The organism is Bdellovibrio bacteriovorus, assembly GCF_001592745.1.
GTDB lineage: Bacteria > Bdellovibrionota > Bdellovibrionia > Bdellovibrionales > Bdellovibrionaceae > Bdellovibrio > Bdellovibrio bacteriovorus_B.
In genome coordinates this window covers 57,672-115,121 of sequence record NZ_LUKD01000006.1, presented here as the reverse complement: position 1 = coordinate 115,121, position 57,450 = coordinate 57,672, and the positions used below count along the sequence as shown (strand labels likewise).

The 57,450-nt window shown below is 45.9% G+C and carries 56 protein-coding genes (2 of these 56 running past the window's edge); 30 read left to right on the top strand and 26 right to left on the bottom strand.

What is annotated here, in order from left to right:
- From gspF to gspC, 4 genes are all read right to left on the bottom strand, one after another.
- On the bottom strand, positions 1 to 184 hold the start of the coding sequence (gene gspF / locus AZI87_RS13615; RefSeq protein ID WP_063208266.1) for a type II secretion system inner membrane protein GspF. It extends 1,034 nt beyond the left edge of the window; 184 of the gene's 1,218 nt are visible here — the first part of the coding sequence; the start codon lies at positions 182 to 184; its stop codon lies off the left edge, out of view.
- Positions 185 to 303: 119 nt separating this feature from the next.
- Positions 304 to 1,995 carry a type II secretion system ATPase GspE gene (gene gspE / locus AZI87_RS13610; RefSeq protein WP_063208264.1) on the bottom strand — a complete coding sequence of 564 codons (1,692 nt, stop codon included), beginning with the start codon at positions 1,993 to 1,995 and terminating at the stop codon, positions 304 to 306.
- A 6-nt stretch (positions 1,996 to 2,001) separates the two neighbouring features.
- Positions 2,002 to 4,335, bottom strand: a complete 2,334-nt coding sequence (gspD, locus tag AZI87_RS13605; protein ID WP_063208261.1) for a type II secretion system secretin GspD — start codon at positions 4,333 to 4,335, stop codon at positions 2,002 to 2,004.
- 55 nt (positions 4,336 to 4,390) lie between these two features.
- Complete coding sequence (gspC, locus tag AZI87_RS13600) at positions 4,391 to 5,305, bottom strand: type II secretion system protein GspC (protein ID WP_063208258.1); 915 nt, start codon at positions 5,303 to 5,305, stop codon at positions 4,391 to 4,393.
- Positions 5,306 to 5,478: 173 nt separating this feature from the next.
- Between gspC and AZI87_RS13595 the strand changes: the two genes are divergently transcribed.
- Positions 5,479 to 6,048, top strand: coding sequence for a hypothetical protein (locus tag AZI87_RS13595; RefSeq protein WP_063208255.1), 570 nt, complete (start codon positions 5,479 to 5,481; stop codon positions 6,046 to 6,048).
- Between the two features lie 86 nt (positions 6,049 to 6,134).
- Positions 6,135 to 7,613, top strand: a complete 1,479-nt coding sequence (locus tag AZI87_RS13590; RefSeq protein ID WP_063208253.1) for a methyl-accepting chemotaxis protein — start codon at positions 6,135 to 6,137, stop codon at positions 7,611 to 7,613.
- Here AZI87_RS13590 and AZI87_RS13585 read toward each other — a convergent pair.
- Positions 7,610 to 9,121, bottom strand: coding sequence for a hypothetical protein (locus AZI87_RS13585; protein WP_155722573.1), 1,512 nt, complete (start codon positions 9,119 to 9,121; stop codon positions 7,610 to 7,612). The two genes, AZI87_RS13590 and AZI87_RS13585, sit on opposite strands and share 4 nt — an antisense overlap.
- 166 nt (positions 9,122 to 9,287) lie before the next feature.
- On the opposite strand from AZI87_RS13585, the gene AZI87_RS13580 reads away from it, so the two are divergent.
- Positions 9,288 to 9,857, top strand: a complete 570-nt coding sequence (locus tag AZI87_RS13580; protein ID WP_063208250.1) for a hypothetical protein — start codon at positions 9,288 to 9,290, stop codon at positions 9,855 to 9,857.
- Here the strand turns inward: AZI87_RS13580 and AZI87_RS13575 are convergent.
- Positions 9,854 to 10,981 carry a hypothetical protein gene (locus AZI87_RS13575; RefSeq protein ID WP_063208247.1) on the bottom strand — a complete coding sequence of 376 codons (1,128 nt, stop codon included), beginning with the start codon at positions 10,979 to 10,981 and terminating at the stop codon, positions 9,854 to 9,856. The genes AZI87_RS13580 and AZI87_RS13575 overlap by 4 nt on opposite strands.
- Entirely contained in the window at positions 10,981 to 11,556 is a 576-nt protein-coding gene (locus AZI87_RS13570) for a cob(I)yrinic acid a,c-diamide adenosyltransferase (RefSeq protein WP_063208244.1), read from the bottom strand. Before AZI87_RS13570 ends, AZI87_RS13575 begins: the two co-directional genes overlap by 1 nt.
- Positions 11,557 to 11,623: 67 nt before the next feature.
- On the opposite strand from AZI87_RS13570, the gene AZI87_RS13565 reads away from it, so the two are divergent.
- From AZI87_RS13565 to AZI87_RS18040, 12 genes are all read left to right on the top strand, one after another.
- On the top strand, positions 11,624 to 12,436 hold the full coding sequence (locus AZI87_RS13565; protein WP_063208241.1) for an N-formylglutamate amidohydrolase: 813 nt from the start codon (positions 11,624 to 11,626) through the stop codon (positions 12,434 to 12,436).
- Between the two features lie 94 nt (positions 12,437 to 12,530).
- Positions 12,531 to 13,952: a cytochrome c biogenesis protein ResB gene (locus AZI87_RS13560; RefSeq protein ID WP_063208238.1), complete on the top strand. Its 1,422-nt coding sequence runs from the start codon at positions 12,531 to 12,533 to the stop codon at positions 13,950 to 13,952.
- The gene (locus AZI87_RS13555; protein ID WP_063208235.1) at positions 13,949 to 15,586 is read left to right on the top strand and encodes a cytochrome c biogenesis protein; all 1,638 of its coding nucleotides are present in this window, start codon (positions 13,949 to 13,951) and stop codon (positions 15,584 to 15,586) included. The genes AZI87_RS13560 and AZI87_RS13555 overlap by 4 nt, the downstream gene beginning before the upstream one ends.
- 184 nt (positions 15,587 to 15,770) lie before the next feature.
- A complete protein-coding gene (locus AZI87_RS18210; protein ID WP_063208232.1) occupies positions 15,771 to 16,301 on the top strand; it encodes a cytochrome c3 family protein in 531 nt (176 codons plus the stop codon).
- A gap of 16 nt (positions 16,302 to 16,317) precedes the next feature.
- Positions 16,318 to 19,455 carry a TAT-variant-translocated molybdopterin oxidoreductase gene (locus tag AZI87_RS13545; protein WP_063208230.1) on the top strand — a complete coding sequence of 1,046 codons (3,138 nt, stop codon included), beginning with the start codon at positions 16,318 to 16,320 and terminating at the stop codon, positions 19,453 to 19,455.
- Positions 19,452 to 20,813, top strand: a complete 1,362-nt coding sequence (gene nrfD / locus AZI87_RS13540; protein WP_063208227.1) for an NrfD/PsrC family molybdoenzyme membrane anchor subunit — start codon at positions 19,452 to 19,454, stop codon at positions 20,811 to 20,813. The genes AZI87_RS13545 and nrfD overlap by 4 nt, the downstream gene beginning before the upstream one ends.
- A complete protein-coding gene (locus tag AZI87_RS13535; RefSeq protein WP_063208224.1) occupies positions 20,813 to 21,337 on the top strand; it encodes a DUF3341 domain-containing protein in 525 nt (174 codons plus the stop codon). Before nrfD ends, AZI87_RS13535 begins: the two co-directional genes overlap by 1 nt.
- A gap of 2 nt (positions 21,338 to 21,339) precedes the next feature.
- Positions 21,340 to 21,918 (top strand): c-type cytochrome, encoded by a 579-nt coding sequence (locus tag AZI87_RS13530; RefSeq protein ID WP_063208221.1) that lies wholly within the window; start codon positions 21,340 to 21,342, stop codon positions 21,916 to 21,918.
- Between the two features lie 8 nt (positions 21,919 to 21,926).
- Entirely contained in the window at positions 21,927 to 23,126 is a 1,200-nt protein-coding gene (locus AZI87_RS13525) for a hypothetical protein (RefSeq protein WP_063208218.1), read from the top strand.
- 1,387 nt (positions 23,127 to 24,513) lie between these two features.
- Complete coding sequence (locus tag AZI87_RS13520; protein ID WP_063208215.1) at positions 24,514 to 25,071, top strand: hypothetical protein; 558 nt, start codon at positions 24,514 to 24,516, stop codon at positions 25,069 to 25,071.
- Between the two features lie 186 nt (positions 25,072 to 25,257).
- Positions 25,258 to 25,800, top strand: a complete 543-nt coding sequence (locus AZI87_RS13515) for a hypothetical protein (RefSeq protein WP_063208212.1) — start codon at positions 25,258 to 25,260, stop codon at positions 25,798 to 25,800.
- A 147-nt stretch (positions 25,801 to 25,947) separates the two neighbouring features.
- Entirely contained in the window at positions 25,948 to 26,490 is a 543-nt protein-coding gene (locus tag AZI87_RS18040; protein ID WP_081112232.1) for a hypothetical protein, read from the top strand.
- 43 nt (positions 26,491 to 26,533) lie between these two features.
- Here AZI87_RS18040 and AZI87_RS18305 read toward each other — a convergent pair whose 3' ends face one another.
- Complete coding sequence (locus AZI87_RS18305) at positions 26,534 to 26,830, bottom strand: hypothetical protein (protein WP_063208209.1); 297 nt, start codon at positions 26,828 to 26,830, stop codon at positions 26,534 to 26,536.
- Between the two features lie 161 nt (positions 26,831 to 26,991).
- On the opposite strand from AZI87_RS18305, the gene AZI87_RS13505 reads away from it, so the two are divergent.
- The 3 genes from AZI87_RS13505 to infC all read left to right on the top strand — a co-directional run bounded on the left by AZI87_RS13505 (position 26,992) and on the right by infC (position 30,471).
- Positions 26,992 to 27,705 carry a PilZ domain-containing protein gene (locus AZI87_RS13505; protein WP_063208206.1) on the top strand — a complete coding sequence of 238 codons (714 nt, stop codon included), beginning with the start codon at positions 26,992 to 26,994 and terminating at the stop codon, positions 27,703 to 27,705.
- A gap of 103 nt (positions 27,706 to 27,808) precedes the next feature.
- Positions 27,809 to 29,785, top strand: coding sequence for a threonine--tRNA ligase (gene thrS, locus AZI87_RS13500; protein WP_063208204.1), 1,977 nt, complete (start codon positions 27,809 to 27,811; stop codon positions 29,783 to 29,785).
- Complete coding sequence (infC, locus tag AZI87_RS13495) at positions 29,782 to 30,471, top strand: translation initiation factor IF-3 (RefSeq protein WP_367613508.1); 690 nt, start codon at positions 29,782 to 29,784, stop codon at positions 30,469 to 30,471. Before thrS ends, infC begins: the two co-directional genes overlap by 4 nt.
- Here infC and AZI87_RS13490 read toward each other — a convergent pair.
- The gene (locus AZI87_RS13490; protein ID WP_063208198.1) at positions 30,468 to 30,803 is read right to left on the bottom strand and encodes a hypothetical protein; all 336 of its coding nucleotides are present in this window, start codon (positions 30,801 to 30,803) and stop codon (positions 30,468 to 30,470) included. The genes infC and AZI87_RS13490 overlap by 4 nt on opposite strands.
- Position 30,804: 1 nt before the next feature.
- Here AZI87_RS13490 and AZI87_RS13485 point away from each other — a divergent pair, with 1 nt between their 5' ends.
- The 3 genes from AZI87_RS13485 to dtd all read left to right on the top strand — a co-directional run bounded on the left by AZI87_RS13485 (position 30,805) and on the right by dtd (position 32,109).
- The gene (locus AZI87_RS13485; RefSeq protein WP_063208195.1) at positions 30,805 to 31,221 is read left to right on the top strand and encodes a hypothetical protein; all 417 of its coding nucleotides are present in this window, start codon (positions 30,805 to 30,807) and stop codon (positions 31,219 to 31,221) included.
- Positions 31,222 to 31,312: 91 nt separating this feature from the next.
- Complete coding sequence (locus AZI87_RS13480; protein ID WP_063208192.1) at positions 31,313 to 31,672, top strand: ArsC/Spx/MgsR family protein; 360 nt, start codon at positions 31,313 to 31,315, stop codon at positions 31,670 to 31,672.
- Positions 31,672 to 32,109, top strand: coding sequence for a D-aminoacyl-tRNA deacylase (gene dtd, locus AZI87_RS13475; RefSeq protein ID WP_063208189.1), 438 nt, complete (start codon positions 31,672 to 31,674; stop codon positions 32,107 to 32,109). The genes AZI87_RS13480 and dtd overlap by 1 nt, the downstream gene beginning before the upstream one ends.
- Before the next feature lie 91 nt (positions 32,110 to 32,200).
- Here dtd and AZI87_RS13470 read toward each other — a convergent pair whose 3' ends face one another.
- The 16 genes from AZI87_RS13470 to AZI87_RS13395 form a co-directional block, all read right to left on the bottom strand.
- Positions 32,201 to 33,448 (bottom strand): hypothetical protein, encoded by a 1,248-nt coding sequence (locus tag AZI87_RS13470; protein ID WP_063208186.1) that lies wholly within the window; start codon positions 33,446 to 33,448, stop codon positions 32,201 to 32,203.
- The gene (locus AZI87_RS13465) at positions 33,445 to 34,482 is read right to left on the bottom strand and encodes a hypothetical protein (protein WP_063208183.1); all 1,038 of its coding nucleotides are present in this window, start codon (positions 34,480 to 34,482) and stop codon (positions 33,445 to 33,447) included. The genes AZI87_RS13470 and AZI87_RS13465 overlap by 4 nt, the downstream gene beginning before the upstream one ends.
- Entirely contained in the window at positions 34,479 to 35,222 is a 744-nt protein-coding gene (locus AZI87_RS13460) for an outer membrane beta-barrel domain-containing protein (protein WP_063208180.1), read from the bottom strand. Before AZI87_RS13460 ends, AZI87_RS13465 begins: the two co-directional genes overlap by 4 nt.
- Complete coding sequence (locus AZI87_RS18300) at positions 35,219 to 36,586, bottom strand: hypothetical protein (RefSeq protein ID WP_253696818.1); 1,368 nt, start codon at positions 36,584 to 36,586, stop codon at positions 35,219 to 35,221. The genes AZI87_RS13460 and AZI87_RS18300 overlap by 4 nt, the downstream gene beginning before the upstream one ends.
- 12 nt (positions 36,587 to 36,598) lie before the next feature.
- Entirely contained in the window at positions 36,599 to 37,825 is a 1,227-nt protein-coding gene (locus AZI87_RS13450) for an AgmX/PglI C-terminal domain-containing protein (protein ID WP_063208177.1), read from the bottom strand.
- 15 nt (positions 37,826 to 37,840) lie between these two features.
- On the bottom strand, positions 37,841 to 38,116 hold the full coding sequence (locus AZI87_RS13445; protein WP_063208174.1) for a hypothetical protein: 276 nt from the start codon (positions 38,114 to 38,116) through the stop codon (positions 37,841 to 37,843).
- On the bottom strand, positions 38,113 to 41,073 hold the full coding sequence (locus AZI87_RS13440) for a tetratricopeptide repeat protein (protein WP_063208171.1): 2,961 nt from the start codon (positions 41,071 to 41,073) through the stop codon (positions 38,113 to 38,115). The genes AZI87_RS13445 and AZI87_RS13440 overlap by 4 nt, the downstream gene beginning before the upstream one ends.
- Complete coding sequence (locus AZI87_RS13435; RefSeq protein ID WP_063208168.1) at positions 41,070 to 41,564, bottom strand: ExbD/TolR family protein; 495 nt, start codon at positions 41,562 to 41,564, stop codon at positions 41,070 to 41,072. The genes AZI87_RS13440 and AZI87_RS13435 overlap by 4 nt, the downstream gene beginning before the upstream one ends.
- Before the next feature lie 5 nt (positions 41,565 to 41,569).
- Entirely contained in the window at positions 41,570 to 42,037 is a 468-nt protein-coding gene (locus tag AZI87_RS13430) for an ExbD/TolR family protein (RefSeq protein WP_253696815.1), read from the bottom strand.
- Positions 42,038 to 42,039: 2 nt separating this feature from the next.
- Positions 42,040 to 42,729, bottom strand: a complete 690-nt coding sequence (locus AZI87_RS13425) for a MotA/TolQ/ExbB proton channel family protein (protein WP_063208165.1) — start codon at positions 42,727 to 42,729, stop codon at positions 42,040 to 42,042.
- A gap of 272 nt (positions 42,730 to 43,001) precedes the next feature.
- Positions 43,002 to 43,823 (bottom strand): hypothetical protein, encoded by an 822-nt coding sequence (locus AZI87_RS13420; protein ID WP_063208162.1) that lies wholly within the window; start codon positions 43,821 to 43,823, stop codon positions 43,002 to 43,004.
- 260 nt (positions 43,824 to 44,083) lie between these two features.
- Positions 44,084 to 45,097 carry a cytochrome d ubiquinol oxidase subunit II gene (locus AZI87_RS13415; protein ID WP_063208159.1) on the bottom strand — a complete coding sequence of 338 codons (1,014 nt, stop codon included), beginning with the start codon at positions 45,095 to 45,097 and terminating at the stop codon, positions 44,084 to 44,086.
- Positions 45,094 to 46,395, bottom strand: a complete 1,302-nt coding sequence (locus tag AZI87_RS13410) for a cytochrome ubiquinol oxidase subunit I (RefSeq protein WP_063208156.1) — start codon at positions 46,393 to 46,395, stop codon at positions 45,094 to 45,096. The genes AZI87_RS13415 and AZI87_RS13410 overlap by 4 nt, the downstream gene beginning before the upstream one ends.
- 78 nt (positions 46,396 to 46,473) lie before the next feature.
- The gene (locus AZI87_RS13405) at positions 46,474 to 47,514 is read right to left on the bottom strand and encodes a DUF4421 family protein (RefSeq protein ID WP_063208153.1); all 1,041 of its coding nucleotides are present in this window, start codon (positions 47,512 to 47,514) and stop codon (positions 46,474 to 46,476) included.
- A complete protein-coding gene (locus AZI87_RS13400) occupies positions 47,514 to 48,545 on the bottom strand; it encodes an alpha/beta hydrolase (protein WP_063208151.1) in 1,032 nt (343 codons plus the stop codon). The genes AZI87_RS13405 and AZI87_RS13400 overlap by 1 nt, the downstream gene beginning before the upstream one ends.
- Positions 48,546 to 48,576: 31 nt before the next feature.
- On the bottom strand, positions 48,577 to 49,131 hold the full coding sequence (locus AZI87_RS13395) for a hypothetical protein (protein ID WP_063208148.1): 555 nt from the start codon (positions 49,129 to 49,131) through the stop codon (positions 48,577 to 48,579).
- A gap of 305 nt (positions 49,132 to 49,436) precedes the next feature.
- Here AZI87_RS13395 and rpmI point away from each other — a divergent pair, with 305 nt between their 5' ends.
- The 9 genes from rpmI (at position 49,437) to AZI87_RS13350 (ending at position 56,958) form a co-directional block, all read left to right on the top strand.
- On the top strand, positions 49,437 to 49,628 hold the full coding sequence (gene rpmI / locus AZI87_RS13390; RefSeq protein ID WP_011164102.1) for a 50S ribosomal protein L35: 192 nt from the start codon (positions 49,437 to 49,439) through the stop codon (positions 49,626 to 49,628).
- 83 nt (positions 49,629 to 49,711) lie between these two features.
- A complete protein-coding gene (gene rplT / locus AZI87_RS13385) occupies positions 49,712 to 50,059 on the top strand; it encodes a 50S ribosomal protein L20 (protein WP_063208145.1) in 348 nt (115 codons plus the stop codon).
- Positions 50,060 to 50,076: 17 nt separating this feature from the next.
- Positions 50,077 to 51,132 (top strand): type 2 isopentenyl-diphosphate Delta-isomerase, encoded by a 1,056-nt coding sequence (gene fni / locus AZI87_RS13380; RefSeq protein ID WP_063208142.1) that lies wholly within the window; start codon positions 50,077 to 50,079, stop codon positions 51,130 to 51,132.
- On the top strand, positions 51,129 to 52,445 hold the full coding sequence (locus AZI87_RS13375) for a hydroxymethylglutaryl-CoA reductase, degradative (protein ID WP_063208139.1): 1,317 nt from the start codon (positions 51,129 to 51,131) through the stop codon (positions 52,443 to 52,445). The genes fni and AZI87_RS13375 overlap by 4 nt, the downstream gene beginning before the upstream one ends.
- A gap of 8 nt (positions 52,446 to 52,453) precedes the next feature.
- Positions 52,454 to 53,353: a hypothetical protein gene (locus tag AZI87_RS13370; RefSeq protein WP_063208136.1), complete on the top strand. Its 900-nt coding sequence runs from the start codon at positions 52,454 to 52,456 to the stop codon at positions 53,351 to 53,353.
- A complete protein-coding gene (gene mvaD, locus AZI87_RS13365; RefSeq protein WP_063208134.1) occupies positions 53,350 to 54,330 on the top strand; it encodes a diphosphomevalonate decarboxylase in 981 nt (326 codons plus the stop codon). The genes AZI87_RS13370 and mvaD overlap by 4 nt, the downstream gene beginning before the upstream one ends.
- Positions 54,320 to 55,207 (top strand): mevalonate kinase family protein, encoded by an 888-nt coding sequence (locus AZI87_RS13360; RefSeq protein WP_063208131.1) that lies wholly within the window; start codon positions 54,320 to 54,322, stop codon positions 55,205 to 55,207. Before mvaD ends, AZI87_RS13360 begins: the two co-directional genes overlap by 11 nt.
- 117 nt (positions 55,208 to 55,324) lie before the next feature.
- Positions 55,325 to 56,029 carry a DNA alkylation repair protein gene (locus AZI87_RS13355; RefSeq protein WP_063208128.1) on the top strand — a complete coding sequence of 235 codons (705 nt, stop codon included), beginning with the start codon at positions 55,325 to 55,327 and terminating at the stop codon, positions 56,027 to 56,029.
- 92 nt (positions 56,030 to 56,121) lie between these two features.
- A complete protein-coding gene (locus tag AZI87_RS13350) occupies positions 56,122 to 56,958 on the top strand; it encodes a trypsin-like serine peptidase (protein WP_063208125.1) in 837 nt (278 codons plus the stop codon).
- 18 nt (positions 56,959 to 56,976) lie between these two features.
- On the opposite strand, the gene AZI87_RS13345 is transcribed toward AZI87_RS13350, so the two are convergent.
- Positions 56,977 to 57,450, bottom strand: the 3' portion of a protein-coding gene (locus AZI87_RS13345) for a TrmH family RNA methyltransferase (RefSeq protein WP_063208122.1). Its footprint extends 282 nt past the window's final position; 474 of the gene's 756 nt are visible here — the last part of the coding sequence; its start codon lies beyond the right edge, outside the window — the gene reads right to left on this strand; its stop codon occupies positions 56,977 to 56,979.

Genomic DNA, 57,450 nt, shown 5'->3' with positions numbered 1-57,450 from the left:
CTTTCGCGCTGGATCTCGCGCCTGATTTCTTTTTAGGATCGACTTTCTTTTTGTCGCGGATATCGACGACGTAAATATTGTCTTTTTTAAGCTTCGTGCGCGCCGCACGCAGATTTTCTGCGTCAACGACACCTTTTACGTTTTTTCCGTCTCGGGACAGACCTTTGTATTCAAAAATCGGCATTTGCTTATCCTAAAAAATGCTGCTTCAGTTTCGCGCCTCTGGCGCTGCGCTCGCGGTCTCGCGGCCCTGCTTTAGCCTGCGCGCCCGAAGGCGCTTCGGCTCTGCCAGCTGCCGCCGACTTAAATATCCAATTGCGTGTTGGAAGCAAGTTCTTCAATAGTCGTAATTCCCGCAAGGACCTTTTGGACCCCGTGATCGCGGAAGGTTTTCATACCATTGGCGACAGCTTGCTTCTTAATCGAGTTACCGTCTTTACGTTGCATGATCAAAGAGCGAACGTCGTCAGTGACAATCAAAAGCTCACTGATCGTCGTACGGCCTGAGTAACCTTTTTGACCACAGTGATTACAACCCATCGCGCGGCAGATGTGTGAGTTTTTAGCTTCCTCACGAGTGACGCCGATTGTTTGCAATTCAAAGTCAGAGGGCTCATAAGGTGCTTTACAGTGCGGGCAAAGAACACGCACCAGACGTTGCGCGACAACACCTTGAATGGAGGTCGCGATCAAGAAAGGCTCAACGCCGAAATCGATCAAACGAGGAAAGGCACCGGCAGAGTCATTCGTATGCAAAGTAGATAAAACCAAGTGACCAGTTAACGATGCTTGAATTGCAAGTTCGGCAGTTTCCAAGTCACGAATCTCACCGACCATGATGATGTCAGGGTCTTGACGAAGGAAGGATCTTAATCCCGCGGCGAATGTTAATCCGATCTTAGAGTTCACTTGCACCTGGCCAATCCCGTGGATACGTTGCTCCACTGGGTCTTCGACGGTCAGGATGTTCACATCAGGTTTATTTAATTTTGAAAGAGCGCCATACAAAGTTGTCGACTTACCGGAACCCGTAGGACCGGTTACAAGAAAGATTCCGTATGAGCGCGCTAAAAGATCATCCAAACGATCTAAGTTCTCTGTCGAAAAACCGAGTTGTTGAAGTTCTAGAACGATGCTGGATCTATCTTGAATACGCATCACCAGACGCTCGCCGTGAGCCGTCGGCACCGTTGAAAGACGGATGTCGATATCTTTACCGCCGACTTTCAAAGGAATACGGCCATCTTGCGGCAGACGCTTTTCCGCGATGTTCAAGTTCGCCATAACTTTGATACGGGACGTGATCGCGTTTTGAAGTTTCTTAGGTGGTTTAAAGACGTCGAACAAAATACCGTCCATGCGAAAGCGCACGACCATGTCTTTTTCATAAGGTTCGATATGGATATCAGAAGCTTTTTCTTTCACGGCACGGAACAGAAGGCTGTTCACCATCTTGATCACGGGCGCATCATCTTCGCCTGCCTCTAGAAGGTCGACGATAGGATCATCAAGGTCGTAATCTTCTTCTTCGATTTCATCAAGGCCCGAAAGATTTGCCGTGCTTTTTTCGTAAACTTTATTGATCGCATCTTGAATACGGCTTGTCGTCGTCACAAGCGGACGAACGCGTTTACCGAAAAGAACCTTCAGATCATCAAGTGCTTTTAAATTCACTGGATTGCTAGTCAAAGCAATCAGTGTCTCGGACTCTTCCTTGTAAGGAAGAACATTGTGTTGTTTTGCGTAGTTGATAGGAAGATCACGGATCAAGTCGACGGCGATATCACTGACAGGAATGTCGCGGATAAAATCCAAGCCCAATTCCTTACACAAATCGGCGACCACTTCATCCGCCGTGGAAAATTCTTTCGCTGCCAAAGCCTCGCCCACGGTGACGGGTCTCACCACCGAGGGATTGTTAAGCACAGAACGGATTTGGTCCTGTGACAGGGAGGTCGCTTTAGACAGTATCGTTTGAATATCCACGGAGGCCATGTTTTCTTATTCCTCTTCAATTACAGGTTGGGACGTTTCAGCAGGGACGGCGTTATTACTGCCATTGAGGCCCGCACGTGCCTTCTGATGAATCGCATCCATCTTTTTACCATAAGGATCGACTCCGCCCTGAGCTTTGATAAAATCAATACGTTCATCCAGCGTTCTATTTGTAATCGCATTCGTATCTGCAGAGTTTTTCACAATTTTCGGAGTCAAGAACACAACCATATTCGTTTTATCTTTCGAAATCGTGCGGGACTTGAACAACCAACCCAAAATAGGGATGTCGCCGAGAAGAGGAACCTTGCTGATAGATTCAATGTCTTGTTCTTTCATCAAGCCACCCAGAATCGCTGTGTCACCGTTATTTACGTTGATCACAGTTTTGATCGAGCGCTTCGCCAAAGGCTGAGTTGAATCTTGGAACGCCTTCGGAGTACTTGCCGTAGAAAGCTGGGACACTTGTTGTTTGATCTCCATGCGGATCTGATTTGTCGCTGGGCTGATATAAGGCTTTAGCGTCAATTTGATCGTCGCATCTTCAAACGTTGGCGTTGTGATCGGAGAGCCATTTGTTGGTGTCGTTGTTGTTGAGCCTGTCACGACTTTATCACCGACTTCTAGTTCACCCTCTTGATTGTCCAAAGTCATCAAAGTTGGAGTTGAAAGGATGTTGGCTTTTTTCGTCGTTTTTAAGAAGTTGATGAATCCAACCAAGTTCGGAATCTTGATCGTGGATTTAGAAACAGGATCTGTCACTTCAACCACATCACCTTGACCGAAGCCGATCACGGCACCCGCTCCACCTGTGGGGCTTAGCAAGCTGTTGATATCCAGACCGCCGTTGAAGCCGACTTTACCATAACCTGTATCACCGTACTTATAGTAACCCACGCCCCAAGTATTACCGTCGTTCGCGCTCATCTCCATGATGATGGCTTCAACGAAAACTTGGTCACGAGGAGTGTCGATTTTGTTCAAAAGACTTAGAACCACTTCGTAGTCTTGCTTGCTCGCTGTGATAATAAGGCTGTTTGTTGTTTTATCGCCGACGATTTTAACATCGCCACCGAAGATCTCTTGCGGAGCCTGCATTTGACCGCCAGCGCCGATAGGAGATAACAAGCTGCCACCTGTTTGAGGTTTTGGAGCTGCATCCTTCGTCACACCTTGAAGAGTTTGCGCCAATTTTTCCGCATCACCGTTTTTCACGTGGTATACGTAAACGCCGCCAGATTCTTCAGGACGGATTTTGAAATCAAGCTGAGAGATCAATTTTTTAATACGAACGATGCCTGATTTATTGCCGACGACGATGATCGAGTTTGTGCGATCATCTGGAATCGCCATAAAGAAACTCGCACCTTGTTGGCTAGAAGCTCCCGCGGAACGAGAGAATCTTGGAACGCCCGCGGAGAATGTCCCTGGAGCTGAACCTTGAGTTTTATTCCCTTTATTGACGATCTTATCTACCAAGTCTGCCAAGTCTTTCGCTTTTGCGTACTTAATAGGAATAACTTCAAGTTGTTCTTCAAATCCCGGAACGTCCAACTGACTGATGATTTTCATCACGCGATCAATGTTAGAACCGTAGTCCGAAATGATGATCGAGTTTGTCGGCTCGTAAATATTCATCTCACCATCTTTAGATGGAAGGATACGAAGGTCTCTATTTACTTGAGCGGCTGAAATGTGTTTCAAGTGGATGATACGAGTGATCATCTGATCGCTGTTCGGATAGTAAGCGCCAGAGAATGTCTCGATATTATCACGTTGCGCATTTCTTGCGGATTTTACTTTCAAGAAGCTGCCTGAAGGAACCACTGTAAAACCATTGATTGCAAGGGCTGACAAGAAAGCCTTATAAGCTTCTGCCACGGTGATTTTACTTGGAGCCGTGATCGTGATTTTTCCGCGAACGCCTGGATCGATGATAAAGTTCTTACCTGTCAATTCGCCGATGGCCTTGATCAGATCTGTGATTTCCACATTCGGAAAATCGAAAGACTCAATCGTCTCAGGAAAATTTTGACTGTTGATATCTTCAATCGGAGCTTTAGCAAATTTATCACGAGCATTCTTGCTAAGAACATCCATTCCGCCCGCGGCATTTCCGCCGCCACGAGAACCGCCCGCACTCGGGCCGCTGCTGGGAAGTGAAGGAGCTGAAAAAGCATCATTATTAGCTGGTGGAGGAGGAAAGCCTGAATCATCACCAAAATCCGAAGACGGAGGCGGTGGTGGAGGCGGGAAGTCCTCAAACTGCGCATTCGCGGCAGGGCCGACGAGCTGTGCGGTCATCAGTGAAGCAAGTCCTATGCTGACAGTCTTTTTCATATATCCTCTCCTTGAGGAGTTGTAAAATCCAGTTGCTAAATCTTTCGCGGAGATCTTATTGAATATTGTAAGTCATCGTCTCCGTTTTACCGTTGCGCTCAATTTGCAAAGACACTTTCGGTGAATTTTTCAATGTATTATAGAGTTCCATGGCTTTTGCCGGGCTATCGACAGGAGTTCCGTCAACAGATTTAATCACGTCCATGCGTTGCAAGCCAAGCTGCTCATAAATACTTCCTGGTTGCATGTCTAAAAGACGGAAGCCATTGATGGCGCCAGTGCCGGGTTCGCGATTAGGAACCGCACGCGCTTGCATCAAGATGCTGGAAAGATCATTCGTATATTTCAATAAATCTGCACGTTTGATAACGAAGTTGTTATTGCCCACGGATTGAACTTCTTTGCCACCAGCGGCCGCAGGACGACCCGCACCGAAGGCCACTTTGCCAGCGTCTTTTTTCATCTCAATATATTCCAAACGGTTGGAATTGAGATTGCGGAAAATAACTTTTTGGCGCTCTACACGAATAATAGAGGCCATGCCTTCAATTTCTTTTCCAGGACTGTAAGAGACAACTTGGTTTTTTCCACGAACATCAATAGCGGCCAGGGATTTATCCGGATTTGAATGCACCAAAGTGCCAATCAAAGTCAGAGGCAATTGTGATGGAACCGGATCGGCTTCTTTCTGCGCTTCGGCACCTTTGGACTTATCCACCAAGGGCTCAGGAATTTGTCCGTTGGAGGCAAACATATTGCGTGTCGTAATAGTGTTGTAAGCGCCGCGACTGACAGACATGTCAGCTGCCGGTGGTTTGGGGCGAGCCGCAGGGGCGGATTGAGGCAACATGCGGTCGCGATAAGCCAAAATGGCAAGGTCCGCGATGCAATAACCCACAAACGCAAAAAGAATATAGGAATATAATCTTTCAAAAGGGGGGCGTTGATTCTTCGGGTTACGTGAAATCACAGTTGCACAATCCTTTGTTTTATACCGGCATAATTTGCCGAGACCTAGTCCTTGGGCCTCGATCTATCCTATCAAAAAGGCGGGGGGTCTGCACGAAAAAATACAAGCTGGACCATGGTCTTGAATGCTTAAAAACCTACACACATTTCGAAAAGATAGGTCATGATAAGGATATGAGAATTCTCTACTTCACGGATGGAGCAGGAATTGATCTTCAGGGTATTCGCGAATCGGTTTTACGAATTCCTGAAGTCCTCACCTCTCTTCGTCGCGGCCAGGAACAGGCTCGCTACGTAGATTTGATGCAGGTGATGGGGTTACCGGACGAAGATTTTCGTCAGGTGTCTTCTGTATTGCGCAACTTCCTTATAAATCTAGTACAAAGAGGCCTGCATCAGCGATGGATCAATCGCGATCATCGTGCAGACTTAATTCTTCGCCGTATCAATCATCGCAATTTTTCGGACATCAAAAATGAGGTCCTTAATTTCATTCGTGCGAAGTCCGCAGGCCAAGACGTGGCGACACAAGACCTTCATCTGCTTCATTTCCTAAGTCATGTTGAAATCACCATCATCGGCCCTGGATACGACGAGATCGAAATCTGGTTGCGCCGAGAAATCTCAAACCGAAGCGATATCAAAGTCCTGATTAAGGATGTTATTGCATCGGATCCACAGCTTGACTGGTTCTGGCCGCAAGTGCGCGAAGCAGTGACCAGCGGCGAAATGCCTCTTATCTAAACGCGAGTAAACAAAAGCGACTGCTTTAGGGAAATGTTTGGGATCCGAATAGGTTTCTCAAATAATTCTCACAAGAGGTCCGCTCAATGAATGTCTTCGCAAGGGTACGTTTCTTTAACTTCCTGTCTTTTGGTTTGGTAATCGCTCTTTATATCTGTATTGGCAGCGCTTACTACTATCAAAAAGAACTTGATACTGCTCACACGTCTAAATTCGTTTCGATTCAATTAGCACAAAAGATGCGTGATGATTCAGCCAACCTCACTCGCACGGCACGCACCTTTGTCGTGACCGGAGATGAAAAATACGAAAAAGAATATTTCGACATCATCGCCGTTCGTAATGGTGAAAAAGCGCGTCCCGACGGCAGAAAAGTGTCTTCAACGGAGCTGATGAAAGAAGCGGGATTCACAGATAAAGAATTTGCCTTACTGGCAGAGGCGCAAAAGCGCTCTAACGATCTGGTGGTGACCGAGACCATCGCTATGAATGCAGCAAAAGGTCTTTTCCAGGATGCATCTGGGAAATTCACGGTGCAAAAAACTCCCGATTTAGAGATGGCGCGAAAGCTGATGCATGATGAAGCTTATCATAAGTTTCTAGTGACCATCGGGGAGCCTATCAATCAGTTCGAAAAAGAACTTCAAGCACGCACCGATGGCGCTGTGGACAAAGCACTGCGTTTTGCTCAAGTTGGTATGGCCAGTGTGGCTTTGATGATTATCGGTCTTTCTTTTTCGATGTTCATGTCTTCGCACGCCTTAAAGCAAGGGATTCGCTTGCAGACAGAAGCTTTGTCAAAAGCCTATGGAAAGATTCGAGATCTGGTTTCAAATCTGTCTTCTTCAAGTTCCGATCTTTCGGCGGCATCGACAGAGTCCGCAGCGTCATTAGAAGAGACCGTTGCATCCTTAGAAGAATTATCGAGCATGATCAAGCTTAATGCTGACAATGCCAAGTCTGCATCAGAGCTTTCGCAAACGTCAAAACGTTCCGCGGAAGAAGGCTCGCGCGAGATCGCCTCTTTGATGACCTCCATGAATGAAATTGCGACGTCTTCAAAGAAAATCGAAGATATTATCAATGTGATTGACGACATCGCCTTTCAAACAAACTTATTGGCGCTAAACGCCGCCGTTGAAGCCGCTCGTGCTGGCGAGCAAGGGAAGGGGTTTGCGGTTGTTGCCGATGCTGTTCGTGCTTTGGCGCAAAGAAGTGCAACTTCAGCAAAAGAGATCTCGGATCTGATTTCGGAAAGTGTGGCGCAAGTTGAAAACGGGCAGAAGGTGGCAGACTCCAGTCACGAAGTTTTAAAACGCATCGTAGACTCCGTAAATAAAGTGGCGGCGTTGAATGACGAAATCGCGACAGCCAGTGTGGAGCAAAGCACGGGAGTCGGTCAAATCACTCAAGCCATGAATCAATTGGATCAAGCAACGCAAACGAACGCCGCTTCTTCAGAAACCATTTCTCAGGCGGCATCTAGCTTGAATGAGTCAACAGAAGGTTTAACGGAAACCATCGTGCATTTAGAAACTTTGACGGGACTAAAGAAATCCGCTTAGTCGCAGAAGTGTTGAAACGAAGACGTTCCCTGTGGCAGGGGCTTACAGACGCCCGCAGCAAACTGTGCTCCTGCTAAGTGTTGGGATACCGTCCAATCAAAATCCACTTCCCAAGTGCGCAAGGTGTTTAGAGCCTTGCGACAGCTTTCTAAAGACAATCCTTTTCCGCAAATATTCAATGGTAAGTGACCTTGTCCCACCAACCATTTCATAAAAGGGTGGGGGCCAAAGAGCTGATCGCGTGTGCATGGGATGCTAATGCCAGCTACTTTTCCCGTGATATTCCAAGACGTGTAGACTCCGCTGGGAATCATCATATCTAGATACTTATTAAGCTGTTCTTCTGCACGAGCTGCCGCGCGAGGAGATGTTAAGTCAAATCCCGAACCGACTTTGTAAAGCAATTCACACAAAGGATCTGTTTCAATTTTCTTCATCGTACATTCTTTATTAGTCCCGCGATCTAAAGCCTTGCGAACCACGGCTTGTTCAAAAGTATAGGAATGGGGGCGGCGTAAAAGCTCAGGCATTTTTTGAAGTTTCCAGAATAAACTAGCCGGAGCTTCGATATTTTGACACAAACGGATGCCTCGATAGAGATTTGCGGCCGTTGTTTCCACTTGAATAGCCAAGTAAGGATTTAAACCTGCTTCGATCATTTGGCAGGTCATAAAAGCAGCACCTAAAACGTGATAGTTCTTAGAGGCAATCTGTTCTGCTTTTTTTCCTGGATATTGAACTTCTAAAATACGGCGTTTTAAGCTGTCACTGATGTCGGATTTTTTCGATAAAGATCGTGCAATATAGAAATCTGATTCGCGCGGTGGGCAGAAAGTTTCTTCTTCGCCTGTCGTATCGGGGTCTAAATAGAGATCTTCCCACTTATAGCCTTGCGCCAGCAGCTTGTCTTCAGCTTCTTGATTAAAGGCCGTTCCCTGGGCGATATCATCATGCCCACAGATTCCTATCAGGCTTAAAGCGGCGTTGGGATTTCCCTTTGTAAAGGTCAAAGCCTTTTGGAAAAGCCATCCCGCTGGTAAATCTTTGCGCGTGCCGCCGGCAGTGTCTCCTAAAGAGGTGCGGCTGTGACGTTGCATTTGAGGATCGGTCTTTTGAGTGTTTTTCGTAGTTGATCTGATGTCGTGATAAAAGCGCAGGGTTTTTTCAGCAAAGCAGGCGTTTCCCTTGAACTGACGGGCAAAGTACAGGCTTAAACCTGAGTTGCTAAAAGCGACTTCGGCATCCGCCTCATAGGCGCTGGGATTGATGATTTCATAGTAGCGCTGCAAGCCCTTTTTTACGCCGGATTCAGGAAGTGAATTAATAAGAATATTAGCAATGCGATCCGCAGACGAAAGTTTCTGGTTTCCCGGATCGATCTGAACTGCATCTTGAGCGAACGCGGTTCCGGAAAATAGCAGAGTTGCAAGCAGCCAAGCTCGCGCCGAACGTTTCAAAATGAGACAGTCTAAAAACATTGAAAACATATCATCGAAAAGAGCAAACATGAGGCCGACCTCATTGCGCTTAAGATCTCTATGACAGAGGAAACTTTGGTCAGGGTGCCAAAAATTAGCCAGTGCTTTTGAAGATTGCATAAACGAAACACTACTGCGCAGTCTTTCCCCCTATGATTGAATGATGTTTTTTTAAGAGGGGCTTTAAGTCAGTTTTATGTACTTTACATCGGCTAATGACAAAGAAAATACCGTTAAATCCACGGCTATGGCCGCACAAAACAGGATTGGCTTTTATTTCGCCATCGTACAATGGATCGTATCGACAATGTTTTGTTCATATTACCTGACCATGGGGATTGATTTGTGGGCTGTGGTCTTAGCCATTATCGTGTGTTCTGCAGGTCAATTGGGTTCGGCCTATCTTTTCTTTAAGCAAAAAAACTATCTGGCGGTCATTGTGATATGCGTTCTTACGCAGATTTGCAGTGCGCAGGTCTTTTTCTTTCCTGAGATTGGCAAAGAGATCAATATCTTCTTGGCGTTGGTGGTTTTATTTCCGCTCTTCTTGCTTGAGGAAATGGATCACACCGTGATCTTTTTGAATTTCGCTGGGTGCATGGTTTTATTGATTTGCAGTGAGCTTTTAAATTACCAGGATACGACCGTCTCTCGACAGATCTTCTCGTTTCTTGTTAAGTTCACCTTGATTATATTTAACTTCGGTCAGGTGTATTTTCTACGTACTTACCTAGAAAAGAAACGTCTTCGGGCCCTTGACGATTAAAGGGCGAAGAACGGCTCCATTTCAATAGATTTTTCATTGGTAGGGTGCAGGAATTCTGGTGGCTCTTGATCGGGCATTAACAAGACGTAAACACCAAAAGGCATCTTCGCCGATATCCAGTTGCGCGGGCGGCGATAGATAAATTCCGAGCGGCTTTGATTGTAAACGATAAATTCGTTTTCGTGTGCTTCATCGTAAGCCCGCCATAAAAGACTTTCAAAAATATCGCCGTTATCGGCAAAAAGAAAATTAAGATATTTGAAATTGAGCCCCGCTTCGACTTTCAGACGCGAGTAGGGTTTCGTCAAAGTGCGCGTCCATCCCAAAGTTTTGCCGAACTTTAAAAACTGGCGGAAGTTGTGCGCGCGTAGCGAATAGGACATCGGAATAAATTCTTGCATTCCGCCGGCAGACCAAGGTGCCGCGCAGCCGACGATATTTTCATCCTTATCAAAGGCGATCAGGAAGTCTTCAAGTTTTAAACCTTTCCAGCGTTCCAATTTATCGTGAAAGCTTTGCGAGTCCCATACGGTGGCGAGATCTCTTTGGCGAGATTTTTGGATAATGTAATAGATTAAAGCGTCTACATTTGCCGCGCTTCCTCGACGAATACGCAAGTGGGGAAGTGGAACCGAGGCCCAAGGCAGTTTTCCATGCACCGACACCATGTTGAAGCGGCGATAAAGATAGTAATGCGGCAGGGGGCGCTTCATCGTGCGCGGTCGTACAAAGGCGTTTAAAGCTTGAGCATCACTCAGGCTTAAAACTGAAATCAGATGCTTACATCCAAATGTGTGAAAGACCTCTTCCATCACTGGTAAAAAGTGTTGAGACCATTCTAAGATTGCACGGCGATTGGAAGAAATACGCAAGTCACGACCAAAAGCCACCGGTCGAACCTTATTGTCCAATAAAACATCTCGCACTACGAAACTTGCGATACCTTCGATTTTATCTTCTTCTTTGAGTTGATAGGTCAAATACTGATCGGACTGAACCGCGTAGGGCGCAAAAAAATCCTGACCACGATCGGTCTTCATTTCAAGCAAACCGCGTGTTGGAAAAGTTTTATAGAATTCTGCTAGGGCAGCCGCGTCTTCGGGCTTAGCGATCTCTAACTTCATTAAGTTTTCTTCCAAAGGACATCGTGATGACCCGTTTTCAAATTCACCCAGCGAGCGGCAACGAAAAGATAATCACTCAAACGGTTCAGATACTGCAAAGCCGAAGCATAGCGCTCATCTTTCACCGCAATTTCGGCCGAACGTCGCTCACTGCGACGGCAACTTGTGCGCGCCACATGGAGGTGAGATGCGACGATATGACCTGCGGGCAAAATAAAATTGCGCAACTCTGGAAGTTCCACGGTCAAGGCGTCAATTTGTTTTTCTAAATGGCGGATCTGTTCTTCGGTGATAGGTGGGAGCATTTTAAAAACTTCATCTTTTTCCGTTGCCAGAAGGCTTCCAATATTGAAAAGCTCGTTCTGGATTTTTTCTAGAGTTTGATCCAACGAATGCACTTCGGGTGCCGAAGTCATGGCAGACCGAACGACGCCAATGAAGCTATTGAGCTCGTCTACGGTTCCGTAAGCTTCAACACGAGGATTGAATTTTTCGACGCAGGAGCCATCGACAAGCCTTGTCGTTCCTTTGTCACCAGTCCGTGTATAAATCTTTGCTTTCGGAGCGTCCGTCATAATAACCTCTATTAAAGTTTTGCCTATGCCTGCAAAGAGGTCAAGGTGGAAGCACAAGGAGTAAAGCATGGCTGAAAATGAAGTTCCTTTGATCGTGACGATTCCGCACTCAGGTGAAAAAGTGCCACCGCAAACGCCATGGCTGAATTCATTGCCGGAAGAAATCCTGATGTGCGATGTGGATCGTTACGTCGATTTTCTATATGAACCCGCTTTGCACAAGCTTCACATTCCTTTGGTGAAAACGGAGTGGCATCGTTATGCGGCGGATTTAAACCGCATTCCTGACGATGTGGATGCGTCGTCGGTGGTGGGCCATGCCAATGCTGCAGGAATGCACAATCGCGGCTTTCACTGGGTTATTACAACCTACAAACATGCTTTGATGAAAGAACCGATGAGTGTTGAAACTCATAATGAGCTTGTGAAACTTGTTTACGAACCGTTCCATGCCGGTGTTCGTCAGCTTTATCAAGATCTTCATGCCAAAGGATTCAAAAAGACCTTTCATATTGATGCGCACAGCATGCCTTCAGTGGGCACGAGTGAGCATCGTGACCCAGGAGAGCTTCGCGCCGACATCGTCGTCAGTGATAGCAAGGGAAAAAGCTGTGATCCGCGATTCAAAGACTTGGTCATTGCCGCTTATGTGACGGCTGGATTCAAAGTCGGCTACAACTGGCCGTATTTTGGTGGACGTGTCACAGAGCAGTATGGTGATCCTCGTCGCGATCAGCATACGCTGCAGGTGGAGATGAACCGCGCCCTTTACATGGATGAAAAAACCAAAAAGCTCAAACCCGAAGAAGCGAAGAAAGTTCAGGAGAAAGTTCTGTTTGCTTTGAGCTACATCCGCAACAATCTGATGCACATAATGTAGGGCGTCGAACGGAAAAAGGCGTAGTCACCAAAGCCGACTTAAATTATTGATAGCAGTGAAGAAATACTACTGGCTTTCAATAAGGATTTTCTCTTTGAAAAAAGCGGACTCATCACTGCTGTCGACAATAAAAAAGTACAACCGTCCGTTGGCTTCTTTGAAGCTGGCCGTTTTCATCATTCTTTCAATTGCTGTGATCACGGCGGTCGGAACTTTTGTTGAAGCCAAATACGATGCGTATGCGGCCCGCAAACTTGTGTACGACACCTGGTTTATGTACACGATCATGGGTCTTTTGGTGATCAACCTGATTGCGGTGATGTTAGATCGTTTTCCTTGGAGAAAACGTCACGCGGCCTTCGTGCTTGCGCACATCGGTATTATCATCCTTTTAGCTGGAGCCTATTTAACCATGGAGTTCGGTCTTGATGGATCGATGCGCGTGGGGATTGGTGAAACCAACAACTTCGTGCAAACTTCCGAGACGGATTTAGTCGTGTATACGTCTTTTGACGGAGACCGCTATTCAAAAACGTTAGAACAAGAAGTGGATTTTTTCAGAAATCCTCCTTCTGAAAAAAAGCCCTACGTGATTCCGGCTTACGAAGGTGAAATTCGTATCGTCGACTACAAAAAATATGTGATTCCTTCAAAAAAAGTTTTGCCAGGCGATGAGGGTAAAAACGGAGCGGGTTTGCGCTTCCAACTGCAAAATCCCAACGTGAATGTGATCGAGTGGTTGGTGCAGAAAAAACCAAACAATCTGACGACGCATAATTTTGGTCCCGCGCAAATTCACTTAGGTCCCGCGCCTGAAAAACCGCGTGGTGCCAACGAAATCTTTTTAACTCCTGAAAAAGACGGTCTTCGTTATGTGGTTTTCCAGAAAGACTCTGACAAGCCTTTGAAAAAAGGTTTTGTCAAAGAAGGGGACGTCTTTGATCCCGGCTTTAAGATGGCTTTGTCCTTCCGTGTTCTGCGCTATCTTCCAACGGCGAAAGAGGATTGGGATATTCAAACTCTGGAAAGACCCACGCCAATGACGACAGCGGCAATTAAAATCATCTTTGACGGTAAAGAGAACTGGGTTCTTTTGAACGATATGGTGAAGCTTTTCACCACGAACTCTGTCTATCTTTTGACATATGGAAACCGTCGCATCGATATCGGTTTTCCGCTTAAGTTGAACAAGTTTCAAGTGAGTCACTATCAGGGCACCATGCGTGCGATGGCGTACGAAAGTTTAGTACAGGTTCCAGACATCGGCGAGCATGTGATTTCAATGAACGAACCGTTAAAGTACAAAGGCCTTACGATTTATCAAGCCAGCTTCCAAGAGGACAACGGTCAACCGGTGGCCTCTGTGTTTTCTGTCAATCATGATCCTGGTCGTTTCTTAAAGTACCTAGGGTCTTTGATTTTGAGTTTGGGAACTATTTTACTTATGTGGTTTAAGCATCTGGATTTTAAAATTGCGCGCAAATCCCAAAAGAATGACGACGGGGTGAATTCATGAAGAAGATCTTATTAGTGGCCATGACTTTATTCATGGCGGTTTCGGTTTTCGCCAAAGATGGCGATGCCTTGAAGTATCTGCCAGTTCAAGATGGTGGACGTATTAAACCGTATGACAGCTTCTCTCGCGAGATGTTGGAAATCGTTTACGGAAAAACGAAGTATGAAGGTCGTGCGGCGACTGAAATCGTGATGACGTGGATGCTTTCTCCGCAAGCGTGGCAAGATAAGAAGATTTTCGAAGTTCGTAATCACCAAGTTTTGACTTCGATGAATCTTCCAAAAGATCAGCGTTACTTTTCTGGCGAAGAGCTTTTTGCCGGTGATCGTTTCAATCTTCTTCGCCAAGAGTTGCAAGCAAAACGCGATACAAAGGAAAAGCTAAATCCGTATTTCCAAGCCTTGCAACGTTTGGAAAACCAGTACTTCGTGTTTCAGGAAATTGCCGCCGGTCGCATGTTGAAAATCGTTCCGCCAAAAGAAGGGGACGCTTGGGTTTCAGTTGCTGACATGGATGCACCGATGCAGGAAAAGTTCATGGAGTTCACAAAGGCCTTTGTGAACCATATTGGAGCTGTAGCTGCGGCCTCGGATACAAGTGCTACCGGAAAAGAGTTGGATGCGAAAGTAGCTGCCTTTGAGGAAGCAGCGAAAGCCAATAATCCCGCGCTTTATGATCACGCTACAAAAATCAAAGCGGAAGTTCACTACAACAGTTTTCATCCGTTTCGCTGGGCTTACATCTTCTATTTCTTAGGCTTTATTGTTCTGCTTTTAGTTTGGACATTGAAAAAAGAATCTTTGATGAAAGCGGCCTGGGTCTTTATCGGTTTGGGTTTCATCTTAAATACTTATGGATTCGTACTTCGCATGTACATCATGGATCGTGCGCCGGTGACGAACATGTATGAAACCGTTGTGTGGGTCGCCTGGGGGACCGTTCTGTTTGCGGCGATATTGGAAATCATTTACAAGTTTCGTTTAATCCTTGTCGCGGGAACTTTGGTCGGGACTTTTGGATTGGTGATCGCGGATTTTGCGCCGGCAGTTCTTGATCCAACGCTTCAGCCGCTAGAGCCTGTTTTGCGCAGCAACTACTGGCTGACGATCCACGTGATGACTATCACTATCAGTTACGCCGCGTTTTTCTTAGCGTTTGGTTTAGCCGACATCGGTCTTATCTATTACTTGCGTGGCGAAGAAAAATTCCAAAAGGAAATTCGCGCGATTGTTTCAGGAATCTATCGTTCGATGCAAATCGGGGTGGCGTTCTTGGCGCCAGGAATTATCTTGGGTGGTATTTGGGCGGACTATTCTTGGGGCCGTTTCTGGGGCTGGGACCCTAAAGAGACGTGGGCTTTGATTGCTTTGCTAGGTTATCTAGCGGTCCTGCATGCTCGCTATGCGGGATTCATCAAAAATTTCGGTATGGTTGTTACGGCGGTGATCACGTTCTCGCTTGTTATCATGGCATGGTACGGAGTGAATTTTGTCCTTGGCGCAGGGCTTCATTCGTACGGCTTTGGTGCAGGCGGAGTCGAATATGTCTCGGCATTCGTAGCAGCACACATACTCCTCGTCATCTATGTAGGCATAGTACGTCGAGGAAAACAGACAACACAAACAACAAACTAAGTTGGTGACCGCTGAAACTTCGGTTGAGGCGGGTGCTTAAGGATTGAGCGGAAAAGTTCGAAGTCTCCCTCTTTTTCAATATGCTTGCAAAAAGAATATGGACAACTGGACTTTTCCACCATTAAATAAGAGCAAACTAAAATTAGGACAGCATTCGTTTGTCTTTGGCAACAAGAAGCGAAGGATGATTATGCATCGAGGTTTCAATATAGTCGCGTTGTTAAGCGCGCTCATGATTTCAACACTTCTCACGGGTTGTAAATTCCAGCCTGGGTTTGGTTACAATAAAGGATATGCTCCAGAACAGCCGATTCCTTTCGATCACTCTCTGCACGTGGGAACTCACAAAATTCAATGTCAGTACTGCCACAACCAAGTGGAAAGAACGAAGCATTCGAATATTCCGGCTCTTTCAACTTGTATGAATTGCCATCTTCAAGTTGCAACTGACAAACCAAGCATTCAAAAACTTCGTGAAGCTTATGATAGCGGCGGCTCTGTAGAGTGGGTTCGCGTTCACATGCTTCCTGACTTTGTTCACTTCAATCATAACGCGCACATTGCTAAAGGTGTGAACTGCCAAACATGTCACGGTCCTATCGAGACAATGAAAAAGGTAGAGCAGTTTTCAGACCTTTCAATGGGATGGTGTGTGAACTGCCACCGTCAGCCTGAAAACAAAGCGCCGATCAACTGTTCAACTTGTCACTACTAAGGTTTCGGAAGGTACCATGTCTGAAATGCATCATGACCATGATAATGAATTAGAAATGAAAAAAGCGCTTCGTCCTAAAATCGAGCGCGACAACAAGTATTGGCAAAGTCTTGAACAATGGAGCAATGATCCTGAGTTCAACAAAGCTGCTGAAACTGAGTTTATGTCTTCACCTCTTCGCGAAAAAGACGGGGAAGACGGTTGGGCCCGTCGTGAATTCTTGAAATTGATGGGTGCTTCTATTGCTATGGCGTCAGCGGGTTGTATCCGTCGTCCTGTGCAAAAAATCGTTCCTTACAACAAACAACCTGAAGAAGTAACTTTGGGTATTGCGAACTACTACTCATCGGCTTACTTCGACGGTAACGATGCTTTGGGTATGTTGGTAAAAACTCGTGAAGGCCGTCCTATCAAGATTGAGCCGAACGAAGGTCACCCTTTCAGCCAAAGTGGTTTGAGCATTCGTTCTCAAGCTTCTGTTTTGCACCTTTACGATCCAGAAAGATTGAAAGGTCCGCAACGCAATCTTTTCAATGAAAAGAAATCCAATAGCCAAGTTATCGACGTAAAATGGGAAGAGTTGGATAAGAAAGTTGTTGAGCAACTTCAAAAAGGTGGCGTGACTGTTTTGACGGCGCCTATCGCTTCTCCGGCAACTCGCGCGGTGATTGGTGATTTTGCTCAAGGTTTCAAAGCCAACCACGTAGTGTGGGATGCATTCTCAAACGAAGACGTGCGTGAAGGCCAAAAAGCTTCTTACGGCGATGACGTCGTTCCAGCTTTCCGTTTTGATAAAGCGAAGATGATCGTGTCTATTGACGCGGACTTCTTGGGCACTTGGATTTCTCCAACAGCATTCACGAACCAGTTCGTGAATGGCCGTAAAGATATCAAAAATATGAATCGTATGGTGTCTTTTGACTCCAACTATTCATTGACGGGTGCAAATGCGGATATTCGTTTCAGAATCAAACCTTCGCAACAACTTGATGTTGTGATGGGTCTTCTTCACGAAATCATCGTTAAAAAAGGTGCCACTGGTTACGCAGGCAATGCGTCTGTAAAATCAGCTTTAGCTCCATTTGCAGATACAGCGAAAAAATTGGGTTTTGATCCAGAAGCTTTCGCAAAAGTAGCTGCAGATCTATTGGCAAACCAAGGCGAGTCTTTGGTTGTTGCTGGTGGTATCCAAACTTGGACTGAAAAATCTCGTGAACTTCAAATTGCAGTGAACTTCTTGAACACTGTCTTGGGTAACGAAGGTAAGACCGTTGAAGCGCGCGGTGGAAATCCGGCATTAAAAGGTTCTTACGCTGATTTGTCCGCTCTTATTAAAGACATGAAAGATGGCAAAGTTAAGACTTTGATCATCCACGGTGTGAACCCTGGATTTGTATTGCCTGCGGAAATGGGCTTTGCAGATGCCGTGAAAAAAGTGGAAATGGTTATCTACACAGGTGACCGTATCGACGAAACAGGTGTTTTCGCGGATTACATCACTCCAGACAACCACGCGTTGGAATCTTGGAATGACATGGAATTGACAGCTGGAGTTTACTCTATCTGCCAACCAGCGATCCGTCCAATGTATGACACTCGCTCTTTCCAATTGTCATTGATGACTTGGGCGTACATCGCGAACCAAGGCCCATCACGTCTTCGTGATTATGAGACGTTCTATGACTACCTCAGAGTTTTCTGGAAATCAGACATCATGCCTAAAGTGGGCAAGGGTGACTTTGAAGATTTCTGGCAAGAAACTTTGCAAAAAGGTTACGCGGGTCAATTGAGCTCGGGTTCTTCGGCTCGTTCTTTCAAAACAGATGCTTTCACGGCTATTAAGCCAGCGAATGCACAATCTGGTTTTGAATTAGTTCTTTATTCAACTCCACAAATGGGTGACGGCTCCTTGAACAACGTTTCTTGGTTGCACGAACTTCCAGATCCTGTAACTAAAATTGTTTGGGATAACTACGTGATGGTTTCTTTGGCTGCGGCTGAGAAACACGGTTTGAAACAAGCTTCTGTCGTTGAATTGACAGTGGGTGGAAAGAAACTGGAACTTCCAGTTCACATCCAGCCAGGTTTGCATGACGAAGTTCTTGCAGTAGCCGTTGGTTTCGGACGTACACGCGTAGGTAAAGTTGGTAACGGTATCGGTAAGAATGCATTTGAGTTGGCGACAGCAAAAGCCGGCCAAATGATCTTTGCTGGTCAAACAGCGACTTTCACAAAAACAAATAAAAAATATGAACTTGCTTGTACGCAAGGTCACCACTCTATGGAAGGCCGTAACATCGTTGCGGAAGCAACGAACAAAGACTATGCGAAGAGCAAGTCAGCGGGCATCCACAGACATCACACTTGGTCTATCTGGTCAGGTCACGAATACAGCGGCCACAAATGGGGTATGGCTGTAGATCTTCACACTTGCACGGGCTGTTCTTCTTGCGTGATTGCATGTCAATCCGAGAACAACGTTCCTGTAGTAGGTAAAAAGTACGTTCTTGAAGGTCGTGAAATGCACTGGATCCGTATTGACCGTTATTACACGGGCAATCCTGCGGAAGCTGAAGCGGTTTTCCAACCAGTTATGTGTCAACACTGTGACAATGCTCCGTGCGAAACGGTGTGTCCGGTTCTTGCGACTGTTCACTCTGATGAAGGTCTCAATGACATGGTTTACAACCGCTGCGTAGGAACTCGTTACTGCGCGAATAACTGTCCTTATAAAGTTCGTCGTTTCAACTGGTTCAACTATGCGAAACACATCGAAAAGCCACTTCACATGGCTTTGAACCCTTCAGTGGGCGTTCGTACTCGCGGGGTTATGGAAAAATGTACGTTCTGCGTGCAAAGAATCCAAGACGCGAAGACAGTGGCTCGCAATGAAAAACGTCAGTTGAAAGACGGAGATGTTAAAGTAGCCTGCCAAACTGCATGTCCTGCAGGTGGTATCGTATTCGGTGACTTGAATGATCCGAATTCACAAGTGGCGAAGATCTTTAAATCAGAAGAACGTGCTTACGCTCTTCTTGAAGAATGGCATGCAGCACCTGCTGTGCGCTACCTTTCTAAGATCCGTAACAATGATAAAGAATCAACTGGTGGCCACAAAGGTCACGGTACTGCAAAACAAGGTGAGCACTCATGATGAAGCGTAGCCCATTAGTCCTTGGCAATAAGACTTTAAAAGACGTTACAGACGACATCTGTGCACCGGTGGAAAGATTCCCATCCAAAGGTTGGGTGGGAATGTTCCTGGGCGCGAAGACGTTGTTACTATTCTACATCGCGATCTTGGCGAGCGTTGTGGGTGTTGGTATCGGTTTGCTGGGTGTAAACAGCCCGGTATTCTGGGGTACGATGATCGTTACGTTCGTATTCTGGATCGGTATCGGTCACGCCGGCACTCTGATTTCTGCGGTTCTTTTCTTGTTCCGTCAAAAATGGAGAACATCGGTTGCGCGTACTGCGGAAGCGATGACGGTCTTCGCCGTTATGACAGCGGGTCTTTTCCCGTTGCTTCACACAGGTCGTCCTTGGCTTGATTACTGGTTGTTCCCATATCCGAACCAACGTGGTCCATTGTGGGTGAATTTCCGTTCGCCACTTCTTTGGGACGTTTTCGCCGTATCTACATACGCGACGGTGTCGATGGTGTTCTGGTACATCGGTTTGGTTCCTGACTTTGCAACTATCAAAGACCGTGCGAAGAACAAACTTCGTCGTACCGTTTACGGCGCGCTTTCTTTGGGATGGCGTGGAACTGCGAAGAACTGGTCACACTATGAAATGGTGTACTTGATCCTTGCAGGTCTTTCGACTCCGCTAGTTCTTTCCGTACATACGATCGTATCCTTCGACTTCGCGGTTTCTAACTTGCCAGGTTGGCATACAACGATCTTCCCTCCATACTTCGTTGCCGGAGCGATCTTCTCTGGTTTCGCGATGGTTGTGACGTTGATGACTTTGGTGCGTATCGGATTCCCTGAATTCAAAAACTACGTCACTCTAGATCATATGGAAGTCATGAATAAAATCATCATGACGACAGGTATGCTAGTTGGTTACGCGTACGCTTCTGAGTTCTTCATCGCGTGGTACTCTGGCAACCAATACGAGCGTTTCGTATTCGTCAACCGTGCTTTCGGTCCTTACGGTTGGTCTTACTGGGTGATGGTATCTTGTAACGTGTTGATCCCTCAGTTGTTCTGGTTCAAGTCAATGCGTCGTTCAATCCCGGTGATGTTCGTTGTTTCTATCTTCGTAAACATCGGTATGTGGTTTGAGCGTTTCGTAATCACGGTAACTTCTTTGCACCGCGATTTCTTGCCTTCAAGCTGGGGCATGTACGCATGGTCTTGGTTCGATACGGGTGTCCTTGTTGGATCGTTCGGTATGTTCCTGACCTTGTTCTTGTTGTATCTACGTTTGTTCCCTGCGGTTTCTATCGCGGAAGTGAAGCCTGTACTCCATGTTGGTTACGATGAAAAAGGAGGGCACCACTAATGGCTAATAATTATACAAAAGGTATCGCTGGTATCTGGGAAGAAGAACATTTGATCTTGAAGGCCGCTCGCAAAACTCGCGAAGCGGGCTTCACAAAGTTCGAAGCCATCTCTGCTTATCCTGTTCATGGTATGGAAGAAGCTTGTGGAATTAAGAGATCTTGGATTCCTTATGTGACTTTCACCGCAGGTTGCGTGGGTCTTTTGGCAGGTCTTGCATTGACGTATTGGACGTCAGCAGTGGACTGGGCAGTGAACGTGGGCGGTAAACCGTTCTTCTCATTGCCAGCCTTCATTCCTATCATGTTCGAATTAACAATCTTGTTTGCAGCTCTTTGTTCAGTGGGCGCTTTGTTCTATGCGTGCAAAATCCCACGCATCGATCCACCAAGCATTGACCCTGATTTGAGCTCTCATAAATTCGCGATTTTCATCCCGCACAATGACATTGGCTACGATGAAACGAAGATCGAGAGAATGTTCAAAGAACTGGGCGCAACTGAAGTTAAGAAGACGGAGTACTAATAATGAGAAGCCTCGTGAATTTATCAATGGGTGTAGCAGCAGCAGGCTTGGCAGCATTAGCCCTGTCTAGCTGTGGTCCTCGTGGCAACAAAGCCAACGTAGAACTGATCCAAGATATGATGGAATCTCCGGCAATCAAAGCTCAGGAGTACGACGAAACATCTCCTCATCACAGCGGTATGCGTGTTCCTCCTGAAGGAACTGCTCCGGTAGGTTTTGAACCGTACCGTTACGCGACCGATGTTGAAGGTGCATCTAAGAATTTGAAGAACCCACTTGCGGGCCAAATGGATGAGACGACTTTGCTTGTAGGACAAAAATACTACGAGACGAACTGTGCGATCTGCCACGGCTTTAAAGGTGAAGGCGGCGTTGCTGCGAAATCTTCAGTTTCTGAAAAAATGGCTTTGAAACCACCAGCGGTTGTCAGTGATAAAGTGAAAGCATGGCCAGATGGACATCTTTACCACGTCATCACGATGGGCCAAGGTGTGATGGGTCCTTACGCGGCTCACATCCCGCAAAAATACCGTTGGCAAGTTGTTAACTACATTCGCTTCCTAGAGAAGCAATCTAAGTAGGGTTGAAGATGGGCGAACATAATCACGTAAACCTTCATGTGTCTAAATTCGAAGCTCCCGCGAAATTGAAAACGTTGAGCTTCGCGCTGATCGCGATCGGTCTTTTGACTTTCGTTGTTGGCTTGATGAAAAACCAAGAAAGACTTTGGACTTCGTACCTAGTGGCTTTCTTCTTCTTCGCATCTATGGCGGTGAGCGGACTTTTCTGGGTGGCTATCAATAACGTAGCTAAAGCTGGCTGGTCTGTCACTATCCGTCGTTTTGCTGAAGCAACAACTTCCTTCATTCCAGCGATCTTGATCGGTGGCTTGGTGTTGTTGGTGGGTTTCAAAACTCTTTATCCTTGGGCGAACCAAGAAGTGCTTGATGCAAGCCCGGTAGTAGCTGCAAAAACGGCTTACCTAAACACCGGCTTCTTCGTAGTACGTCTTTTCATCTTCGCTTTGGGTTGCATGCTTTTCCGCTACATCATCGTTGGAAATTCATTGAAGCAAGACCAAACAGGTGACGAAAATCTGACGAATAAGAACGTTTCTCCAGCAGTGGCGTTCATTGTTTTCTTCGCTTTGGCGTTCTCTTTCTTCAGCGTGGATCTATTGATGTCGTTGTTGCCAACTTGGTACTCAACGATCTTCGGTATCTACACGTTCTCTGGTATGTTCCAAGCGGGAATGGCTTTCTTGGCGATCGTGATTGTTCTTATGAGACGTCATGGTTTTGTTAAAGGCTATGTCACAGATGAGCACCAGCACGACGTTGTGAAGTATCTTAAAGGCTTCTCAATCTTCTGGGCCTACATTGCGTTCTCTCAATTCATGTTGATTTGGTACGCAAACTTGCCGGAAGAAACTGAGTACTACATCATGCGCTCTCAAGGCGGATGGATGGGTGTTTCCTTGGCTCTTTTGATCTTCCGTTTCGTAGTTCCATTCTTGGCATTGCTTCCTCGCGGAGCTAAACGCAATGGCAACCACGTGATCCTGGTATCAACAATTGTTCTTATCATGCAATACGTAGACATCTACTGGATGGTGTATCCGAACTTCTTCGATGGTCATGTGACTTTCGGTTTCTGGGAGATCGGTATCTTTGCTGGATTCGCAGGCTTGTTTATTCTGACTGTTATGTCTTTCTGGAGTAAGCATAGTTTGGTTCCTTTGAAGGATCCTAGAATTCATGAGGCGATCAACCACCACGTCGCGTACTAAGCGACTCGGGACGGGCTTGGGCAGAGGCTTTCTGCTTTGAAGCCCTTCGGACACATCCTCGCGCGAAGGGAGCTCTTTGTGGCTCCCTTTTCTTTTTTCTTTTGTTTTCTGATTGCTAGTTTGGATTTTCGGGCGCTGCGGAACTTGGGCTTCAAAGCAGAAAGCCTCTGCCCAAGCCTGTTCCCGGGGCTTTTGCGTTGTTTTTTCTTCGAGGGGTTTTAGTGGGCTTTTCGGAGGGTAGAGGCTTCGTGCAGATGCGCTTTCGCGCGTATGTGGGGTCGGCGGGTAAAGGTACCTGCTTCCTTTTGTTTTGAAAGGGTGCTGGTAATCTTTTTTTACTTCCACCGTGGAAGTAAACTTTCTAAAAAAGTTGCTTCCCTTTGTGCTCGTTCGAAGGGTGTCACAGTCTCTTTCTAGAGATGAAACCGGCTTTTTTTGCGTGCTAACGGTACTCAGTTCTTTTCAATTAAAAGATAAGTGCTTTCCTATTGTTTGAAGATGGTAGATTGATTTTTTTACTTCCATCATGGAAGTAACTTTCTGCGTTTCTTTCTGGATTTCCCATTTGTATTTGCCAATGTCTAATGGCGGAACGGCTTGAGTGTATGGCGCTTAAAAGCACTTCTATCCTTGACGCATGTGCTTACTGCCACGATGGCAGTAAGTTTCTTCTCTGGAGAGACCCGCTTCGTATCGTCAGCGGTTGGAGCGAGTACGGTACTCAAAGGTACCTGCTTCCCTTAGTAATGAAAATGTACCAGGTTCCTTTTTCTTTAGAAGGTGCTTGTTTTCTTTGAAGATAACTCTGCTATCGCTCTGACTTGGACGATGGAAGTAAGCTATCGCTTCTTGTCTCGAAAGGGCGTGTTTTTGATTCGTATTTAATAGGCACTTACCTGAACAAATGGCGCTCGACTCTTCAATTTAGCATCAAGAAGGTCTTCTCAATCCGTCTTAACGCATTTGCTTACCGCCACGGTGGCGGTAACTGTCTCTCTTTAAAAAACTGTTCGTATCGTCATAGTTGGACCGAGTCGATATTCGTTCCTCACTTGAATCGTGGTGGTTACTAACTTCTCCTCATCGGAGATGAATGCGCTTTCGGATATACAAAAGTACCGACTCTTCTCATTGGGAAAGTGCCGAGTTCAATAGCTATTACGTCCCCTTTGTAAGTTAACTTTCCCCTCGTTCGCTCAGAGACGGCTGTCGCTTTTTCGTAGGTGTCTAACTTGTTTTCGGTTGAGGGTTTGGGGGCGAAGTCCCAGATAGCTTCTATTGATTGTGAGGTTTATTTTTTCGGGTTTCGTTGTGGCCTCTTTATTGCTCCTTGGGGTTCCGGATTATTTTTTTAGGTCGTTAACCAATTCTTTACTAGGGAGCGTTTATGATTACTGGTTTTAGAAAAGCCGTTGTTTTGGTGCTAGGTTGTTGTCTTTTCCTTGGAGTGTCTGCTCAAGCGCAGAACCGTGGGGATCGTGAGTCCGAGCGTGTTCGTATTCTTGAGTCGAAGGTTCAGCAGCTTGAAAGCCTGATTTATAATTTGAATCAGCGTGTTTCTAATCTTGAGTATCGTGGGACACCGACTTTGCCTCCTCCGCCGGTGCCGGTTTCTGAAGTGGCTTGTATGATTACGGATAGTGGTTATGGCAAGGTTTTCTTGGGTAAGGGACGCACGAAGCTTGAGGCGGAAGCTAAAGCTAAGGAAGTGTGCGGAGCTAACGTGCATGCTACTTACTGCAACAATACTTTGAAGTGCAGTGATCCGGTACAAGATCGCGTTATCCAAGGCGCTATCTGTGTTGTTACCGATTCTGGTTACGGTAAGACGTTCAAAGGTGAAGCTAAGAGCGTTCTTGAAGCTGAGTACAATGCTCGTAAGGCTTGTAACAACGCGGTTCATGCTACTTACTGCAACACGAATGCTCGTTGCGATACTTTCTAATTTTCGTCGAAATTCTCTTCTTCAAAAGCCTCACCGAATCGAACGGTGGGGCTTTTTTATTTCCCACATGAACTGGTAAACGCCGGTGTATTTTTGACTCTTTCGTACTTGGCTTTGTTATTGCTTTAAGGGATTTTGTCTTACTTCTTGGTGAAGTTTGGTAACCACTGTTCTTGGGGGATCGCGATGTCTGTACTTAGAAAATCACTGGTTTTGGTTTTAGGTTGTTGTCTTTTGCTGGGTGTTTCTGCTCACGCGCAAAGTCGCGAGGCCGAGCGCATTCGTATTCTTGAGACGAAGGTGAGTCAGCTCGAAGGACTTATCTATAATTTGAACCAACGTGTTTCTAATTTGGAATATCAGACGCCTCCGATGCCGCCGCCGCCACCTCCGATTGTAGAAGTGGCTTGTATGACGACGGACACTGGTTACAACAAAGTATTTCTGGGGAAGGGGCGCACGAAGCTTGAGGCCGAAGCGAAAGCTAAAGAGTCTTGTGGCAATTCAGTGAATGCCGTTTACTGCAATGGCTCTGTGAAGTGCAGCGACCCGGCTCAAGATCGTCTGACTCAAGGGGCTCTTTGTGTTCTTACAGATACTGGGTATAACAAAATCTTCCGTGGAGAAGGGCGTTCTCCAGTGGAAGCAGAATACAATGCACGTAAAACCTGTGGAAACTCTGTGAACCCCGTGTACTGCATGGCCTCTGTTCGCTGCGAAACATTTTAATAATTACGCTTTATTCATTCTTCCAAAAGCCTCTTCCACAGAGGCTTTTGTCGTTTTCCGACTAGACTGCTGTATTTTTCCCTAAGAAATCTCTGACTCTTGAAACCGCCCGTCGTCATCAACGACCATGAAAGAGCAGGGGGGATCATGCGTATAGCGTTGTCTGTTTTCTTTATTTTATCAGTCTTACTGACTATTGAAAGTGTGGCCGCGACATCTCAGAAAACTCAACAGCTTGTCGATCAATATCATTCTGAAAAGGCTCTTTGGGCAGTGATGTTAAACGCGCCACGACCGCGTCCACTTCCTGATGAGCCTTCTCAACCTGCTCCGCCGACAAAGCCCAATCCTCCGCCAAATCGGCCACCGAATTGTCCTCCTCCCGGGGGCTTTCCTAGTGACTGTATTGAGGCCGTTTGCAATCAGATGAGTCGCTTTGAGTGTGATGACCGTCAAGATATGCTCGAGGTCGCGCGGGCCTGCCATAACGTAAACGGAGATTGCATTCGCACGGTCTGCGGAAAGGTCAGTCGTTTTGCTTGTGATGAGAAGTTAGAGCTCTTTGAAGTCACATCAATGTGCCGAGGACTTTATGATTCATCTTGTATTGAGTATGTCTGCTCACGTGTTTCACGCTTTGATTGCGACGAGCTTTCAGAGATTCGCGAAATAGCGCAACAATGTCGTTAAGGGAAAGTACGAAAAGCCGAAGGCCTTTCGTACTTTGATCCAGCTATTCAGAAACTTTGTCTTTCGTGTTCTTTACGCCATCACCGACAGCGTCAGCGCCTTCCTCAACACGATTGCCTGCTTTTTTAGCAGCGCACTTCACATCGCCTTCCATGCACACCGCTTCTTCAACGCGGTTGCCGGCTTTCTTCGCGGAAGACTTCACTTTGCGGCCCGCTTTTTTTGTGGTGTCTTTCGTCGACTCCGCAGCGTTGTCCATTTTCTGGCCCACAGTTTCTTCCGCATGAACCACAGAGCCTGTCATAAAGACTGCGACCAAAACGGCAAAAATAGTTTTCATGTTTTCTCCTTTGGTTGTTTACATGTTTTATCGTGTGGGGACTTTTTGTTTTGGTAAATCAGTAATTTAACAATGTTGTTTAAAGCTTTCTTTTCACCTGTCCACAGCGTAGACGGTGAAAGACGGATCATTTTGATCTGAGCTTGGGCTTCAAGATTGCAATGCATTCATCCATGCAGAAAAAGCCCGTGAAAGACCTGATCTATCTCAGTTCGAGTCAAAGTACTGTTCCCGGATTGGCGTCAATTCCGGCTTATCTGCAAGGGATTCAAGGCGTGCGCTGGCACTTGGCTCCGCCGCCTGAACTCTTAAAGGATTTCTTAAAGTCGCAACTTGGGGAGCTATTCGTGATTGTTCACTCAAAGTCATTATCCACCAAAGTCGCCGAAGCCTTCTTAGCTTGGACGAAAACAAAAGTTAAAGTGAGCTTTATCTTTATCGCGCAAACTATTGAAAAGGCGGCATTTCAGTTGTCGCACACCTTTCCCCAAGCTCTCTTTCTTTACGAATCAGAGGGCCTGCGTATTAGTGAGATTGTGACTCGTCGCCTCCAGGGAAAGCCCGTGAAAAGCCGTAAGCAAGAGCGCATGCGCGTGCAGTCCGAAGTGATGCTTAAGAAGTCAGTGACGGCCGAAGCCTCGCCAACGGGGGCGTCTGTGCAGTTCCTGAAAGAGGGTCACATGCAGGACTTCTCCCAAGGGGGAGCCCAAATCACCGTGGAAGAGGGCGAGATCAGCGTGAAGGACTTTATCAGCCTGATGTACAAGAACCGCCACGGCCGTTGGGTCTCTGTGGAGTCCCAAGTTCGCTGGGTTGTGTCGACCGCACCGGGGGAGCAAATTATAGGTGTGCAATTTCTCGCTGTGAGTGCTTGACCCTTCGTGGCTAGGGGATTACTAATGATGTGATGCAAATGCATATTTCTTCATCACATTCTCTAACAATCTCAGGTCGTTTCGCGACGACCACTCTATCGTAATGTCACAAACTACTATTATTCTGCCGGATAACTCGACGAAGGTTTTTGACCACGAACCGACAGCGCTGGAAGTGGCGCAGTCCATCGGTCCTCGTTTGGCTAAAGAAACCCTTGGTGTACAACTCAATGGTTCTAAAGAGATCTCGGATCTTAGAACCCCACTTAAAGATCAAACTAAAATCGCCCTGATCACCACGAAAAGCCCAGAAGCGGTGGAAGTGATTCGTCACTCTTGCGCGCATATCATGGCTCAAGCGGTTCAAGATATTTGGCCGGAAGTGAAAGTAACCATCGGTCCGGTGATCGAGAATGGTTTCTATTACGACTTCGATTCTCCGTTTGCCTTCACCGAAGAGCATTTCGAGAAAATCGAAAAGAAGATGACCGAGATCGTGAATAAAGATCTTCCTATCACTCGTGAAAACTGGCCGATTGCTAAAGCTATTGAAACTTTCAAAGGCATGGGCGAGCGCTTCAAAGTCGAGTTGATCGAAGACCTGGCGAAAAAAGGCGAAACTGTTGTCGGTATCTACCACAATGGCGATGCTTGGTTTGACCTGTGCCGTGGTCCGCACATTCAAAGCACTGGACAAATCAAAGCCTTCAAACTTCTTTCCGTAGCGGGAGCTTACTGGAGAGGCGATGAAAAGAATGCCATGCTTCAGCGTGTGTACGCGACAGCGTTTGGCGATAAAAAAGAGCTGGATCAATATCTTCACAATATCGAAGAAGCGAAAAAACGCGATCACCGTAAATTGGGTAAAGAGCTAGGTCTTTTCCATTTCCACGAGTGGGCTCCAGGTTCTCCGTTCTTCACAGGCAAGGGTGCGGTTGTTTACACAGAACTGCAAACTTACTTGCGCGAACTTTATTTCGAAACGGGTTACCAAGAAGTTATCACTCCGCAAATTTTTGACGTGAACCTGTTCCATACATCAGGTCACTATCAAAACTATAAAGAGAACATGTTCTTCACGAAAGTGGATGAGCGCGATTTTGCTTCAAAACCAATGAACTGTCCTTCGCACTGTTTGCTTTTCAACTCTGAAAAGTACTCTTATCGTGATCTGCCAATCAAAATGGCGGACTTTGGACGTTTGCACCGCTTTGAAAAATCGGGCGCTATGCACGGTTTGACTCGTGTTCGTACGTTCTGTCAGGACGACGCACACATCTTCTGCCGCATGGATCAGTTGCAAGACGAGATCGCGAAGTTCATGCACTTGCTAAATCGTGTTTACGATAAGCTGGGAATGAACAACTACAAGATCTATCTTTCCACTCGTCCCGACAATCGCATGGGCAGTGAAGAGTACTGGGATATGGCCGAGGGTGCTTTGGCGGAAGCCCTTAAAACTTTGAATTTGCCATTCACGATCAATCCCGGCGACGGCGCCTTCTACGGTCCGAAACTGGATATCATGTTCGTCGATGCTTTGAACCGCCCTTGGCAGTTGGGGACACTTCAAGTGGACCCGAATCTTCCCGAGGCTTTCAATTTGAAATACACGGGCGAAGACAACAAAGAACACCGTCCGATCATGCTTCACCGGGCGATTTTGGGTTCTTTAGAGCGCTTTATCGGCGTTTATATCGAGCACACGGCCGGACATTTGCCTCCATGGTTGTGCCCGACTCAAGTGGCGATTTTAAACGTTACAGACCGTGTGAATACGTTCTGTGAAGATTTAATGAAACTTCTTAAAGAGCATAAAGTTCGTGTTGAATTTGACCGCCGTAATGAGAAGCTTAATTACAAGATCCGCGAAGCTCAGATGCAGAAAGTTCCATACATGGTTATTGTCGGGGATAAAGAAGCCGAGACTAAGACCGTGTCTTTGCGTTTAAGAGATGGCTCTGAACACAAAGGTTTGACTGTGGATCAGTTAATGAAAACAATTTTAGACGATATTAGTACAAGAAAGTTGCAATCTTCACTTGCGAAGGCTGCGACTGTAACTGAAAGTCAGCCATAGGCTGGGAGGTTCCCATTAGCAAGTTCGAAGGTAATTTTAGAGGTGGCGGTGGTCGTTTTGATCGCAACAAGAAAGACTCTAAAGACTCTTTAAGAGTAAACCGTGAGATTCGCGCTCAACAAATTCGTGTTATCGACGACGAAGGTAACATGTTGGGTGTGATGACTGTTCCTGAGGCGTTACGTATTGCGGAAGATAGAGGCCTCGATCTTCTAGAGATTGCTCCAACGGCATCTCCTCCTACTTGTAAAATCATGGATTACGGCAAGTGGAAGTACGAAAATAAAAAGAAGGCCACGGCCGCTCGTAAAAAACAAACTGTCGTGACAATCAAAGAGATCCAAATGCGTCCACGCACGGATCAACATGACTTTGAAACTAAGATGAACCACGCTCGTCGTTTCCTTTTGGACGGCGACAAAGTGAAAGTTTCATTGCGTTTCATGGGTCGTGAGATGGCCCATCAAGAGTTGGGTATGGAAGTGATGCAGAAATGTATCGCCTTCGTAAACGATCTTGCGATGGTAGAGTCTCAACCGAAAATGGAAGGTAAGAACATGTTCTTAATGTTGGGCCCAGACCCACTTAAGATCAAAGAATACCAAAAACTTCACCCTAATAAGTCGAAGCAAGACACCAAAGAACTTGCCGACCTAGAAGAAGTCGAAGAAGAAGACGAAGACTAAAAAAAGGAGCCCACAAGGCTCCTTTTTTTTGAGGTGCCTGCTTCTTTTCTGTAATCCACCGCATAATTTCGATTTTTTCCAAAAAAATGCCAGGAGATATTTTCCAACCGCCGCGCAATCAACGCCATTTGGTTGAAAATATCCCTGGCATCTTTCGTTTTTACCTCTGCCGGATTTTCAGCAGCGGGTGAATTGGCGGCAGTTGAGGCTGTCGAATCCTCGTCAGGGCTAGGTTCAGCTGCTGTTTTATTCGATTTGGCCCTTATTTCCGACGGCACAGCCGGTGCAATCTTCTTTTGGTGTGAGTTCGACAAAACAACAAAAGGGGACATTATGAAAATCAAATCTAAAATTTTAACTCTGGCACTTCTTGGAATCCTTGGCGCAGTGACTTTCGCAGCGAAGCCGGCAAAAGCCGACATTCTGCCTTTGCCGACCGCGAACCTTTCTAACAGATCTGTTTGGATCACTGTTTACAGTCTGGTGACGCACCAGCAGCTCGACTGGGGTTGTCTACCAGCGCGAAGTCAGCGTACTTGGTGGAGTGGAAACTACGTGGTCCTTGTCCCTTACTACGTTCGTGGTGAAGTGAAAGAAAACGCGGATTGCAGTGGCAGAACAATTGGTGACAACGGCACGCAAATTCAACTTCCAAGCTACGCGTGGATTGATCAGAGCTTCAATTGGCATACAACGCCGACTCCTCCGATGTCTCACGAGGCCGATCCTCAATACATGGACGCAGAATAGTCAAGAAAAGCCCAAAAGTGCCAGGGATTTTTGGTTGAATTTCGGCAAAAATCTTCTAGCACCTTATGGGGTTCCGTCTTATTTATGAGGGATGGAAAAATGGATTCTTTATCACAACCCGAAGTGCAGTAAAAGTCGCGAGGCTTTAACTCTTTTGCAATCTCAATCGGCGGCTTTTGAAGTCGTTGAGTATCTTAAAAATCCTCCTAGCGAAAAAGATCTGCGTGCGATCGTCGCAAAACTTCAAGGTCCTCTTTCGGCGCTTGTTCGTACGAAAGAAGAAGAGTTTCAATCGGCTCCTTTTGATGTTCAGTCTGAAGAAGTCGTGATTCAAAAGATCCTCCAGCAGCCAAAATTGCTGGAGCGTCCTTTGTTATTAACTCCCAATGCGGCTGTCATCGGTCGTCCGCTTGAAAATATCGAAGCCGAAATTAAAAGAGCGGGCAAATAATGAAAGCAGTCGTGCAAAGAGTTTTGAATGCATCAGTCACGGTGGATGGAAAGTTGATTTCTTCCATCGACAAAGGCTTTCTTACATTGTTAGGTGTGGCAAAAGGCGATACCGAAGAGCAACTGCAAAAGCTCATCAACAAAATCATCGCACTACGTGTGTTCCCAGATGAAAACGGCAAAATGAATTTGTCATTAAAAGACGTCGGTGGCCAGCATCTGATCGTTTCGCAATTCACCTTGTTAGGTGATGCCTCAAAAGGGAATCGTCCCAGCTTTATCAATGCGGAGGCGCCTGAAATAGCAAACGCCCTGTATGAAAAAGCTCTCGAGCTCAGTCGAGCGCAAGGAGTACCCACTCACGGCGGCGTCTTTGGTGGCGATATGAAAGTTAGTTTGGTCAATGATGGTCCGGTGACTTTGCTTCTTGAAGTTTAAGAAGGCAAAACTAAGACGACGTGATGGAAAGTCCCCATAATGAAAAAAGCCGCTTGATAGCGGCTTTTTTATTTCGATCTATGCAAAGAAACTAATTTTTTAAAGTCAAAGGAACAAGGTCAACCGAGAATCTAGCACCTTCGACGTATTGATAGTCGATGTCGCCAGAAAGAACGATCGAGTTGTCTTCGGGATTGTACAACCAGCCACCCTTTGCCTTTTGCGGAATGACTTGTTTGCCGTAACGAACACGCACCATCAACTGACCATTCTTATCTGCGCGAGGACGTTGGCTTAAGAAGATCTCTTTCGATAAAGTCTTCACCGTGATGTCGGAACCGATTTGAGCTAACTCGTCACCAAACTTAGGGCTCACGATACTCATAATGTGTTTTGCGCGGATTTGTTCCGGAGTTCCTTCGTTTGGATTTGCCGCCACGATCAATTGCTCTAAACGTGCAGGACCAAAACCCGTACATTTGCCGTTGTTCTTCGGCGTTTTCTGATTCATATCAAAGCACTCTGGGTGGTACTTCGGATGAATACGCAAATCCCAGTCTTTGTACGTGTCAGGATCTTGAGGGCGCACAAGAACACCATAGACTGCGACTTTTTCAGTGCGACCACCTTTAAAGTCGATCAGTTTTTGCGCCATCTCTTCCGGGTTTAAATTTTTTGAAGAGTCATCAGCGTCCGTCAAAAGAATCACTACAAGTTGCGCATCTTTACGAAAGAAACCTTCGTTAGAAGCACCACGACCTGTTTTTTCTAAAGCGGCCGCCAAAGGAGAGAACAGCTCTTCAAACTCAGGTCCGCCTTGAGCATAAGGAGTCACACCGATATTCAAAGTAGAAGCGATCAACTTGCTGTTGTTGTCAGACTTCGCTACGAAACGACGGCTTTGCGATGTCTGACCTTGAGGATTCTTGATGTGACGAAGATCACCAATTTGGTAGATGTCTTTCTTAGTCTGCGCATAACGATCTGAACTATCCCATACAGAGATTACGCCGATGTGGTAGTCGATCATTTTATTTTTCAAAATACCCGCAGTAAAACGATCAATATTGCGCAACAGATTGTCTTGCGCGGTTTTCATACTGTCGGAGTTGTCCGTCACAAAAAGAATGTCCACTTCAGGATTGAAGTCAAATTGGCTTTGACCGCCATCTTCAGTGATCCACTCAAAAGTTTGAGCAGGGATTTGCTCGTACTGAGGGATTTGAACTTGCTCTTCAACCAAAGGTCTTTCAACTTTTAAAGTCGCAGACTCTGGACTGCAGGCAGAGACCAACATAAATGCTGTAAAGTAAATTGCTACGATAACGAGGTTTCTCACATTTTCCTCCTGATCCCTTTGGCGCAAGTTTTTGCCGCCACTTCGAACTTATCTAGTTCGTCGATCCAAGGTCTGCCGTCATCCATAAAAACCAGCTTGTCGTCGCCAACTTTTTCAAAGTTGTTTTTCTTATACATGCTGTCAGCCAGTTCCATATCCGTGTGAACACGTTGGATGGCCTCGACCTCAACCAGGTTGAGTTTTTGAATGACATTGAAGTTTTCGTTCGTTTCTTCTTGAGCCAATTCTTGAACACGTTTTTTCAGTGCAAGGAAACTTTGAGTATTGGCTTTTTCCAATTGATCCTTAGCACGAACAGAATCTGCCAAAGCAATGGCTCTTTCCGAAGCTTTAAAACGCAAAGCCTGCTTCTGGAATTCCACGTCTTTATAAATTAATAAAGGCAGGCGTTGGACCGCATCGCCCATATCGTCCAAAGTGAGTGGAAACTTATCAGCTTTTTTCAAAACTTGTGTCAAAGCTTCATTCCAACCAGTTTTAGCCAACTGCTGAACTTCCATGATACGGTTCTTCTGTTTCTCTTTGAAAATCTGGTGAGTTTCAAAAACGCCTTTGTAATCGCAGATCTTCAATTGAGTTAAAGACTGAAGTAAGAAGGCCTCTGAATTGGAAATCTCAGCGAACTGGGGAGCCAACAAAGTCTTAGTTTGCGCCAAAGTCTTTTCATAATCTTCCTGACGGAAGTATGCCCAACCTTTTTCCTCCACCGCTGACAACCAGTAAGTATTTCCGCGAGGAATTTCATTGTAAGTGCGAATGGCTTGTTCAAATTGGCCTTTTGTGAAAAGCTTACGGCCTTCACTCAGCGATTTTTTGTTTTCGCAATCACTGCAAGTGCCTAAAGCTTTTTTCTCGAGGTCCGAGGTGCTAAACGCGATATTCTTTTTAGCAGCTTTGTCGGACCAGGACTGAGCCCAGTCTTTAACCGACACGCGATCCTGAGCAAGAGCTTGCGTCGACAAGCCCAGGCTTAGAAAAGCCATTGTGCTAAGAGCGACGAAAGACTTCATCATAAGATCCATCCAAGGCCAAGAGAACCAGTCACAACATCCAACTTGCGAGCTCCAGTTGCAATTTGATCTTCATAAGTTTGGTAACGAATTTCCGCACGAGCAGAAACGTGTTTTGTGATCCAAGCACCTAAACCCAAACCACCAGTCATAACCGATGTCGAACCGCTAGAAAGAGTGATCGAACCGCCACCGGCTAAAAGATAAAGGTCAAACTGAGTCACACCCATATCATAGAAGCTTGTCTTACCGTAAACAGGGTACCAGTTCACAACCGCAATAGTAGAGTTCAATGGATAGTCGATATCCACAGGAAGAGCACGACCACCAGCTTGTTCAGCTGCTTTAGCATCGTCATAAATACGTTGACCTTCTGACGTCAAACTGTTGCCGAAATCATAATAACGGATACCCAAAGACCAGCGGGGAGTGATGTGGTAGTCTACTTGAGCACCCAAAGCTTGAGTTTTAACGTAAGCATCACCACCAAAAACAGAACCGTAAGAAAGTCCGAACTCTAAAGTGTTGCGGCGATCTACGATACGCTCTTGAACGATACGAGAACGGCTCGTGGATTTAACTTTTTCAGCCATCTCCATCAATTCTCTGTTGCCACCTAAAGTATCGATGTCCTCATTGGCATTGATTTGTTTTGCTGAAGACTTCGTAGAAGCTGCGAAAGTTGAAGTCGCCGTCAAAGAAATCGCAAGGAAAGCGATTGTTAGTAAATTCATAGTTTTCATTGTGCAGCCTCCGTAGCGCAAAGTTTTTTGTCTTCAGTCGAAGCCACTACTTTAAGCTTATATGGGGTAACATCCGAATTTCTTCCGTTGATAACGGCTTGAGCATTCATTGTGATCTCGCCGTTCAATTGCTCAGACTTAGCGTCACACGGAACATTCCACGTTAAAGAGCATTCCTGTTTAGCCGCCGTCGTAGCTGAATTCTTACATTCAACCGCCGGAGAACCAGGCAAAGTTGAGGCTGCAGATTCCACCTTCACCAAAGCTTGGTTATCAGCAGAAGACACCGCGAACTTTAAATTCACTGATTGACCTGGGCTGACTACCAAACCTTGTTGGCCCAAGCCAGAAAGGTCAAAGCGGGGAGCTTGGATGGCTTTTGTGTAGCGAACTTTAACCTGAGTCAAAGATTCAGGTGTCGAAAGACCGTAGGGGCTGTAGACTTTAAAGCTCAAACGCACACGCGTGCCATCCGCAGACGCCATGATCGCGCCATCTTTAGCAAGCTGGGGTTGAACAGAGATGTTTTTGGTATCAAAGATCAGAGTGAACTTCCAGTTAGAGTCACCAAGATATTCAGCGTCTTTTTTATTCAAGTCAGCTACGACATAACGAGCCCCATCCAGTTCAAGGAAACTGTTACCAGCCGTGTAGCTTACGCCGTCATAACTCACAACCAAACGTGGCTTTTGAGCCGCCTTATTATCGATACCTGGAATTTTCACTGTTACAGTAAATGGAACTAAAGTTCCTTCATTCACTTCTGAATTCAAACCCGTCACAGTCAAACCTGATGGAGCTTCCTGATTGCGGAACAAGAAGATGTTAAATTCTTTTTCGCGAACCAGGCCTTTGAGTTTGTCGGCCTCGGCTTGAGAGTTGGCTTTTGAAACTTCCGCGACAACTTTAGCAGTGTAGCTTTTCATAGCCGCGTTAGCAGGAACTGTGTAAAGAGCTGGGTTCCAAGTTAAGATATAAAGATCTTTTTCTTGAGTGGATTTCTCTAAACGTGCGCCTTCAGGCAGGCCTTGCGCAGTTAGTTTAATCTCGATACCTGGCACAAGGACACGTGCGCGGATTTTAAACTGAGCTTGCTGACCTTCGTTGAAAGTCATTTGCGCATCGGGAGTAATCACGATGAATTTTTCGTCGATCGTCGATTCTTCTTTAACAACCAATACTGGTTTTTCAACCACAACGGTTTTTGTGATCTCACGAGGTTTGTCAGGGCCTTGCTGAGTTTGAACTTTTGCGTTCTCGCGCATAGCCGCAAGACCTGGAGCCGGGTCTTTTTGATATTCGCCACAAGCAGCTGTGAAGAGGCTTAGTGCGATAACGGGGATTAGGGTAGGCATGTGTTTCATTGTCATCTCCTCTTATCGAGCGCTCACGCGAGTCAATTCAAATGGGTAAAGCACGTCGACGTTAACTTGTCCTACAGGACGAGGGAATTGCCATGTTTTCATTCTTTGCAGCATGCAGCTTTCAACCATGCGCGAACCTAAAGAGGATTCCGCAACTTTAGCTGTTGTGATGCGACCGGAAGCGCCGATCACGAAGCTCACGGCCACGCGACCACCGATAGAAGGTTGCGCTTGCAAGCCTTTTTCGTAGCAATAAGTAATTTGACCTTTGTTACGGTTGATAACGGCGATGATTTGGTCTTGATCCAAACCGCCTTCAACAGAAACTTCTTCGTCTAGCGGCAAGCTGACAGCAGAAGTCCCGCCAACCAAGGAAATCTTTCCGTAACCAGCACGACCGCCACCAGATCCACGAGTTCCGTAACCGCCCGCACCTTGAGCGCGAGCGCCTTCACCTGCAGAGCCCGCGATAAGACCGTTACCAGTCATATATCCACGAGCACCACCACGGCCGGCGTTACCGATACCGCCGCCACCAGCACCTGTGCCAGCAGCGCGAATGTTTTTAAGAGATTGCATATCTAAACCTTCAGCACCTTTGTGGCCGGTTTTCAAGCCACCCAAGGCAGCTAAGGCGCCAACACGGCGAACGTCACGTGCTTTAGCCGTGTTGACTTTGTAGGGCTTTGTTTTCAATTTTTGAGCAACCGGGCGATAGATCTTGTTGCTCTTTTGAATTTTCGTTTTAGAAACCTTCACTGTCGGACGAGCTTTTGGCTCTGGTTTCACGATTTCTTCTTTTGGAAGCATGATTGTCACAAGAGGTGGCTCTTGAGTTTTCATGAAGTAGTTTGTGTAGATCCAAGACCCAACAAGTAACAAGAAGATGGCGGCTAAATGGCCTGCCGTCGTTTTTTGAAGAATAGTCTTAAGCTGTTCTTCGTCTTTTTCTTCAGGAAGTGTGTGTGTCGGGCTGTTTTTTACTGCCGCGTTTGGAAACGCTCTCAGGCGCCCTAAACCTTGCAACTCGAAACCTTCTTCAGAAAGTTCCGAGATATCAATTTGTTTTAAAAGAGTGTAAGCGATCTTGTTGTCATCAAGAGCTTGAAGGTCGGCAAACGCTTCGATACGGCGACTTTCTTTCAGGTACACAAGATTCATCGTAGTCGCTTGTACCGCGAAAGTGCGAACCTTTTGCCCCATTGTGTTTTCAAGAATCAGAAGTTTCGCTGCGCTCATATGTCTTTCTGCCTTCTAGTTACGTTCAGTTTCTTTTGCCTGACGATCGTTAAAGTGCGTTCGTCCTTTCAAAAGATCTTCTAACAGTTTGTCGTTTTCGACCGTAGCTGCCGTACCCATTGAACTTTGGTACTTACCTCTCAGGGTAGAACCGTTAAATCTAAACGAGGTTCCTAGCTGAGATTTTTTAGCTGCGGGCTTCACAGATTTTCCATCTTTTCCCGCTGCCACGGACACTTCGGTCGTTAACAGAGATAGCAAAACCAGGGCCAAAGAAATTACTGATTTCATAAGCTTTTTCCCTTCTGAAGATGGCTTATACGCGCTTCCAAGTAAGAAGGCATAAGGGGATGGCCAATTTTCGTCTCGATCAGTTTCAAATTTTCAATTTCACGGATGTTTGCTGGGTCATCTGCAACAGATTGGCGGGCAGACACTAAATCACGTGACGAAAATGGTCTCTCGTCCATAGCGTCTTCTAAAGCCGACTTCATAGCGCCTTTACCCGGGATCTGGTTGAGTAATGTCAATTCACGCGCTAGCAAAGGACGAAGTTCAGCACGAGCCGTTCTGTAGTCCTTGATAGTTTGCGCCAAAGCCGAGGATTTATTCCAGATTTCCTGTTGTTTTTGCTGAGCCACGCGGGCCTTATACAAGAACGGCTTAGACTGAGCTTTCAACAAAGAAATATACTGATTTTGCTCTTGCGGAGTCAGATTCGCAGGGAGTGGTAGTCCCGCTAAATCACGAACCATGCGCTCATTTTCCGAAGACACAAGGTTCAAAGACATCATCTGTGCTGTTACATCTTTCAATGTCAAACTTTCAGCCAATAACTTATCTGCCTTTTTAAGCAATGACACGCGCTCCGCGATGGTCTTTTGTAAGAGACGGTCCTTGCTCGAATTCAACTGGTGCGATGAAATAGATGCCTTTGCTTGCAGAACCTTTTCGTAAAAATCTTGTTTCTTCACGAAAACAGGTGCTGATTGTTTACGAAGCTCTTTCATTTCAAGAACCGACTTTATCGCAGAAGCGTTTTCTGTTTTGGCGTAAACCAATAAAGCCGTTTCATTTAAAAGAGCCGGTCTTTGTTTAAGCTCAGGCGCTTGCGCTTTCAATTCTTTAACCGGGTTTTCAGAAGTCAGTACCAAACGCGAACGAATGATCAATGATCTTTCACCACGCAGACCCGCATCCAAAGATTGGCGGTAGTGTTTAGAGGCGTTTAAACCAGCCAAGTCCGCCAATGTTCCAAGACGGAATTCTTTTTCTTTTTCAGAAATCTTAGATTGCTCCATACGAAGTGCCGTCGCATAGGCATTTCTGAAGTCCAATTTCTTCTCGTAGTAGCCTGTCAATTGCTCTAAAGCAGATTCACGTTGGGCGGCTGTTAAACCCGGAACGGCCATCAACGAAGAAAGTGCGCTAACATAAGTTTTTTCTTCATCTAGTTTTTTGGCTAAAACAGCCTGGTTATTAAAGAACAGGATCTTTTCCTGGTTGCTCGCATTTTTAACTTTATCTGTATCAAGGCTGTTTAAAGCCTTTTTCAAATCCGAAGAGCTGGATTTAGGGTCGTTTGCGACACGTGCTACGCGATTCATCAAAGACTTACGCGCGATTCCTTCAAACTCCACGCGATTAGACGGGAAGATCTCGGAATAATCCCAAGCAAGGTCTTCAAGAACTTTTTCATTTTTAAGTTGCGCCAAGGCATCTAAAGAAAGATCCGCAGATTTCTTGCGAAGGTCAGCAGTTCCCGATTTATCCTTAGCCAAATCTTCAAAAGACTCTGCTGCATCCGCGAATTTCTTTTGCGTGTAACTTAAGTAAGCCAATTGATATTTCACTTCAAATGACTTCGCATCGCGAGGGGCGTACTTCAAATAGTGCAGATAAGCTTCACGTTGCAACTGTGGATTTTTAGATTTTTCCGCAGCAGACACTTCATTTAAAAGAGCCTCGTTGCGCTCTTTTTGAGAAAACTGACGACTTTCACTTACGGTACGGTAAAGAGCTACAGCAATAGGGAAGTTGTTAAGCTCCATCGCCACGGAAGCCCCACGTTGAGTCATCTCCATATCAGACGGGAAGGTTCTGTTATAGGTAATGTAAGCGTTCATCAAATCTTGGTCAGGTTTTAATTTTTTTGAACGATGAAGTTCTGTTACATAACGTTTCATCGACTTTTGGAGTTCCTCACACTTATCACTCGAGCAGCCGGATTTTTGTAAAGCCAAAGCTGCCTTGGAAAACTCCGCCACAGACTCTGTTGTTTGGCCACGATCATAGTTGATTTGCGCCAACTGAATCGAAGCTTCGATACGCTCTTCTTTAGATAGCGCACTGTGAGCCAAATAACGGCTCATGATTTCTTGAGCTGCTTTCTTCTGACCGATACGATCTGTTTCTTTTGCGAAGTGCAAAAGAAGATCTTTACGTTTTTCTTCGGGAGTTAACGATTCAAATTTAGCGATTTCACGAGAAGTTACATCTTGCTTAGTATAGAACATCGCCAGATCACGTAGAACGTCAGTGTGGAAAGGGGCGTCGTACTTGGAACCCTCTTCCGTTTGACGTGTGATTGCCGAAGGGTCTTTCAAAAGATCCTCAAGAGTCGCAATCGCTGATTTCAAATTATCTGTGTTAAAGTCACACCAAGCGACATTGTAGATCGTTAAATAACGGTTTTCCAGATTCTTATCTTTAAGAGCGATTTGATAATTTTGTTTGGCTTCAACAAAACGACCTTTCTGGAAAAGAAGGTCGCCTAAGCCCACGTGGGAACGAACCACGATGTCTTGATTGATATTTTTCTTTTTTGCGTCTTTGATGATGTTTTCATAAAGAGCAATGGCTTTATCAACTTGGCCAGCCATCTCATAAAGATGGGCCAGTTGGAAAAGAATAGGCCCGTGTTCATTCAGTTTTACTTCTTGCAGAAGCATTTCATAAATACGAATGGCTTTCTGGCGATCGTCTTTAGAACCTTTGCAGCCTTCACAGTTGGCTTCCACTTCCAGCATAAAGCGAGTGCGGGCGCGCTCAGAAAGAAGATCCGCCAGACGCTGCTGGCTTGCAAGCCATGCCGGATCAGACTTATCTAAAGCCGATAAGACACGCTCCATTTTTTTGATAACGAGATCCTGAGTACCTGCCGCCATTTTTTCGGCAAATGCCGGAGGAGTACTCAAAATACCGCCTAAAAATGCTCCAAGAACTAGGATATCGTTAAGTGTTTTCATCGTGCTGGTACCACCGCAAATTTCATTTTCTCAAAACCCGATTCGGAACTTGCTCTTAACAAAGGATCCAAATCTTCGTACTTCATCTCTTGGTCTGCCTGAACTAAAAGTTCAACCAACTTTTCCTCTGATTTCGCTTTAAGCTCCGTCAGCTTCTGACCTAAAGCGCGCACTGGAACGACTTCGTCATTCAGGCGGTAAACACCTTTTTGAATTGTCAAAATAGGCGTTTCCTTGTCGATACCGACACTGTGCTCGGCCATCGGCAAGGACATCTTCGCTGGAACTGTCGACTCAATACCGCTGTTTTGAGTTCCGATCAGAAGATAGATCACGATGATTGAAAAAGCGTCGATCAAAGAAGTTAAGGGAAGTGCCAAAGCTAGATTGCTTGCTGCACCTTTCTTTTTCTTCATTCCCGGCTTTAGGTTTTGTAAGTCACCTAAAGGAGACCTTTTTTTACCAACGTTAGCAAAGGACGATGTTTTCATAAGTCCTACCCAAGTGGGGATAAACCCACACCTTCAAATTGATTCTGTTTCAGTTTGTCCATAATACGAATCACATCACCATAAGAGGCTTGTGCTTCGGGACGCACTACGCCTGTTTTTAGATCAGGCCATTTTGCACGAAGCGCTTGAAGTTTTTGTTCAAGCACGGCCCAGTTCACACTGCGACCTGAAGCCTGAATTTGCTCTTCGTGAGTTTTAGCATTGGGCAAATCGCGCAAGGACAGTTGAACTGCACCCTGTGTGTTTACCGTGATCCAAAGGGATGGAGGATTCTTTGCTCCAGCCACAGAGTTATCACCGATCGCTTGGCGCGTATCGATTGTTCCAATCTGAATCCAAACCGCTGTTAGAAGAAGGAAGCAGATAAGAACCGATAAAATGTCCAAGATCGGTAAAATATTAAGTTCAAAGTTCAAATCTTTGTCGTCGCCCGATCCGCCCATCATGCTCATAACTATCTCCCAGAGTTAGCAGGAACTTCTTTAGTAGTAGAAACCGGCTCGTAGTGGAAACCTAACTGGATGAAAAGGTTCAAAGCGCCTTTATTCAAATCATCCGTCAAACGAGACGCACGGTTTTGCAAGACCGCATACATGATCAAAGCAGGAACTGCCACGATCAAACCGTAAGCTGTCGTATTCATCGCCAAAGAAATACCTTGAGAAAGGATTGTCGCTTTTTCCGCTGGGTTTGCGTTAGAGATACCCGCGAAAGAGTGGATCAAACCTGTGATTGTACCTAAAAGACCTAAAAGAGTTGCTACGTTCGCAAACATAGCCAAGAAACCAATGCGTTTTTCTACGCGAGAGTTTTCCTCAAGAAGAACTTCATCCATTTTAAGTTGGATTTCTTCTTTTCCGCCCATATCCATCGCTGCTTGAATACCCGCTGCTGCAACAACACCCAATGGTTCTTTTGTGCCCATTTGCAGTGAGCGGCGCAGAGCTTTTTCTAAGTTTCCAGAGCGAATATCTTCCGCCAAAACCTTGGAAAGTTCTTTTTGATTTGTTTTACGAGCACCGAAAAGGGCAAAAGCTCTTTCCGCGATGATCGCGATAGAAACGATTTGTGCTGCCAAGATAGCCCACATCCAAATTGCATCTGCTGATGTAAAGCCACGACCTAATGATAATAAGAATTCCATAATAATTTATCCTCCACGGTAAATTCTGAAGCCTTAAGAGCAACTAGGGTGCCAGAAGTGGCGTCGAAGTTTTTGACACTTCTAAAAAGTGACAAAATAAGGCTCATGGAACAGCGGGAAGCATTAGTTTTGAGATCACACAAAAAAGAGGGCGGAGGAATTTCCTAAATCATTCCTTAATGATTTTGCCAGCAGGAATTCAGGTTTCCAGACGGGGAAAGAAATTATACTTAGTTCACACCAGAGCCGCAAATTGGCGCAAGCTGAGGTGCTTAAGGAGTTTTAAACCAGCAGGCAGGCCGTGCTGAAACACCGAGGGCACACGATTTAAGAAGCATGTCTTTTCGTGCATAATCCAAGGGCAAAACATCTTTGCAAAGAGCTCCGGCAAGAAGAGTGTCCAGTCGACATTGTCGGGAAGGGTAGCTGTCAGCGATAGTGGTATCGACCACACTCTTATCGGGAGTGTTAAAAGAAATAGGAAAATCCATCACCATCGTCAGGAAACTAAATCCGGCCAAAGCCGCTCTTTGACAGAGATAGGAGTCCGAAGTGCGTGAACCCCAGGCCAAGTCACACAGAGTGGTTACGCGCTGAGGGATTTCTTTTCCACTGAGCGCGGATCGATGGTCTTCGCCTTCAACCATTTTCCTAAAGCAGGCCGCTGTCGAATAGTAATCAGCTTGTCCTTCAGAAGTTAAAAGACTTTTGCCGGTTTCATCAGAAGGGCCTTCCCATTCTGCGGGAAGGCTTCTTAAAGGTCGACCTCCAAAAAGATGTCCCGCTTCATGACAAAGCGTTAAGGCAAGTGCATCTTCGTTTACACGCGAAGAGGTCAGCATTCCGACATCGACCCCAATTCCATACTTTTTCATTTCGTTGCGCACGGCTTGTGCGGAAACTGTGTTCCGATCCCAATGGATTTCTAAGAAGAACTCTTCTCCTCGAGCTTTCGCGATGGGCTCAAACAGACTTTTCGTTTTTGTGAACAGAGCCTGAGCTTTTTCAGGAGAGACTGACGTCTGTGCATTGGCCTGCGCACTCAAAAGAAATATCACCAGAATGAAAAACGAACCTAAGAGTCTCAAAAGCATACATCTCTTATCGGAAGATTGTGCTTATGAGATCACTGGACTTAGTGCCGTAAAGCATGTCTATGCAGCTACTTCATGTTCTTTATCCTGAACACAGAAAATTTGATTGAGGCTTCGCGCGAATTTTTCAATCCTATTTGTGGGCAGCTCTAAAGAGTTTCGCCCGTTTCACTTCGAGGGAAGATTGTTGGATAAGCAATCAGTCACCGACGGTGAGCCTTGGGGGAGGCAAATTGACCATGGACGGTCAATCCTTGCCGTTACATTTCCTCTGTCGTTCCGGTCTTAAAGACTTTCATCAAATAGAACAAACTTGGAAAGATAAAAAGGCTCCCCACTAAAAGTGCTATCACTAACTGCCACAGTGTTGCTAAAGGAGCTGCTGCTTCGTAAAAACTGATCGGTCCTTGCACTGTCAAAAGGGCGTTCGGTGCATTGAGCACATACCATCCAGCCAAGATCAAAGTGATTTGTCCGGCTGCCACCGTGCGAGTTAACAGAGTTTGTCTTTTCCGAATAAAAAACCAAAGCGCGATGAACAGGATCGTTGCCGCAAGCATAATTGCCATAGTGATCTTGCTTTCAAAGAAATCAGCAAACAAAGGCGTGCGCTCATCAGCGGAAGCCGCGAAAACAAAGGCGCCCGAAAGGACGACTAAGTAATTAAGAATAAAAGCGCGCTTGATGAACATCTTTTTAAGGTCCAGATTTTCAGTTTCGCCGATCAAATAGACGCTGGCTAAAAAGGCAAAGATGCAAACTACAAAAATTCCCATGCAGAAAGGATAAATTCCCCACCAGGGAGCTATATAGGCTTCGTGAAAGTCGGTGCTTAAAGGATCAATCAAGCCTCGGTTCAAACTTCCGGCAATGATACCTAGCCACATCGCCGTCCAAAGGCTCGAAGTTCCAAATAGAACAGTGTACACGTTTTGTGATTGCGGTGCTTGAACGGCATCGTAATGCCTAAAAGTGAAAGCACACCCACGAACAACAATGCCGAAAAGCAGAGCCACCATCGGAATATGTAGCGAGGTCATAAGAAGCGTGAAGATCGCAGGAAATCCCATGAAAAGTATCACGACAACTAAGATCAGCCACATGTGATTGGCCTCCCACACGGGCCCCATCGCATCGTTGATAACTTTTTTCTGTGAATCTCGTAAATCGCCTGCTGGAAGAAGCTCTAAAATACCGGCACCATAATCGGCGCCACCAAATAGAACGTAAAGTAAAAGCGAAGCTCCAATAAAGAAAAGAAGAATTTCAATCATCGAACCTCAAACTTTCTTTGTGCCGCAACAACTTGTCGTTTCAGCAGCCAGACAGTGACGAAGCTTAAGAAGAGATACAGTGCTAAGAATAAAAAGAAATGATATTTCATTCCTGGCACGGGTGTGACCGCATCGCGTGTTTTTAAAATCCCGTAAATGATCCAAGGTTGTCGCCCCACTTCAGTGACGATCCAGCCAGCTTCCATCGCCACAAATCCCAAAGGTGAAAAGGCGATGATGGTTTTTAAAAGCCAAGATGGGAAAAAATTTTTCCGTTGATAGACGAAAAATAGCACGGCGATCAGAGCCATCGCGGTCCCAATGGCCACCATGATCTGAAAACTGATATGAGTGATCACCAGTGGAGGCCACAGCTCCCGAGGGACTTGATCTAAACCCATCACCTCGGCATCAAAATCGTTAAACGCCAAGAAGCTGAGCATGCCGGGAAGGGGGATGCTATAGTCCATGGTTTGGGTTTCGGCATTGGGAATGCCCCCGATGTGCAACGGCGCTTGTCGCTCGGTTTTAAAGTGACCTTCCATCGCGGCGAGTTTCACGGGTTGCAAAACCGCGACACGCTGAGCAGCGAAGTGTCCAATGAAAGGTTGAGCAATAGAAGCGGCGGCACCAAAACACATCGCAATCTTAAAAGCCTTCAGATGAAGTTCCTGTGCACGACCGCGAAGATATAAAAACGCATGAATACCTGCGACGGCGAAGCCCACGGCTTGCAAAGCCGCAAACTGCATGTGCAAGGTTTGATGAAGCCAGGCCTTATTAAACATCGCGGCCACAGGATCAATATTCATCGCTTCGCCATTCACCCAATCAAAACCGGCAGGTGAATTCATCCAACCATTCGCCGCGACGACGAAAACGCCAGAAGCAAAGCCGCTAATACCCACCATTAAACCCGTGCCCCAGTGAACCCACGGTCGCATCTTCTTCCATCCATAAAGAAAAAGACCAATAGCAATGGCTTCTAAAAAGAAAGCGGTGCCTTCCCAGGAAAAAGGCATTCCTATGATGGGGCCGGCGTATTTCATAAAGCCGGGCCACAAGAGTCCTAACTCGAACGACAAAACTGTTCCCGAGACAGCGCCGACAGCGAATAAAATCGCGACACCTTTCATCCACATTTTAGTGAGCTCGAGATATTCAGGATTTTTCTTCTTCAAAAAAAGATAGTGAGCGGCCGACATAAAAAAAGGCATCGTCATGCCAACCGCAGCAAAGATTATGTGAAACCCTAAAGAAAAAGCCATCGTTGAGCGGGCAGCCATCAGGTCTGTCATGGCTTCACTTTATTCAATTCAAAATCTTAGGTCAAAGTGAACCTACGACCGCAACTCTGTGTTGCTCTACACAAGGAGCTAATCAAACCAGCTTGAAACTTCGTTGGCAGGAGGAATGTTGATGCCTTCAAAACGATAGGAATAAAACACCATAAGCTCGATATTGCTGGATTCGATATTGCCATCTTCAATCGTCGTGCTGACAGCATCAGAGATGACCTGGAATCCAGCAGAATGTCTTTGTCCATTGTATCCAAGGCCCAAGCGCCCCGTACTAAAGCTGCCAAGGGATTCGCTGGTCTCATCATCCTTCACCACGTATTCCAAATTCACCCTTTGATAGCCTAAGCCCAAGCCCACAAAAGCGGTGGCATAAAAATTTTGGTAAACAGCAATGCCTCCGATGGCAATGCCAGGCCCCGCCGTATCTCTTTGCATTCCATCAAGGTCACTTAAGGATCCAAATTGCGAAGCTGAGGCTGCAGGGATAAAAGCTTCTTTAGCGGCAATGGAATTTCGACTTGCATGAAAATAAGCGGACAGGCCCCAGTCACTTTCTTTTTGAAAACCCGCTTGGTCAAAAGCCATGGCTTGCGAAAAGTTTTCTTCATCGAGATTCCAATAGAAGTTAAAACCAAAATTGCGTGTCTTAATATCATCGCGAAAGATTTTCTTTGATGAGTTCGCAAAAGAGGGATCTAGTTCCGCTGAGTTCTCAATGTAGTAACCATCATAAGCTTGCAGAAAGAATTCATAGGTGCGCTTTCCAAAAAAGCGCAGTTGAAAATCCACCGCTGAGGAAGAACCGTATTTTTCCTTATCTTCCGTTTCAACTGGGTTTTGTACCGAAGCCGTAAAGCCCAGATTGCGGTAAGAAAAACCAAGACTGGATTTCGACGGCGAGTTCGGTAAGAACTTCGCATCCGTAAGACCCGAAGGAGCTAGTATCGTGAAATTGTAGCGAGGAACAGCCACTCCGAATTTCACTTTCAAAGTGTCCTTCGATTGCGGTGTCCAACTCCAATCTTCAAACTCCTGGTTCGTCAATTCTTCAGAAGGAGTTTGAGCGACAGCGAAGGAGGAAGTTAAAAGGATGACTAGGGGAAGAAGGCACTTCATCACGCTCTCCATAGGGAGGAAAGCCATTTCCATACTTCGACTCTGCGTTCCCCGATATCGAAATGATTTCCGTCGAACTCCACATACTCGTGAGCAATGCCACTTTCATTCAGGAACTTTGATATTTGTCGGCTTCCGTACTGGAGATGGAAGTTGTCTTTGCTCCCGACATCCAGATAAATTCCAGACAGTTTTTTTAAGTGAGAAAGCCGTTTGGGCAAAAAATGGACAGGGTCGTGTTTGAGCCATTGCTCCCAGAGAGCCGGAATTTTTTCGGCCGTGCGAATATCCAAAGGCCAATTAAATTCTACGCCAACGCCGTTCGCCGAATAGCAAGAGGCCATTCCAAAAGCATTGACGACAGAATGCCAGTTCTTAGCCTTCATCAATTTCTTATTTCTTAGTTCTTCAAGGGCTCGAGTGGCAGACTCTTTATATTTTTCCCAAAAAGGATGGGCCTGATAAAGTTCCGGTAAGAGGCTGGCTTCAAAAAAACAATCCGGTGCAATCGCCGCGACATAACTGAAGATCTCTGGATACTTTGATCCTAAATGAAGGGCGCCATAGCCTCCGCTAGATCCTCCCATCACGCACCAGTCTTGGGCGTTATGGGAGACAGGGAAGTGTTCTTTTAATGCGGGGATGATTTCTTTTACAATATAATCTTCGTAGTTTCCTGTGGCCGCAGAATTTATAAACTGAGAACCACCCCAAGAAGTCAAAGCGTCGATAAACACATACAAAGCTTCAGGGGCCTCACCACGCTCGACGGCCTGATCAATCACCTGTACGGCATTTTGTTCATTAAACTTAGGATTGAAATAAAAAGGGGAGTTACCAGTAAATCCACCTAAAACCATGATGACCGGCCAAGGGCCTTCATGGCGGGGGAGAAGAAGAGGATTAAAGCGTGTCGCTGGATCTTTGAGAGGATTGCCCTTAAGCGCAGCACTTTCAATTTTAAGAGTTTCAACTTGAAAGTGCTGTACTTCGTAAGCGCGATAATTTTTTAAAACTTCAGAGGTGATCATGAAAAAAGTCTGTCACCTTCCGAAACTTCAATCAATGCTTATCGTGGTGTGAAAGGGGCAGACGTTCGGCTTTTTCCAAACGCAGGTCTTTCGTGATAAATCCTGTGTAATTCATGTCACTGTCGACTACGGCTTCGGCCGATTCGCTTAAGACCACCATGTGTGTAGATTCAAAAAAGCGACCTGTTCCATCAAAGCGAAAGCCGACAAACAAAGTGTAAGCCGCGCCCGCCGACATCCAGCCACCGCGACCAAAAGATGTTTGTACTAAGTCTGTCCATTCGACAGCCCCACACTGAGGGATGTAACCGTCGGGAGTGGTGCTAGTTTCTTGGCAGTTTTCCATCTCAAGCTCGTGTTTAATCTTGCTCAGTTCGGAAGTGGGATCGTTCAGCATGATCTGGATGAATTCAGGCATTTCAGAGGCATCAATGTAGGCGGCGACCTGAGTTCCTTCTTTTTCTTCTGTTTCGATGCGTACGGTGGCGCTATTAGCGCTGGTCTTTAAGATTTTCTTAGGTTCGATCGCGTGAGCGGATAAAGAAAGGGATACGAGCAATACGATAGCTGAAACAAGTTGGTTCATACAAAGATCCTCTTTGAGTAAGTGGGTTTATCGCCTTATTTTTAAGCAAAAATCTTGTATCAAAGAATGGTTTGGAACTCTTTAAAATTTTCCGAAATTTGTCTTAAATTATTGAAATTATGGGGAAAATTAAATAACTTGGCTTTTCCGCAGGCCGGCCTTTAATTCCAGCTAACCCCTCAAAAAAGCTTGCTTTTACCCGACATGCGACATAAAACCATGAGTCCATAATTATGACTGTCTAAGGCAATGGTTAAGAGCTGTCCCCAACGGGAGAGACGCCTTATCGGTGGAAGGTAAACATTATGAAAATGCGCACTCACTCAGGCGCTAAAAAACGTTTGAAAGTTCTTTCAAGCGGTAAAGTTAAGAAAAAAAGCACTCGCATGCGTCACTTGAACTCACACATGAGCTCAAAAACGAAAAGACAACTAGGTAAGACATCATACGTAGAAGACGCGAACATGTTACAAGTTCGTCGTTGCTTGGTGTTCTAGGAATTAATCTAAAAATTTTAAATGTCTTTTCCGTACGTAACTTCGACGAAGTTCGAAGATGTACAGTAAATTTGAGGTAGAAAATGGCTCGTGTAAAAAGTGGTAAAACAAATCGTGCTCGTCACAAAAAGGTTCTTAAAAGAGCAAAAGGTTACTATTCAGCTGGTTCTCGCGCGTACATCCACGCGGTAGAGAAAAATGACCGTGGTATGGCGTATGCTTACCGCGACCGTAAAGCTAAAAAACGTAACTTCCGCACATTGTGGAATCAACGTATCAATGCAGCAGCTCGTTTGAACGGAACTACATATTCTCGTTTGATCGGTGGCTTGATTAAAGCTGGCATCCAAGTGGACCGTAAGATCTTGGCTGACCTTGCTATCAACGATGCAGCAGCATTCACTGCTCTTTGCAAACACGCTTTGGCGTAGGTCTGCAATAGCAACCCATGGAAGAGTCTAATAGCCAATTTGAACAAAGAAAGCGCGATCACATCAAAATCGCGCTGGATCCAAGGTCACAGACTGAGGGACAAAATGGTTTAGACTCGATCGAATTAATTCATGAGGCTTTGCCTAATTTGGATTTTAAAGAGGTCGATATTTCGACCTCTTTCTTTTTAAAAGATCCTGTCACTAAAGATTCTATTTCTCTCTCTTCTCCTATTTTTATTTCTTCGATGACTGCCGGCCATGAGCAAGGACGTGAAATCAACGAGGCTTTGGCTCGTTTGAGTGACCGTCGCCAGATTCTTATGGGCGTAGGTTCGCAAAGAAGAGAGTTGGAAGATTCTAATGCCGCTGAAGAGTGGAACCGCGTGCGTCGTCAGGCACCGAAGGCTCTGCTTTTGGGAAATATTGGAATCGCTCAACTGATCAAAAGTCCGATCGATAAAGTCCAACGTCTGATTGAGTCCACAGAGGCTATTGCGCTTTTCGTGCATGTGAATCCTCTTCAGGAAGCTCTTCAGCCAGAGGGCACTCGTGATTTTCGACATGGAATAGAAGCTCTAGAAAATCTGGTGAAAATTGCAGGGGTTCCCATAGTAGTGAAAGAAGTGGGCTGTGGGTTTTCCGTTGAAACCCTCAAACGCCTCGAAAATATAGGAATTTACGCCGTCGACGTTGCGGGTAAAGGTGGAACTCATTGGGGCCGGGTCGAAGGATACCGTTCGCAAGAGAATGATTTACTGTATAAAGTCGCGCAAACTTTCGCAAATTGGGGTATTAGTACAGTACAATCCGTTTTGAATGCCAAAGAAGCCCGCGTGAGTTATGAAATCTGGGCTTCGGGTGGCGTCAGAAACGGACTTGAAGTCGCAAAACTTTGCGCTTTAGGTGCTACCAAAGTAGGGCTCGCAAAACCCTTTTTGGAAGCGGCTCTGAAAGGCGATGAGGCCTTGGAAGAGCTTATAAATAAATTAGAAACTGAACTTAAGATTGCTTTGTTCTGTACAGGTTCAAAAAATCTTAAAGACCTTCAAACAAAGAGGGTGATTCGATGAAAAAGCAGCTTCTAGACATCTTTAAAGGTTTCTCAAAACTTTCTCGCGAGGAAAGATTGAAAGCGTTGATGGACGTTGGCGTTCTTCATGATTCCGATGTGGAGTATCTGTCTAAGGGCGGATTGCGCGACACTTCTTTGGGCGAAAAGTTTATTGAAAACGTCATCGGCTATTTCCAGTTACCTTTGGGAGTAGCAACAAACTTCAATATCGATGGCAAAGACTACGTCATTCCTATGGCGGTAGAAGAAACTTCTATCGTGGCGGCAGTCTGTAAATCGGCGAAATGGATTCGTGAATCAGGTTCCATCACAACGGAAGTTGTGGGGAACGATATCATCGGTCAAATCCAGTGTGCAAAGATTCAAGACTTTGCGAAATTTGAAAAGCAAATCCTGTCTCAGAAAAACTTCTTAATTGAAATTTCAAACCGTGAAGTGGCGTTCGGTCTTGTTCGCCGTGGCGGTGGTGTCCGTGATATCCAAGTTCGCCGTGTACCTCGTGGTGACGGAACGGACATGGCCGTTGTTCATGTGTTGATGGATCCATGCGATGCCATGGGTGCCAACATCATGAACCAAGTTTGTGAGTTCCTTAAAGAACCGATCGAACAGTTTACTGGTGAAAAAGTGACGATGTGTATTCTTTCGAATCTTGTGGATTCGAAAGTCACTCGCGCTACGGTTCACATCAAAGACATCGACCCTGAACTTGCTGAAAAAATCGAAGAAGCTTCTTTGTTCGCTCAGCAAGACCCTTATCGTGCAGCGACGAACAATAAAGGCGTTCTTAACGGGATTGACCCGGTTCTTATCGCGACGGGAAATGACTGGCGCGCGGTAGAGGCGGGTATCCATGCCTATGCTTCACGTGATGGACAATACCGTTCGATCACTCGTTGGTTCCGTGATGGAGAGGGTGGACTTAAAGGTATCTTTGAAGCTCCTTTGATCGTGGGCACCGTCGGTGGCGTAACAACTCTTCATCCGACAGCGATGATGTGTATGAAGATGTTGGGAACGACATCGGCAAACGAACTTTCGCGAGTTATTGCCGCAGTTGGATTGGTGCAAAATCTAGGGGCTTTAAAAGCCCTAACTACTGTCGGTATCATCGAAGGTCATATGAAACTTCACACGAAGAATTTGGCTTTGGGTGCGGGTGCGGAAGAAAAAGAAATTCCTCTTGTACAAAAGAAGCTTGAAGAAATCTTAGCAGTTCGTAAACGCATCTCTTTAAGCAATGCGATTGACGTGCTTAAAGAACTTCGTTCTTCGCAAAGAGCGACGACGACAACACACACTCACAGCTAGGAGAGGCCATGTCCCTGGTCTTCTCCGTTCCCGGCAAAACTTTTATCGCGGGTGAATACCTCGCATTGCAAGAAGGACCGACCCTGGTCCTTTTGTCGCAGCCTTGTTTTGAACTTGAAGCCCATAAGGGAAGTGGCAACCTGGGGTCGATTCATCCGGAGTCTCCAGCCGGTCTTTATATTCGTAAGCATCAAGACTATTTCTCTCAATTTGATCTTGGTTTTAAAGATCCTTACGCGGGTAAGGGCGGCTTTGGTGCTTCTACGGCGCAGTTTTTAGGTGTCTATGCTTTGTGGCTTTATAAAGAGGCTCCTCAACAGGACATGGAAAAGCTTCTGGATTTTAAACATCTTTTAGAAGCCTATTACGAAGTCGCATGGAATGGTGAAGGACAGCGTCCTAGTGGTGCTGATCTTGTGGGACAGCTCAAAGGCGCTTTAACTTTCTTTGAAAAGCGCAAAGGTCTGATCTCGGTCAAGAGCTGGCCGTTTGAAGATTTGGAAATCCACCTTCTGCACACCGGAAATAAAGTCGCCACCCACGAGCATCTGAAGAATTTAAAAACTTTTGATGCCAGCTCTTTAGAAAAAAGTTTCGCGATGATTCGCGAGTCTTTTGATACACAAGACGGTTCTATTTTTGTTTCAGGTATAAATGCCTATGCGGATTCTTTAAAGTCCTTGGGCTTTACCTGCAATGAAACTTTATCTTTGTTAAATGATATCAAGCAAATTTCTGGCGTCGTGGCGGCCAAGGGCTGTGGAGCTTTAGGTGCCGACGTGGTCCTGGTTGTGACTCGTAAAAACGAGTCCGAAGAGCTAAAACAGTTCTGCCAACAACGCCAATTATCCTTAATGGCTTCTTCGCAAAAGATCGCCAATGGTTTGCAAGTTCGAGGAACTCTATGAATCAAGTTTTAGTGTCTGCGCCTTCTAATATCGCTCTGATCAAGTACATGGGTAAAATCGAAGGTTCCGGTAATAAGCCAACGAATGGCTCCTTATCTTACACTCTGGAGAATTTAAGAACCTTTGTTCGCCTGACAGAGATTGAGGGTGGTAAGGATCAATGGAAGCTCTTGGTTCGAGAAGATCTAGAAAAAATGGATCTTTCTGAAAAAGGGCAGCAGCGCTTTTTAAAGCACCTGCAAAATTTAAAAGACAAGTGGGGAGTTACGAAAAACTTCCTCGTGGAGTCAGCAAATAATTTTCCTTCCGATTGCGGTCTTGCTAGCTCCGCTTCAAGTTTTGCTGCGTTGACTTTGGCTGCTGCGCAGATGTTTCAAAAGATCCATCCGCAACCGTGGGGCGAGGATAAGAAAGTCTTGTCCGAGCTGTCTCGTCAGGGATCGGGATCTTCCTGTCGTTCTCTATTCTCTCCGTGGGCGCTTTGGTTGCATGAGTATGCAGAAACCATGAATCTTCCGATAAAGGATATGCATCACATCGTGGTGGTGGTGGAAGACTCAAAGAAGGAAGTTTCTAGTTCGGAAGCTCATAAGCTTGTGACGACGAGTCCTCGTTTCGAAGGTCGTGTGGAACGTGCGGAAATTCGCCTTAAAGATCTTTCGCAAGCTTTGCAGTTTGATGACTGGCATATGGCCCGTCAGATTGTCTGGGACGAGTTCATCGATATGCACCGCTTGTTTGAAACAAGCACGCCGGCGTTCAGCTATATGACGGACGGATCCAAAAAAGTTTTGGAAGAATGCCAAAAGCTTTGGAATAAGTGGCAGGACGGTCCTTTGGTGACAATGGATGCCGGGGCGAATGTGCATATGCTTTTCAGGAATGATCAGAAGAAGTCTTTTGAAACTTATCGCGAGCTTTTCAAAAAAGAATTCAAAGTCTTGGCATTCGAAGGTGTGAAATCCGATGTCCATTGATTTCACCTGTAAGTCTTTTGGAAAGTGGATCCTTGCGGGCGAACACGCGGTACTTCGCGGTGTTCCCGCGTTGGTTTTTCCCATTCAGTCGCGCAACTTAGAACTGAGTTACACGCGTACGGAATCCTCTTTAGAGCTTCGTCTGGTCGGAGACCATGGTAAAGATCTTCAGCTTCTGGTTTGGGGAGTTCTGGAAAAAGCTTGTGAGCTTAAAAAAATCTCTCGCCAAGAACTCAAAGGTATTCTGCTTTTGGAATCCTCCATCCCAGTGGGCGCAGGTATGGGGGCGTCGGCCGCTCTTTGTGTCGCGCTCACTCGTTGGCTGGGTTATCTGGGATATGTTGAGGAAAGTGAATACTACGAGTTTGCACGTGATCTAGAAAATCTATTTCATGGTGAAAGCAGTGGGGTGGATATCGCCGTCGCTTTATCGGGCGAGGGTTTATACTTCGTACGAAATGGGGAGCGTAAGCCATTATCAACGTCTTGGAAACCGCATTGGTATATTTCCTATTCGGGCAAGCGTGGCGTAACGGTGGATGCTGTGAATAAAGTTAAAGACCTTCTTTTACAGAATCCCGAAGTCGGTGAAAAAATCGATAAGCAAATGGCCGAAGCTGTGGCTACAGCCGAAAAAGCATTAAAACTCGATATGCAAGATGGGCTTCCTCTTCTGGCAAAAGCCATTGAAGAAGGTGGAGAATGTTTTGAGCAGTGGGGCCTGAATGAAGGGGCTCCCGGTAAACATATACAATGGCTGAAAGAAAAAGGCGCTCTTGCCGTGAAACCGACGGGTTCTGGTGGCGGTGGCTACGTGCTGTCATTGTGGAGTAAGGTTCCGTCCGAAGACGTCCTTGAAAAATTGATTCCTTGTTAATAGACGGACTTCTGCAGAACGGAAGTCTGTTGATTTGGAAATATTCTTTCGAAACTAAAGGATGAACGAGAATACTAGGGTGTTGCGCTGACGAGGCTTCTCTCGTACCCTCAAGAAATGTTAGCGATCCAAAAAGACATTCTTAAGAAAAGAAAACCTGCCCGCGCTAAGACTCTGCAACGTTTCTTTAAGACGGGGCCTGGCGACTATGCGGAAGGGGATATCTTCTTAGGTTTGACTGTGCCGGAAAGCCGTTTGATAGCTAAGAAGTACAAGGATCTGCCTCTGAAAGAAGTCAGCCTTCTGGTTAAATCCCCGCATCATGAAGAGCGCCTGATTGGTCTTTTAATCTTAGTAAGTCAATTCCCGAAAAGTTCTGAAGTAGAGCAAGAAAAGATCTATAAGTTTTATCTAAAACACACGAAATATATCAACAATTGGGACCTCGTTGATTCTTCGGCAGAATACATCGTCGGTGCTTTTTTGTACAATCGCGACCGCAAGATTTTGCAGAAGTTAGCAAAATCAAAAAGTGTCTGGGAGCGTCGGATCGCCATGCTATCCACATTTCACTTCATCAAAAAAGGGGAAGTGAAAGACACATTTAAAATCGCAAAAATTCTAATGAATGACAGTCATGACTTGATTCATAAGGCCAGTGGTTGGATGTTGCGAGAAGCAGGTAAAAGAGTCAGCGAAAAAGATCTTCGTCATTTTCTTGATCTTCACGCTGCAAAAATGCCTCGAACCATGCTTCGTTATGCGATTGAAAGACTTCCTAAAGAGGATCGTCTTTACTATTTATCGCTCAAATCTAATTAATGAACATTGGCGGTGATCACGGGTGTCATCGCCGCCTTTTTTGGTGACCTGGCTTGAGAGCTGAAATAGCTCCTTCTTTCAGAGGGGGCTCTATGAAGATTTTCTTATTCACCATGCTGCTAGCGACACAATCTTGGGCTTTAACTAATGCCGTTCCTGCGGAAACGCCAGAGCTTGAATCCGTCGTTTTCTTCAGCGCCTTAGGATATGACCCCGACAGCAAAGACACTGTTTCCGGCATGTGTAATGGAAATCTTTTGTCGGACCGAGTGATGGTGACCGCGGCCCACTGTGTTTATCAATCCGAAGTTTTGAAGTCCTGGGAAATCGACATCCAAGTCGGTGAATACATCTATCGTAAAGCGCCGACAGGCGAAACTCGCCGCATCGGCTATATGACAAAATACCGTGAGACTGTGAAAGCGAGATTTATATATTCCGCGGATCTTAAACGCCGTTTGGATGTGCAAGGCTTGCGTTTGCGAATCGGTCCTGCGGAGGATATCGCGATTGTTGTTTTTGAAAAGCCATTGGCGCTGAAAGCAGATTTTCAATTCACTCAAATTGTTGCTCAGAGGGAATTGCCGTCGATTCATTCGCAGTTGATCAATTACTGGCCGACAGTTGTTACGATCAATCCAATCGAAGAAATCGCAACGACGGACACAAAAAGAATGGCACGCTTAGATCGTATTACAAAAAGCTCTAGCACTTATGAGTCTAAATCCACATCGCGCGTACAGCCCGGTGATAGTGGGGCACCATTATTTGCTCGAGTCGGGACTCAGTGGAAGCAAATCGGCGTGACCAAAGGCCGTGCTGAGACTTTGTTTTCAAATTGGGATGTTTACGGAGTCTTAGATCAAAAGATCTGTCAGATGACCCAACAGATCCCTGAAGCTGAAATCAAAAGTTTACTGTGTAAATAAGCTGCCTTCAGGGGAAGCTTATTTCTGAGAAACAGAATAGCTGAAAAGAGCAATGCTTGCCGCCACCGTCGCATTCAAGGATTCCACGCTTTGAGTAGCGACTGATAAGCGCTTTAAGCCTTTAAGGCCACTAAATCCAGGTCCCTCTTCGCCAATAGCTAAGCGGATGTTTTTGGGCCATTTGAAAGTAGCGACATTTTCGCCTTTCATATCTAGGGCGTAAACATCTTCATTGCCTGCAACAAAGTCCGTGAATTTACCGACGCGATAAAGAGGCAATTTTAAAAGAGCTCCCGCTGAAGATTTAATCGCTTTCGGGTGAAATGGATTGCAACTTTCTTCAGTCAGAATCATTTTGCTTGCACCAAAAGCCAAAGCCGAGCGAGCTAAAGCGCCCAGATTCGATGGATCTCCCAAAGGCGAAAGCACTTCCAAACCTTGCGTTTTCTCGGCCGACAAAGCGGGGATTTCCTTCGGTTCCAAGACCAAAAG

Coding starts and splice junctions, on each gene's coding strand:
- gspD (WP_063208261.1), bottom strand. CDS start 4,335: ATGAAAAAGACTGTCAGCATAGGACTTGCTTCACTGATGACCGCACAG.
- AZI87_RS13545 (WP_063208230.1), top strand. CDS start 16,318: ATGTCTGAAATGCATCATGACCATGATAATGAATTAGAAATGAAAAAA.
- AZI87_RS13450 (WP_063208177.1), bottom strand. CDS start 37,825: ATGAGCGCAGCGAAACTTCTGATTCTTGAAAACACAATGGGGCAAAAG.
- AZI87_RS13590 (WP_063208253.1), top strand. CDS start 6,135: ATGAATGTCTTCGCAAGGGTACGTTTCTTTAACTTCCTGTCTTTTGGT.
- AZI87_RS13465 (WP_063208183.1), bottom strand. CDS start 34,482: ATGATGAAGTCTTTCGTCGCTCTTAGCACAATGGCTTTTCTAAGCCTG.
- AZI87_RS18210 (WP_063208232.1), top strand. CDS start 15,771: ATGATTATGCATCGAGGTTTCAATATAGTCGCGTTGTTAAGCGCGCTC.
- AZI87_RS13535 (WP_063208224.1), top strand. CDS start 20,813: ATGGCTAATAATTATACAAAAGGTATCGCTGGTATCTGGGAAGAAGAA.
- AZI87_RS13570 (WP_063208244.1), bottom strand. CDS start 11,556: ATGACGGACGCTCCGAAAGCAAAGATTTATACACGGACTGGTGACAAA.
- AZI87_RS13370 (WP_063208136.1), top strand. CDS start 52,454: ATGTCCCTGGTCTTCTCCGTTCCCGGCAAAACTTTTATCGCGGGTGAA.
- rpmI (WP_011164102.1), top strand. CDS start 49,437: ATGAAAATGCGCACTCACTCAGGCGCTAAAAAACGTTTGAAAGTTCTT.
- AZI87_RS13530 (WP_063208221.1), top strand. CDS start 21,340: ATGAGAAGCCTCGTGAATTTATCAATGGGTGTAGCAGCAGCAGGCTTG.
- AZI87_RS13565 (WP_063208241.1), top strand. CDS start 11,624: ATGGCTGAAAATGAAGTTCCTTTGATCGTGACGATTCCGCACTCAGGT.
- AZI87_RS13425 (WP_063208165.1), bottom strand. CDS start 42,729: ATGGAATTCTTATTATCATTAGGTCGTGGCTTTACATCAGCAGATGCA.
- AZI87_RS13435 (WP_063208168.1), bottom strand. CDS start 41,564: ATGAAAACATCGTCCTTTGCTAACGTTGGTAAAAAAAGGTCTCCTTTA.
- AZI87_RS13525 (WP_063208218.1), top strand. CDS start 21,927: ATGGGCGAACATAATCACGTAAACCTTCATGTGTCTAAATTCGAAGCT.
- AZI87_RS13350 (WP_063208125.1), top strand. CDS start 56,122: ATGAAGATTTTCTTATTCACCATGCTGCTAGCGACACAATCTTGGGCT.
- AZI87_RS13520 (WP_063208215.1), top strand. CDS start 24,514: ATGATTACTGGTTTTAGAAAAGCCGTTGTTTTGGTGCTAGGTTGTTGT.
- AZI87_RS13440 (WP_063208171.1), bottom strand. CDS start 41,073: ATGAAAACACTTAACGATATCCTAGTTCTTGGAGCATTTTTAGGCGGT.
- AZI87_RS13555 (WP_063208235.1), top strand. CDS start 13,949: ATGAAGAAGATCTTATTAGTGGCCATGACTTTATTCATGGCGGTTTCG.
- AZI87_RS13575 (WP_063208247.1), bottom strand. CDS start 10,981: ATGAAGTTAGAGATCGCTAAGCCCGAAGACGCGGCTGCCCTAGCAGAA.
- AZI87_RS13445 (WP_063208174.1), bottom strand. CDS start 38,116: ATGAAATCAGTAATTTCTTTGGCCCTGGTTTTGCTATCTCTGTTAACG.
- AZI87_RS13375 (WP_063208139.1), top strand. CDS start 51,129: ATGAAAAAGCAGCTTCTAGACATCTTTAAAGGTTTCTCAAAACTTTCT.
- AZI87_RS13515 (WP_063208212.1), top strand. CDS start 25,258: ATGTCTGTACTTAGAAAATCACTGGTTTTGGTTTTAGGTTGTTGTCTT.
- thrS (WP_063208204.1), top strand. CDS start 27,809: ATGTCACAAACTACTATTATTCTGCCGGATAACTCGACGAAGGTTTTT.
- AZI87_RS18305 (WP_063208209.1), bottom strand. CDS start 26,830: ATGAAAACTATTTTTGCCGTTTTGGTCGCAGTCTTTATGACAGGCTCT.
- AZI87_RS13400 (WP_063208151.1), bottom strand. CDS start 48,545: ATGATCACCTCTGAAGTTTTAAAAAATTATCGCGCTTACGAAGTACAG.
- AZI87_RS13430 (WP_253696815.1), bottom strand. CDS start 42,037: ATGAGCATGATGGGCGGATCGGGCGACGACAAAGATTTGAACTTTGAA.
- AZI87_RS13505 (WP_063208206.1), top strand. CDS start 26,992: ATGCATTCATCCATGCAGAAAAAGCCCGTGAAAGACCTGATCTATCTC.
- AZI87_RS18300 (WP_253696818.1), bottom strand. CDS start 36,586: ATGAAACACATGCCTACCCTAATCCCCGTTATCGCACTAAGCCTCTTC.
- AZI87_RS13460 (WP_063208180.1), bottom strand. CDS start 35,222: ATGAAAACTATGAATTTACTAACAATCGCTTTCCTTGCGATTTCTTTG.
- gspE (WP_063208264.1), bottom strand. CDS start 1,995: ATGGCCTCCGTGGATATTCAAACGATACTGTCTAAAGCGACCTCCCTG.
- AZI87_RS13420 (WP_063208162.1), bottom strand. CDS start 43,823: ATGCTTTTGAGACTCTTAGGTTCGTTTTTCATTCTGGTGATATTTCTT.
- rplT (WP_063208145.1), top strand. CDS start 49,712: ATGGCTCGTGTAAAAAGTGGTAAAACAAATCGTGCTCGTCACAAAAAG.
- AZI87_RS13415 (WP_063208159.1), bottom strand. CDS start 45,097: ATGATTGAAATTCTTCTTTTCTTTATTGGAGCTTCGCTTTTACTTTAC.
- AZI87_RS13405 (WP_063208153.1), bottom strand. CDS start 47,514: ATGAAGTGCCTTCTTCCCCTAGTCATCCTTTTAACTTCCTCCTTCGCT.
- AZI87_RS13395 (WP_063208148.1), bottom strand. CDS start 49,131: ATGAACCAACTTGTTTCAGCTATCGTATTGCTCGTATCCCTTTCTTTA.
- dtd (WP_063208189.1), top strand. CDS start 31,672: ATGAAAGCAGTCGTGCAAAGAGTTTTGAATGCATCAGTCACGGTGGAT.
- fni (WP_063208142.1), top strand. CDS start 50,077: ATGGAAGAGTCTAATAGCCAATTTGAACAAAGAAAGCGCGATCACATC.
- AZI87_RS13410 (WP_063208156.1), bottom strand. CDS start 46,395: ATGACAGACCTGATGGCTGCCCGCTCAACGATGGCTTTTTCTTTAGGG.
- AZI87_RS13480 (WP_063208192.1), top strand. CDS start 31,313: ATGGAAAAATGGATTCTTTATCACAACCCGAAGTGCAGTAAAAGTCGC.
- mvaD (WP_063208134.1), top strand. CDS start 53,350: ATGAATCAAGTTTTAGTGTCTGCGCCTTCTAATATCGCTCTGATCAAG.
- AZI87_RS13355 (WP_063208128.1), top strand. CDS start 55,325: ATGTTAGCGATCCAAAAAGACATTCTTAAGAAAAGAAAACCTGCCCGC.
- AZI87_RS18040 (WP_081112232.1), top strand. CDS start 25,948: ATGCGTATAGCGTTGTCTGTTTTCTTTATTTTATCAGTCTTACTGACT.
- AZI87_RS13485 (WP_063208195.1), top strand. CDS start 30,805: ATGAAAATCAAATCTAAAATTTTAACTCTGGCACTTCTTGGAATCCTT.
- AZI87_RS13585 (WP_155722573.1), bottom strand. CDS start 9,121: ATGTTTGCTCTTTTCGATGATATGTTTTCAATGTTTTTAGACTGTCTC.
- nrfD (WP_063208227.1), top strand. CDS start 19,452: ATGATGAAGCGTAGCCCATTAGTCCTTGGCAATAAGACTTTAAAAGAC.
- AZI87_RS13490 (WP_063208198.1), bottom strand. CDS start 30,803: ATGTCCCCTTTTGTTGTTTTGTCGAACTCACACCAAAAGAAGATTGCA.
- AZI87_RS13580 (WP_063208250.1), top strand. CDS start 9,288: ATGTACTTTACATCGGCTAATGACAAAGAAAATACCGTTAAATCCACG.
- AZI87_RS13360 (WP_063208131.1), top strand. CDS start 54,320: ATGTCCATTGATTTCACCTGTAAGTCTTTTGGAAAGTGGATCCTTGCG.
- AZI87_RS13595 (WP_063208255.1), top strand. CDS start 5,479: ATGAGAATTCTCTACTTCACGGATGGAGCAGGAATTGATCTTCAGGGT.